At 68.0% G+C, this 56,235-nt stretch carries 54 protein-coding genes and 1 riboswitch (2 of these 55 running past the window's edge); of the genes, 25 read left to right on the plus strand and 29 right to left on the minus strand.

All coding sequences use genetic code 11. The features are described from left to right. From EGT67_RS21310 to EGT67_RS21325, 4 genes are all read left to right on the plus strand, one after another. Positions 1-356 carry the 3' portion of a TetR family transcriptional regulator gene (locus EGT67_RS21310; RefSeq protein ID WP_127918100.1) on the plus strand. 232 nt of this gene lie to the left of the window's left edge, so only the last 356 of its 588 coding nucleotides appear in the window; its start codon lies off the left edge, out of view; the stop codon is at positions 354-356. A 325-nt stretch (positions 357-681) separates the two neighbouring features. Then, on the plus strand, positions 682-1,857 hold the full coding sequence (hsaA, locus tag EGT67_RS21315; protein WP_127918101.1) for a 3-hydroxy-9,10-secoandrosta-1,3,5(10)-triene-9,17-dione monooxygenase oxygenase subunit: 1,176 nt from the start codon (positions 682-684) through the stop codon (positions 1,855-1,857). A gap of 40 nt (positions 1,858-1,897) precedes the next feature. Further along, positions 1,898-3,523 carry an FAD-binding protein gene (locus EGT67_RS21320; RefSeq protein ID WP_127918102.1) on the plus strand — a complete coding sequence of 542 codons (1,626 nt, stop codon included), beginning with the start codon at positions 1,898-1,900 and terminating at the stop codon, positions 3,521-3,523. 11 nt (positions 3,524-3,534) lie between these two features. Beyond that, positions 3,535-4,104: a TetR/AcrR family transcriptional regulator gene (locus EGT67_RS21325; RefSeq protein WP_127918103.1), complete on the plus strand. Its 570-nt coding sequence runs from the start codon at positions 3,535-3,537 to the stop codon at positions 4,102-4,104. A gap of 18 nt (positions 4,105-4,122) precedes the next feature. On the opposite strand, the gene EGT67_RS21330 is transcribed toward EGT67_RS21325, so the two are convergent. Beyond that, positions 4,123-4,899: an SDR family NAD(P)-dependent oxidoreductase gene (locus EGT67_RS21330; protein WP_127918104.1), complete on the minus strand. Its 777-nt coding sequence runs from the start codon at positions 4,897-4,899 to the stop codon at positions 4,123-4,125. Positions 4,900-4,998: 99 nt separating this feature from the next. Next, on the minus strand, positions 4,999-5,892 hold the full coding sequence (locus tag EGT67_RS21335; RefSeq protein ID WP_127918105.1) for a pseudouridine synthase: 894 nt from the start codon (positions 5,890-5,892) through the stop codon (positions 4,999-5,001). Between the two features lie 498 nt (positions 5,893-6,390). Here EGT67_RS21335 and EGT67_RS21340 point away from each other — a divergent pair, with 498 nt between their 5' ends. Genes EGT67_RS21340 through EGT67_RS21350 form a run of 3 tightly spaced genes read left to right on the plus strand, consistent with a single transcriptional unit; the run spans position 6,391 to position 8,864 of the window. Continuing rightward, on the plus strand, positions 6,391-7,383 hold the full coding sequence (locus EGT67_RS21340) for an alpha/beta hydrolase (RefSeq protein WP_127918106.1): 993 nt from the start codon (positions 6,391-6,393) through the stop codon (positions 7,381-7,383). 54 nt (positions 7,384-7,437) lie between these two features. Beyond that, on the plus strand, positions 7,438-8,319 hold the full coding sequence (locus EGT67_RS21345; protein ID WP_127918107.1) for an oxidoreductase: 882 nt from the start codon (positions 7,438-7,440) through the stop codon (positions 8,317-8,319). 5 nt (positions 8,320-8,324) lie between these two features. Then, entirely contained in the window at positions 8,325-8,864 is a 540-nt protein-coding gene (locus tag EGT67_RS21350) for a VOC family protein (protein ID WP_127918108.1), read from the plus strand. Here EGT67_RS21350 and EGT67_RS21355 read toward each other — a convergent pair whose 3' ends face one another. Next, positions 8,865-10,301 carry an MFS transporter gene (locus EGT67_RS21355; protein ID WP_127918109.1) on the minus strand — a complete coding sequence of 479 codons (1,437 nt, stop codon included), beginning with the start codon at positions 10,299-10,301 and terminating at the stop codon, positions 8,865-8,867. It lies immediately after the preceding gene. A 256-nt stretch (positions 10,302-10,557) separates the two neighbouring features. Between EGT67_RS21355 and EGT67_RS21360 the strand changes: the two genes are divergently transcribed. After that, on the plus strand, positions 10,558-12,990 hold the full coding sequence (locus EGT67_RS21360) for an ATP-dependent Clp protease ATP-binding subunit (RefSeq protein WP_127918110.1): 2,433 nt from the start codon (positions 10,558-10,560) through the stop codon (positions 12,988-12,990). A 72-nt stretch (positions 12,991-13,062) separates the two neighbouring features. Here EGT67_RS21360 and EGT67_RS21365 read toward each other — a convergent pair whose 3' ends face one another. Continuing rightward, positions 13,063-13,644: a TetR/AcrR family transcriptional regulator gene (locus EGT67_RS21365; protein ID WP_127918111.1), complete on the minus strand. Its 582-nt coding sequence runs from the start codon at positions 13,642-13,644 to the stop codon at positions 13,063-13,065. Positions 13,645-13,820: 176 nt separating this feature from the next. Between EGT67_RS21365 and EGT67_RS21370 the strand changes: the two genes are divergently transcribed. The 3 genes from EGT67_RS21370 to EGT67_RS21380 all read left to right on the plus strand — a co-directional run bounded on the left by EGT67_RS21370 (position 13,821) and on the right by EGT67_RS21380 (position 16,201). Further along, complete coding sequence (locus tag EGT67_RS21370; RefSeq protein ID WP_127918112.1) at positions 13,821-14,576, plus strand: SDR family NAD(P)-dependent oxidoreductase; 756 nt, start codon at positions 13,821-13,823, stop codon at positions 14,574-14,576. A 102-nt stretch (positions 14,577-14,678) separates the two neighbouring features. Continuing rightward, complete coding sequence (locus EGT67_RS21375) at positions 14,679-14,951, plus strand: hypothetical protein (RefSeq protein WP_127918113.1); 273 nt, start codon at positions 14,679-14,681, stop codon at positions 14,949-14,951. Positions 14,952-15,040: 89 nt separating this feature from the next. After that, entirely contained in the window at positions 15,041-16,201 is a 1,161-nt protein-coding gene (locus tag EGT67_RS21380) for a 3-ketosteroid-9-alpha-monooxygenase, oxygenase component (protein WP_127918114.1), read from the plus strand. 59 nt (positions 16,202-16,260) lie between these two features. On the opposite strand, the gene EGT67_RS21385 is transcribed toward EGT67_RS21380, so the two are convergent. Then, complete coding sequence (locus EGT67_RS21385; RefSeq protein WP_241566162.1) at positions 16,261-17,493, minus strand: PucR family transcriptional regulator; 1,233 nt, start codon at positions 17,491-17,493, stop codon at positions 16,261-16,263. A gap of 141 nt (positions 17,494-17,634) precedes the next feature. On the opposite strand from EGT67_RS21385, the gene EGT67_RS21390 reads away from it, so the two are divergent. Genes EGT67_RS21390 through EGT67_RS21400 form a run of 3 tightly spaced genes read left to right on the plus strand, consistent with a single transcriptional unit; the run spans position 17,635 to position 20,797 of the window. Then, positions 17,635-18,501 carry an SGNH/GDSL hydrolase family protein gene (locus tag EGT67_RS21390; protein ID WP_241566163.1) on the plus strand — a complete coding sequence of 289 codons (867 nt, stop codon included), beginning with the start codon at positions 17,635-17,637 and terminating at the stop codon, positions 18,499-18,501. Positions 18,502-18,554: 53 nt separating this feature from the next. After that, the gene (locus EGT67_RS21395) at positions 18,555-19,904 is read left to right on the plus strand and encodes a spinster family MFS transporter (RefSeq protein WP_127918116.1); all 1,350 of its coding nucleotides are present in this window, start codon (positions 18,555-18,557) and stop codon (positions 19,902-19,904) included. Positions 19,905-19,936: 32 nt separating this feature from the next. Continuing rightward, entirely contained in the window at positions 19,937-20,797 is an 861-nt protein-coding gene (locus EGT67_RS21400; protein ID WP_127918117.1) for an alpha/beta hydrolase family protein, read from the plus strand. A gap of 109 nt (positions 20,798-20,906) precedes the next feature. On the opposite strand, the gene EGT67_RS21405 is transcribed toward EGT67_RS21400, so the two are convergent. Continuing rightward, positions 20,907-22,415: a carboxylesterase/lipase family protein gene (locus EGT67_RS21405; RefSeq protein ID WP_127918118.1), complete on the minus strand. Its 1,509-nt coding sequence runs from the start codon at positions 22,413-22,415 to the stop codon at positions 20,907-20,909. Continuing rightward, positions 22,412-23,038, minus strand: a complete 627-nt coding sequence (locus EGT67_RS21410) for a TetR/AcrR family transcriptional regulator (RefSeq protein ID WP_206612456.1) — start codon at positions 23,036-23,038, stop codon at positions 22,412-22,414. The genes EGT67_RS21405 and EGT67_RS21410 overlap by 4 nt, the downstream gene beginning before the upstream one ends. A 154-nt stretch (positions 23,039-23,192) precedes the next feature. Here EGT67_RS21410 and EGT67_RS21415 point away from each other — a divergent pair, with 154 nt between their 5' ends. Then, positions 23,193-24,704 carry a long-chain-fatty-acid--CoA ligase gene (locus tag EGT67_RS21415; RefSeq protein WP_127918119.1) on the plus strand — a complete coding sequence of 504 codons (1,512 nt, stop codon included), beginning with the start codon at positions 23,193-23,195 and terminating at the stop codon, positions 24,702-24,704. Positions 24,705-24,725: 21 nt separating this feature from the next. On the opposite strand, the gene EGT67_RS21420 is transcribed toward EGT67_RS21415, so the two are convergent. Continuing rightward, positions 24,726-25,496 carry an IclR family transcriptional regulator gene (locus EGT67_RS21420; RefSeq protein WP_127918120.1) on the minus strand — a complete coding sequence of 257 codons (771 nt, stop codon included), beginning with the start codon at positions 25,494-25,496 and terminating at the stop codon, positions 24,726-24,728. A gap of 426 nt (positions 25,497-25,922) precedes the next feature. Here EGT67_RS21420 and EGT67_RS21425 point away from each other — a divergent pair, with 426 nt between their 5' ends. Beyond that, positions 25,923-27,368, plus strand: coding sequence for an MFS transporter (locus EGT67_RS21425; RefSeq protein ID WP_127918121.1), 1,446 nt, complete (start codon positions 25,923-25,925; stop codon positions 27,366-27,368). 71 nt (positions 27,369-27,439) lie between these two features. On the opposite strand, the gene EGT67_RS21430 is transcribed toward EGT67_RS21425, so the two are convergent. Genes EGT67_RS21430 through prpD form a run of 3 tightly spaced genes read right to left on the minus strand, consistent with a single transcriptional unit; the run spans position 27,440 to position 30,976 of the window. After that, positions 27,440-28,561, minus strand: a complete 1,122-nt coding sequence (locus tag EGT67_RS21430) for a bifunctional 2-methylcitrate synthase/citrate synthase (RefSeq protein WP_127918122.1) — start codon at positions 28,559-28,561, stop codon at positions 27,440-27,442. After that, on the minus strand, positions 28,558-29,472 hold the full coding sequence (gene prpB, locus EGT67_RS21435) for a methylisocitrate lyase (RefSeq protein ID WP_127918123.1): 915 nt from the start codon (positions 29,470-29,472) through the stop codon (positions 28,558-28,560). Before prpB ends, EGT67_RS21430 begins: the two co-directional genes overlap by 4 nt. Position 29,473: 1 nt before the next feature. Then, positions 29,474-30,976: a 2-methylcitrate dehydratase PrpD gene (prpD, locus tag EGT67_RS21440; protein ID WP_127918124.1), complete on the minus strand. Its 1,503-nt coding sequence runs from the start codon at positions 30,974-30,976 to the stop codon at positions 29,474-29,476. Positions 30,977-31,157: 181 nt separating this feature from the next. Here prpD and EGT67_RS21445 point away from each other — a divergent pair, with 181 nt between their 5' ends. Then, positions 31,158-32,576 (plus strand): short-chain fatty acyl-CoA regulator family protein, encoded by a 1,419-nt coding sequence (locus EGT67_RS21445; RefSeq protein WP_127918125.1) that lies wholly within the window; start codon positions 31,158-31,160, stop codon positions 32,574-32,576. Positions 32,577-32,795: 219 nt separating this feature from the next. Next, complete coding sequence (locus tag EGT67_RS21450) at positions 32,796-33,683, plus strand: NAD(P)-dependent oxidoreductase (protein WP_127918126.1); 888 nt, start codon at positions 32,796-32,798, stop codon at positions 33,681-33,683. Positions 33,684-34,268: 585 nt separating this feature from the next. Here EGT67_RS21450 and EGT67_RS21455 read toward each other — a convergent pair. The 3 genes from EGT67_RS21455 to EGT67_RS21465 all read right to left on the minus strand — a co-directional run bounded on the left by EGT67_RS21455 (position 34,269) and on the right by EGT67_RS21465 (position 35,996). After that, the gene (locus tag EGT67_RS21455) at positions 34,269-34,454 is read right to left on the minus strand and encodes a hypothetical protein (RefSeq protein WP_127918127.1); all 186 of its coding nucleotides are present in this window, start codon (positions 34,452-34,454) and stop codon (positions 34,269-34,271) included. A gap of 732 nt (positions 34,455-35,186) precedes the next feature. Then, positions 35,187-35,606 carry an SRPBCC family protein gene (locus EGT67_RS21460; protein ID WP_127918128.1) on the minus strand — a complete coding sequence of 140 codons (420 nt, stop codon included), beginning with the start codon at positions 35,604-35,606 and terminating at the stop codon, positions 35,187-35,189. Between the two features lie 54 nt (positions 35,607-35,660). Next, positions 35,661-35,996, minus strand: coding sequence for a VOC family protein (locus tag EGT67_RS21465; RefSeq protein WP_127918129.1), 336 nt, complete (start codon positions 35,994-35,996; stop codon positions 35,661-35,663). Between the two features lie 76 nt (positions 35,997-36,072). On the opposite strand from EGT67_RS21465, the gene EGT67_RS21470 reads away from it, so the two are divergent. Continuing rightward, the gene (locus EGT67_RS21470) at positions 36,073-36,711 is read left to right on the plus strand and encodes a CGNR zinc finger domain-containing protein (protein ID WP_241566164.1); all 639 of its coding nucleotides are present in this window, start codon (positions 36,073-36,075) and stop codon (positions 36,709-36,711) included. 384 nt (positions 36,712-37,095) lie between these two features. Here EGT67_RS21470 and EGT67_RS21475 read toward each other — a convergent pair whose 3' ends face one another. After that, the gene (locus EGT67_RS21475) at positions 37,096-37,578 is read right to left on the minus strand and encodes a GNAT family N-acetyltransferase (protein WP_127918130.1); all 483 of its coding nucleotides are present in this window, start codon (positions 37,576-37,578) and stop codon (positions 37,096-37,098) included. Between the two features lie 706 nt (positions 37,579-38,284). After that, on the minus strand, positions 38,285-39,355 hold the full coding sequence (locus EGT67_RS21485; protein ID WP_127918131.1) for a YeiH family protein: 1,071 nt from the start codon (positions 39,353-39,355) through the stop codon (positions 38,285-38,287). A gap of 83 nt (positions 39,356-39,438) precedes the next feature. Between EGT67_RS21485 and EGT67_RS21490 the strand changes: the two genes are divergently transcribed. After that, complete coding sequence (locus EGT67_RS21490) at positions 39,439-40,362, plus strand: LysR family transcriptional regulator (protein WP_127918132.1); 924 nt, start codon at positions 39,439-39,441, stop codon at positions 40,360-40,362. 53 nt (positions 40,363-40,415) lie between these two features. Here EGT67_RS21490 and metE read toward each other — a convergent pair whose 3' ends face one another. The 7 genes from metE to EGT67_RS21525 all read right to left on the minus strand — a co-directional run bounded on the left by metE (position 40,416) and on the right by EGT67_RS21525 (position 47,491). Continuing rightward, positions 40,416-42,677: a 5-methyltetrahydropteroyltriglutamate--homocysteine S-methyltransferase gene (metE, locus tag EGT67_RS21495; protein WP_164877631.1), complete on the minus strand. Its 2,262-nt coding sequence runs from the start codon at positions 42,675-42,677 to the stop codon at positions 40,416-40,418. Between the two features lie 162 nt (positions 42,678-42,839). Then, positions 42,840-43,016, minus strand: a riboswitch (cobalamin riboswitch). A 96-nt stretch (positions 43,017-43,112) separates the two neighbouring features. Continuing rightward, positions 43,113-43,721 (minus strand): response regulator transcription factor, encoded by a 609-nt coding sequence (locus EGT67_RS21500; RefSeq protein ID WP_127918134.1) that lies wholly within the window; start codon positions 43,719-43,721, stop codon positions 43,113-43,115. Further along, positions 43,718-44,833, minus strand: coding sequence for a sensor histidine kinase (locus EGT67_RS21505; RefSeq protein ID WP_241566165.1), 1,116 nt, complete (start codon positions 44,831-44,833; stop codon positions 43,718-43,720). The genes EGT67_RS21500 and EGT67_RS21505 overlap by 4 nt, the downstream gene beginning before the upstream one ends. Before the next feature lie 10 nt (positions 44,834-44,843). Continuing rightward, a complete protein-coding gene (locus EGT67_RS21510) occupies positions 44,844-45,620 on the minus strand; it encodes an ABC transporter permease (RefSeq protein WP_127918136.1) in 777 nt (258 codons plus the stop codon). Further along, positions 45,617-46,561, minus strand: coding sequence for an ABC transporter ATP-binding protein (locus tag EGT67_RS21515; RefSeq protein ID WP_127918137.1), 945 nt, complete (start codon positions 46,559-46,561; stop codon positions 45,617-45,619). The genes EGT67_RS21510 and EGT67_RS21515 overlap by 4 nt, the downstream gene beginning before the upstream one ends. Positions 46,562-46,661: 100 nt before the next feature. Further along, positions 46,662-47,147 carry an SRPBCC family protein gene (locus tag EGT67_RS21520; RefSeq protein WP_127918138.1) on the minus strand — a complete coding sequence of 162 codons (486 nt, stop codon included), beginning with the start codon at positions 47,145-47,147 and terminating at the stop codon, positions 46,662-46,664. Positions 47,148-47,149: 2 nt separating this feature from the next. Then, positions 47,150-47,491 carry an ArsR/SmtB family transcription factor gene (locus EGT67_RS21525; RefSeq protein ID WP_206612457.1) on the minus strand — a complete coding sequence of 114 codons (342 nt, stop codon included), beginning with the start codon at positions 47,489-47,491 and terminating at the stop codon, positions 47,150-47,152. A gap of 307 nt (positions 47,492-47,798) precedes the next feature. Between EGT67_RS21525 and EGT67_RS21530 the strand changes: the two genes are divergently transcribed. After that, entirely contained in the window at positions 47,799-48,881 is a 1,083-nt protein-coding gene (locus EGT67_RS21530) for a 3-deoxy-7-phosphoheptulonate synthase (protein WP_127918140.1), read from the plus strand. 114 nt (positions 48,882-48,995) lie between these two features. Continuing rightward, positions 48,996-49,421 carry a VOC family protein gene (locus EGT67_RS21535; protein WP_127918141.1) on the plus strand — a complete coding sequence of 142 codons (426 nt, stop codon included), beginning with the start codon at positions 48,996-48,998 and terminating at the stop codon, positions 49,419-49,421. Between the two features lie 6 nt (positions 49,422-49,427). On the opposite strand, the gene EGT67_RS21540 is transcribed toward EGT67_RS21535, so the two are convergent. Continuing rightward, positions 49,428-50,504 carry an alpha/beta hydrolase gene (locus EGT67_RS21540; protein WP_127918142.1) on the minus strand — a complete coding sequence of 359 codons (1,077 nt, stop codon included), beginning with the start codon at positions 50,502-50,504 and terminating at the stop codon, positions 49,428-49,430. 183 nt (positions 50,505-50,687) lie between these two features. Between EGT67_RS21540 and EGT67_RS21545 the strand changes: the two genes are divergently transcribed. Both EGT67_RS21545 and EGT67_RS21550 read left to right on the plus strand, forming a co-directional pair. Further along, positions 50,688-51,299: a TetR/AcrR family transcriptional regulator gene (locus EGT67_RS21545; protein ID WP_127918143.1), complete on the plus strand. Its 612-nt coding sequence runs from the start codon at positions 50,688-50,690 to the stop codon at positions 51,297-51,299. A 118-nt stretch (positions 51,300-51,417) separates the two neighbouring features. Further along, positions 51,418-51,672 carry a WhiB family transcriptional regulator gene (locus tag EGT67_RS21550; RefSeq protein WP_127918144.1) on the plus strand — a complete coding sequence of 85 codons (255 nt, stop codon included), beginning with the start codon at positions 51,418-51,420 and terminating at the stop codon, positions 51,670-51,672. Here EGT67_RS21550 and EGT67_RS21555 read toward each other — a convergent pair. The 3 genes from EGT67_RS21555 to EGT67_RS21565 form a co-directional block, all read right to left on the minus strand. Beyond that, a complete protein-coding gene (locus tag EGT67_RS21555) occupies positions 51,669-52,040 on the minus strand; it encodes a DUF4259 domain-containing protein (RefSeq protein ID WP_127918145.1) in 372 nt (123 codons plus the stop codon). The two genes, EGT67_RS21550 and EGT67_RS21555, sit on opposite strands and share 4 nt — an antisense overlap. A 110-nt stretch (positions 52,041-52,150) precedes the next feature. Then, positions 52,151-53,167, minus strand: coding sequence for an AraC family transcriptional regulator (locus EGT67_RS21560; protein WP_127918146.1), 1,017 nt, complete (start codon positions 53,165-53,167; stop codon positions 52,151-52,153). Then, positions 53,164-54,348, minus strand: a complete 1,185-nt coding sequence (locus EGT67_RS21565; protein ID WP_127918147.1) for a pyridoxal phosphate-dependent aminotransferase — start codon at positions 54,346-54,348, stop codon at positions 53,164-53,166. Before EGT67_RS21565 ends, EGT67_RS21560 begins: the two co-directional genes overlap by 4 nt. A 132-nt stretch (positions 54,349-54,480) precedes the next feature. Between EGT67_RS21565 and EGT67_RS21570 the strand changes: the two genes are divergently transcribed. Next, a complete protein-coding gene (locus EGT67_RS21570; RefSeq protein ID WP_127918148.1) occupies positions 54,481-55,080 on the plus strand; it encodes a carboxymuconolactone decarboxylase family protein in 600 nt (199 codons plus the stop codon). On the opposite strand, the gene EGT67_RS21575 is transcribed toward EGT67_RS21570, so the two are convergent. Both EGT67_RS21575 and EGT67_RS21580 read right to left on the minus strand, forming a co-directional pair. Next, a complete protein-coding gene (locus tag EGT67_RS21575; protein WP_127918149.1) occupies positions 55,049-55,975 on the minus strand; it encodes a sigma-70 family RNA polymerase sigma factor in 927 nt (308 codons plus the stop codon). The genes EGT67_RS21570 and EGT67_RS21575 overlap by 32 nt on opposite strands. 50 nt (positions 55,976-56,025) lie before the next feature. Further along, a protein-coding gene (locus tag EGT67_RS21580; protein WP_127918150.1) for a thioesterase family protein crosses the window boundary here: on the minus strand, positions 56,026-56,235 show its 3' end. 558 nt of this gene lie beyond the right edge of the window; the window shows 210 of its 768 coding nt (coding positions 559-768); its start codon lies beyond the right edge, outside the window — the gene reads right to left on this strand; the stop codon is at positions 56,026-56,028.

Here is a 56,235-nt window from a genome sequence, read left to right on the forward strand (position 1 = left end):
GGGAAACCGGCGCCGTGGACGACAGGAGCGTCCGCGACCGCGTGCAGGCGTTGTATCGGCGGCAACTGAGGGCCTTCCAGCGCGGTCCGAACTTCGCGCGACTCGACATCGATCTCACCGCGTCGTCGGACCCCTACGTCCGCGAATCGATGCAACAGCGCGCGGCGGCCAACCATGCGGCGACGCTCGCCCTGATGGACGGCGTGCCCGACGACGTCGCGCGGGTGGCGTTGCTCGCGATCGACGGGACGATGCTCGCGGCGCTCGCCCACTGGATCTCCGGGCGCCTCAGTTTCGCCGGGGCGGTACGCAACGTCGAGGACGTCGCCGCGTTGGTGCTCGCCGACTACGCGTGAGGGAGGGCCGGATCCGTTGTGGAGTCTTCGGCCCGGGCGGCCGGGGACCGCAAATAGAACAGATTCCACCCGGGTTCGGGCTGGGCTGTGGGTGCAGGTGTAGGGTCACGGCCTTCGCGGATGATCTCGAGTTATTCGATGTCGGAAGGCGTATTTCGGTATCGGGGCGCCGGGATCTCCCGGTGCGTGCTCGCGGCGGTAGCGCGTCGATCATCGACAAAATCTGCACCCTGTTCTAATCTCTGCTCGATCGAGATCCGTGTGGGATCGGGTGTGTACGGAATCGGCCGTGAGAGTTGCTCCTGGCTGGGATAGGGGGCTTTCGATGGGCGAGCGACGAGTGGCGGACGTGCTCGACGACGTCGCGAGCCTGCTGCCGGACGTTCGGGGTCGCGCCCGCGAGATCGAGGGCGCCCGGCAGGTGTCGGTCGAGACGATGCGGGCGCTCACCGAGGCCGGTCATTTCCGATTGCTGCAGCCGCGGCGCTTCGGGGGATTCGAGGCCGAACCCGTCGAGTTCTACTCCTCGGTGCGCCTGCTCGCCGGCGCCTGCGGGTCCACCGGTTGGGTCTCGTCGGTGGTGGGGGTGCACCCGTGGCACCTGGCGTTGTTCGACGTCCGCGCCCAGGAGGAGGTCTGGGGCGACAGCCCGGACACGTTGATCTCGTCGGCGTATGCGCCGATGGGCCGCGCCGTCCGGTCGGACGGCGGTTACTTCTTCTCCGGGCGGTGGAGTTACTCGTCGGGCAGCGCGCACGCGGACTGGGTCTTCGTCGGTGGTTTCGTCGTCGACGACGCGGGCGACCCGATCGACTTCCGGACCTTTCTGTTGCCGGCCCGCGACTATCGCGTCGAGGACGTGTGGGACACCGTCGGCCTCCGCGGCACCGGCAGCAACGACATCGTGGTCGAGGACGCATTCGTGCCGGAGCACCGGACGCTGAGCTTCGCCGCGACGGTGCAGTGCCGGGGTCCGGGGCAGGACGTCAATGCCGCTCCGCTGTACCGCCTTCCGTTCTCGGCGGTGTTCTCGACGGCGATCTCCGCACCGCTCATCGGGATGGCGGACGGTGCGTACGGGGCGTTCACGGCGCACCAGACCGAACGGGAGGAGTCGGTGAGCGCGCTGCGGATGCCGGACAATCCGTTCATGCACGTCGCGATGGCCGAGTCCGCCCGTGACATCGAACTGGCCTGGACACAGTTGAGTCGCAACCTCGCCGACCTGCTCGAGTTGGCGTCGGAGAATCGGCGGATCCCGGTGTCGTTGCGGGTCAAGACGCGCCGCGACCAGGTCAGTGCCTCGGGGATGGCGGTCGCCGCGATCGACCGACTCTTCGACCACGGTGGCGGCGGCGCCTTGCGCAGCAGCGATCCGATCCAGCGCTTCTGGCGCGACGCACACGCCGGGCGCGCGCACGTCATCAACGACCCGCACCAGACCCTCGCCCTCTTCGGACGCAGCGAACTGGGCCACGACGTCAGGGACGCCTGGGTGTAGCGCGTCCGCCCCGAAACCCGACCGACGAGGAGACCAACAGATGAAGTCGCAGAACGGATCCGGCCAGCACTGGGATGGCGAGGCCGACGTCGTGGTCGTCGGATTCGGTGCAGCGGGTGCCAGCGCCGCCATCGAGGCGGCAGACCACGGTGCGCAGGTGCTGGTGATCGAACGTTTCGACGGCGGCGGCGCCACGGCGATCAGCGGCGGTATCTACTACGCGGGCGGCGGGACGACGCAGCAGAAGGAGGCCGGCGTCGACTACGACACCTCGTCGGCGATGTTCGACTACCTGAAGCTCGAGACGTCGGGTGTGGTGTCGGACGACCTGCTCGAGGACTTCTGCGACCGCAGCGTCGAGAACCTGCAGTGGCTCGAGGCGCTCGGCGTCCCGTTCGAGGGCAGCATGGCTCCGCGGAAGACGTCGTACCCGACGAACGACTACTACCTGTACTACTCCGGCAACGAACTGGCGCCGCCGTACAAGGAGGCGGCGAAGCCGGCCCCGCGTGGGCATCGCACCAAGGGGCGCGGCACGTCGGGCAAGGTGTTCTTCGCGGCCCTCGAGAAGGCCGCCCGCAAGCGTCGGATCGACGTGCGGCGGCAGACGATCGTGACGTCCCTGATCACCGACGACGGCGGCGCCGTGATCGGAATCGAGTGCCGTGAGGTGGATCCGCGCGCGACGATCCGGCGCCGTGTGCACCGGGTGCTCGGATCCCTGAACCGGAAGTGGAACCTCTACTACCGGCCGGTCGGCCGCCTCATGGACGGGCCGATCCGGCGGATCGAGGCCGGGCACTCGGTGGTGCGGCGGTACCGGGCACGCAAGGGCGTGATCCTCGCGGCCGGCGGGTTCGTCTTCAACCGGGAGATGCTGCAGCAGCACGCGCCGCGGTACCTGAACGGCACCGGACTCGGCACGATCGGCGACGACGGCAGCGGCATCCGTCTGGGACAGTCGGTCGGCGGTGCGACCGACCGGATGGATCGGGTGTCGGCGTGGCGGTTCTTCAACCCGCCGATCGTGATGACCGAGGGTGTGCTCGTCAACAAGGAGGGCGAGCGCATCTGCAACGAGACGCTGTACGGCGCCAAGATCGGCGAGTACATCGCCGAGCAGACGGACGTGTCGGCGTACCTGATCATCGACGCCCGGATGCTCGCCGACGCCAAGCGGCAGGTGCCCGAGCAGACCCTGTGGTTCCAGCGCCTGCAGACCACCTATCTGTTCAGCGTCGGCCACAAGAAGGGCGCGACGGCGGAGGCGCTCGCGCGCCGTACCGGCATCGATCCGGCGGGCCTCGCGCGCACGCTCGAGCAGTACAACGCCGACCGGCGGGCCGGGCTCCCCGACGCGATGGGCAAGGATCCCGCGCACGTGACCCCGCTGGTCGACGGCCCGTTCTATGCGATCGACTGTTCGATCCGCATCCAGGCGGGCTTCCCGTGCCCGGTGCTCACCCTGGGTGGGCTCACCGTCGACGAGTGGACCGGAGCGGTGACGGGCGAGGACGGTGCGCCGATTCCGGGTCTGTACGCGGCCGGCCGGAACGCGGTGGGCATCTGTTCGGAGTCGTACGTCAGCGGTCTGTCGATCGCGGACTGCGTGTACTCGGGGCGTCGGGCCGGGGCCGTCGTCTCGGCGGCCACGGGGGTCGCGTAGCCTCTGGACATGTGTCAGGCAACTACGAATCGACTCGCCGCCGTCTGACGAGCAAGCAGGCCGAGACGGTGTCGCGCCTCACCCGCTGCGCCGTCGAGGTGTTACGTGAGAAGGGTTTCGCCGGGCTGACCGTCCGTTTGGTGGCGGCGCAGGCCGGGGTCGCGCCGGCGACCGCGTACACGTACTTCTCGTCGAAGGAGCACCTCGTCGCCGAGGTGTTCTGGCGTCGGCTGTCGGCGATGCCACACGAGGAGGACTCGGCCGAGGACCGCACCACCCGCGTCGTCGGGGTGTTGCGCAGTGTTGCCCTGCTGGTGTCCGACGAGCCCGAACTCGCGGGCGCGGTCACCACGGCCCTGCTGGGCCGCGATCCCGACGTCGAGCATCTGCGGTTGCGGATCGGTGTCGAGATCCGGCGGCGCCTGATCGAGGCCCTCGGCTCCGAGTTGCCCGACCAGGACCTGCTCGAGGGCCTCGAGATGCTGTATGCGGGTGCGCTGCTGCGCGCGGGCATGGGCTACGACTCGTACGTCCACATCGCGGACCGGCTCGAGAGCTCGGCCCGGATGATCCTGCCGTGACCTCGAGCCGGTGACCGCTCAGACGGTGTAGCCGCCGTCGACGTTGAGCTTCTGGCCGGTGACGAAGCCGGCCTTCTCGCTCGCCAGGAAGCACACGGCTTCGGCGATGTCGACCGCGGTGCCGAACTTCTGCAACGGAATTCGGCTCATCGTGACGTCGAGTGCGCGCTGGTCGAGGTTCTGGGAGCTGATCAGCCGCTCGGCCATCCCGTCGGTGAGCATGCCCGGGCCGACCGAGTTGAAACGGACGCCGTAGCGCCCCTCCTCGGCGGCGAACCCGCGCACCAGCGCCTCCACCGCTCCCTTCGTTCCTGCGGAGAGGCCGTCCCGCACCGGGTAGCGGTCGGTGGCCGCCGTGGTGACGGCGACGACGGATCCCTTCGCGGCACGCAGCGCGGGGAGGCATGCCTGCACCACGGTGAAGAACGCGGTGGCTTCGTCGTTCAGATGCTGTGCGTACGTGGACGGTTCGACCCGCGACAGGTGCACCATCGGGATGTGCGGGCCGGCGGCGTGCACCAGGACCGACAGGTCACCGAAGTCGCGGGTGGTCGTGTCGACCAGCTCGGCGAGCCGGTCGGCGTCGCACAGGTCGACGGAGTGGGCGCCGCCCCGCACCCCGAGTTCCTCGACCTCGGCGACCAGTTTCGCGGCGGCCTCGGCATTCGAGCGGTAGGTGAGAACCACGTTGTGGCCCTGTGCGGCGAGTTGGCGGACGATGGCCGCGCCGATGCCTCCGGTGCCGCCGGTGACGAGGGCTGTGGTGCGGGTCGAACTCGAGGATGCAGTGCTCACTGGGCGCTCCCTGGGTCTGTGGTCCGTACGAGAGGCAACCTAGCACTTGCTTGGTTTGTTTCGTCGGGGTCGGGCCCACGGAGCGGGAAACCCGGGCCGTCAGATCGTGAGCGCGCGCCGGCTCTCGAAGCGGCGCCGGGCGCCGGAGTACGGGTCGTCGAACTCGATGCTGCGAGCGAGGAGTTGCAGCGGAGCCGAGTAGTCGTCAGGGGCGACGTCGTAGAACCGCGGATAGAAGTTGTCGCCCAGGATCGGGATGCCGAGCGAACTCATGTGCAGGCGCAGTTGGTGCGTCTTGCCGGTGCGTGGCCGGAGGCGGTACCGCCCGACGCCGGCGCACACTTCGAGGAGTTCGATGCGGCTCTCCGCGTTCGGGGTTCCCGGTATCTCACGGGCCTGTAAGACGCCGCGCTCCTTGATGATTCGGCTGTGGACCGTGCGGGGGAGCGAGAGTGCCGGGTCGTGGCGTGCGAGCGCCTCGTACTCCTTGGTCACGCGGCGCTCGTCGAACAGGGACTGGTACGCGCGCCGTGCCTGCTGCCGGACGGTGAACACGAGGACGCCGGCGGTGATCCGGTCCAGTCGGTGTGCGGGAGTCAACTCGGGCAGGTCGAGGTCGCGGCGCAACCGCACCAGTGCCGACTCGACGACGTAGGCACCGCGCGGCGTGCTCGCGAGGAAGTGGGGCTTGTCGACGACGAGGAGGTCCTCGTCGCGGTGGAGGATGTCGATCTCGAACGGCACCCGCTGCTCGACGGGCGGGTCGCGATAGAGGTACAGAAAGCTGTTCGGTCGGCAGGGCGTGACCGCGGTGATCGGGACGCCGTGCTCGTCGACCACCTCGCCCGCGGCGACCTTCTCGCGCAGGCGGATGTGGTCCGACGGAAACCGCTCCAGAAGGTAGTCGAGGGCGGTCGCCCAGGCGCCCGTGTTCGGAAGTCGGAGTCGCGTCGGGTTGAGGCCGTCGCGGACAGGAAGCGGAGCAGCGGGCACGTACCGACGGTACCCGGAGCTTTCGGGCGCGGGTCGACGCGAAGCGTTGACGTGCGCACACCCGTACCTTACCCTTCGGTAAGTTACAGCGTCCGCCGCCTTCGAGGGGTGGGTGGTGGACGCTGTCCTGCCCGTCGCCCACGCCGCGTCAAGCCTCTGCGTCCGGCGTGTCGTGAACGGGGCTTCTTCTCGGCCCGTGTCTGCAATCCGTTTCGCGTCTCCGCGAGCGGTCGGCGCCGACGTCGAGCCGGTCTGCTCGATCGTTGCTGCTGGTCCCGTCGTTGCAATAGGGCTAGCACGAAAATTCGGTATCGGGAGAAACTCTCAGAGAACGCTCATGATTCCCGATATCGAGATTTTTGACACACCTTTTTCTCGTTAACGACCGGAGTGGGTCCGGGGATACATTGATGATCGATTTGACCGCAGAGTCGACCCGAATTCGATGAATGGATTCGTCTGCCCTGGCGCGGTGGCTCGTTGAAGGAAGAAGTTTCGATGTATTTCGCTGGAGGGCGACAGGGGGTTCGCGGGAACCCGGTGGTGATGGTCCTGGTGGCCGTGGTCGCGGTGATGATCACGTTGATGGCGGCCCCCGTGGCGTCCGCCGAGGCGGGGACGGCGCGGGCGGTTCCGCGGGGCGGATACGACGAGCTGTGGGTGCCGTCGTCGATGGGGGACATCAAGGTCCAGGTTCAATGGGCCGCGCGGGGTGGTAGTGCGTCGCTCTACCTGCTCGACGGATTGCGCGCCCGCAGCGATCGCAACGCGTGGAGTTTCGAGACGAATGCGATGGAGCAGTTCGCTCTCGACAACGTCACCGTCGTGATGCCCGTGGGAGGTGAGGCGAGTTTCTATTCGGACTGGTACCACCCCAGTAATTTCAATGCGCAACCCATCACCTACAAGTGGGAGACCTTTCTGACCCGCGAACTTCCAGACTTTCTGTCGAAATTCGGTGTGGACCGTACGAATACCGGAGTCGTGGGGTTGTCCATGGGCGGAACTGCTGCGATGACACTGGCCGCCTACCATCGGGACCAATTCCGATTCGCTGGGTCTCTTTCCGGATATCTCAACACGACGGCCCCCGGAATGCGTGAGGCGATCCGCGTCGCGATGTACGACGCCGGGCGCTACAACGCCGATTCGATGTGGGGTTTCCCGTGGGATCCGGCCTGGTTGCGAAACGATCCGTTCGTGTCGGCGCCACAACTGCAGGGCCTGTCGCTGTACGTGTCGGCCGGCAACGGAATCCCGGGCGTGTACGACCGCCCGTCCGATCCGATCGGCTACTGGAACACCGCGATGGGCATGGGCCTCGAGTTCATCTCGATGGTGACCACGCGAGCCTTCCAGGTGCGACTCCACACCCTCGGCATCCCGGCGAACTTCCACTTCAATGCCACCGGCACGCATTCCTGGCCGTACTGGTCTGCCGAACTGTGGCAGGCGCGACCGCAGATCCTGAACGCGCTCAATGCGTGGTGACTGAGCGAAGGCGGGGCGCCACGAACGGCACCCCGCCTTCCGTACGCTGTGACCATGACCACATGGACGGCGGGGGACATCGCCGATCAGCAGGGCCGGACGTACATCGTGACCGGCGCGAACAGTGGCCTGGGGGCGGAAGCCGCCAAGGCACTGGTGAACGCGGGCGCACATGTGATCCTCGCCTGCCGGAACGTCGACAAGGGGCGCGCGGTGGCCGCGCAGCTGGGGGAGCGGGCCGAGGTGCGCAGGCTCGATCTCGCGGATCTGGCGTCGGTGCGTGAGTTCGCGGACTCCGTCGAGACGGTCGACGTCCTCGTCAACAACGCCGGAGTGATGGCGGTACCGCTGAGCCGCACGGCCGACGGCTTCGAGATGCAGATCGGCACCAACCACCTGGGGCACTTCGCGCTCACCGGTCTGCTGCTCGGCAAGGTGCGCGACCGGGTGGTGACGATGTCGAGCAACGTGCACAAGATGGGCAGCATCGACCTAGACGACCTGAACTGGGAGCGGCGGAGGTACCGGCGCTGGTTCGCGTACGGGCAGTCGAAGCTGGCCAATCTCCTGTTCACGTACGAGTTGCAGCGTCGGCTCTCGGCGTCGGGGTCCACCGTCAAGTCGCTCGCGTCGCACCCCGGGTACTCGTCCACCAATCTGCAGTCACACACCGAGTCGATCTCGAGTCGGGTGATGGCGTTGGCCGACCCGTTCATCACGCAGTCGGCGGCGATGGGGGCGCTGCCGATGCTGTACGCGGCCACCGTTCCCGACGCGGTCGGCGGCAGCTACCTCGGGCCTTCGGCGATGTTCGAGATGCGTGGGTATCCCAAAGTGGTTTCGTCGAACCGGAAGTCGCACGACGAAGGCGTTGCGCGACAATTGTGGTCGCTGTCGGAACAACTCACCGACGTCAACTACAACTTCGGAGGCTGACCGCTTTGGCGATCGAGCGACTCAACCACGCCGTCCTGTTCGTGTCCGACCTGCAGCGCAGCCTGGCCTTCTACCAGGATGTGCTCGGGTTCAAGGCGTTGCCGGGCGGGTTCCCCGGTGCCGCCTTCCTGCAGGCCCCGGACTCGGCGAACGACCACGACCTGGGCCTGTTCCAGAGCCCGAACCCCAGCAGCGGGGTGACGCCGGGCAATGTCGGGCTGTATCACCTGGCATGGGAGGTCGACACCCTCGCGGGACTGGCCGAGATGCGCGATCGCCTGCTCGCCGCCGGTGCACTGACCGGTGCCAGCAACCACTGCTCCACCAAGGCGCTGTACGGGTCCGACCCCGACGGCATCGAGTTCGAGGTGTGCTGGCTGGTGCCCGACGCGCTTGCGATCGACGAGCTGGTTCCGGCCCAGCCGCCGACGCGTCCGCTCGACATCGGCGCGGAGATCGCCCGCTACGGCGCCGACACCCATGGCGGCCCGCGCACCGACCGTCACCTCTGGGATCGGGTGCACGCCGCCCGCGCCCGCGGCTGATCAGCCCGCGATCGCCTCGACGTCGCGACGGGCCGCCCGGTTCGGCCGGGCGTCCCGCGGCCCGGCCCGCCACGCGGTCCAGCCGCCGACGAGCGCCAGTGCTGCGAAGCTGAACAGCAGCAGCTGCGCCGAGCGCATCGCGGACTGTCCGCCGAGATTCACCAGCACGCCTGCCAGGGCGGTGCCGAACGCATTGGCGATCAACTGCACGGTGTTGATCGCGGCGGACGCACGGGCTCCCTCGGCCGGTTCGGCCACGGCGCTCATGGCGCCGACCGCAAGATGCGGCCACGCGATGCCGATGCCCGCGCCGGCGATGATCAGTCCGGCCGCCCAGAGCGCGACGCGTCCGCTGTCGGCCTGCTCGGCCAGGACCACCGCCATGATCGCGAGCCCGGCCGCGACGAGGATCGGTCCGGACCGCACGATCCGGCGGACCACCTGCGGTGCGGCGGCCGAGGCGCTCGGAATCTCGCCCACCGTCCAGCCGAGTGCCAGTGCGGCACCGAGGAATCCGGCCACGACGGGGGCCAAGCCCGCGAGTTGCTGCCCGAACAGCGGGACGAACGTCTCGACCGTCGACGTCATCGCGAGGAGCGCGATGGTCAGGTAGATCCACTTCAGCGGCGACCGGGTGAACGTCGACGGCGGCAGCACCCCGTGCGGGCTGCGCCGGTCCGCCGCGACGAACCACACGACCAGCGCCACCGCGCCGGCGACGGCGACACCGGCGATCGTGGCATCGGCCGACAGACCGGCGACGCTCACCAGCAGGGTTGCCGCGGTGAGGAGCGCCAGCGGGACGACCGGGACGGGCGCGACGTCGCGGACGCGTTCCCCCGTGCGCGGTGGCAGGACGATCGGTACCAGGACGGTGACCGCGACGGTGCATCCGATCAGCGCGCCGAAGGCCCAGCGCCACGCGCCGAACTGTGCGAACACCCCGCCGACAGCGGGACCCACCAGCGTGCCGACACCCCACATGGTGGAGACGAGCGCGGTGGCGCGGGTCCAGAGGTGCCGGGGCAACGCGGAGTTGATCACCGCGTAGCCGAGACCGGCGAGCAGACCGCCGCCGAAACCCTGCACGGCGCGTCCGGCCAGGAGCACTTCCATCGTCGGGCTCAGCGCACACACCGCGGTTCCGAACGCGAAGAGGGCGAGGCCGATCAGGTAGGCGCCGCGGGGGCCGCGGGCGGCGAGCGACCGGCTCACGATCATCGAGGAGAACACCGATGCGATGAGGAAGACGGTCGACGTCCAGGCGTAGTAGCGGTATCCGCCGATGTCGGCGACAGCGGTGGGCAGCAGGCTGCTCGTCAGGTAGACGTTGGTCGCGTACAACGCCTCGCCTCCGGCCAACACGGCGGCGACACCGAGATGTCGTCCGGTCAGCAGCTGACCCCAGGTACCGGAGGCCTCGGTGCGGGTGCTCATGAACCCGAACGTAGAAGCTCGAGCGCACTCGAGGTCAAGGCGACGCCGCCGCCACTGTGTCCGGTGTCACAGTTCCCGTCGTCGTGGCCGTCCTCGCTGGCGAATGTCGAGGTCAGGGCCTCGGTTGGGGTCGATGGGCCGGTGTGCGGGCGAGGTTACGGCGCTATCTCGAAAACAATCCTGGACGGTCGGGAATTGAATCATCCACAGGCATGTTCCATGAGTCGATAAGACTCAACTTTGGAGGAGGCTGCGAATGCCAGCATTCTTCGGGCCCGAGGGGCCCGGGCGCATCGACATCACCCGTCTCATGAGCAGCGACACGCAGTTGCTCATGGCGGAGGCTGCGCAGTTCGCGGCCGGCCGCGGTGACGCGGGCCTCGACGCACTGCACATCCTGCACGTCGCCGCGGTCAAGGATCCGGTGCGCGACATGGTCGAGCGAGTGGGCGGGGACCCGGAGGCGATCTCGAGGGACGCGGAGGCGCACCTGCCCCGCGCCCGGGAAGCCGTCTCGACGTCACCGACAGTCACGGCCGCCGGTCGTCGGGCACTGCTCGACGCACACCAGATCGCGCGTGCACTCGGTTCGACGTACATCGACCCCGAGCACATCTTCCTGTCGCTGGTCTCGAACGGTGACTCGACGACCGGGCGCATCCTCGCGTCCGCCGGCGTCACCCCCGAGTCGATGCAGTCGGCGGTGAACGCGAGTTCTGCGGAACCGCAGCAGGAGTCGGCCACGCCGACCCTCGACAAGTACGGCACGGACCTCACCGAACGCGCCCGCTCGGGTGGTGTCGACCCGGTCATCGGCCGCGGCGACGAGATAGAGCAGGCCATCGAGATCCTTGCCCGCCGGACCAAGAACAACCCGGTTCTGGTCGGCGAGGCCGGCGTGGGCAAGACCGCCGTCGTCGAGGGCCTGGCACAGCGCATCGTGGACGGTGACGTCCCGGAGGTGTTGGCAGACAAGAGGATCGTCCAGCTGGACCTGGCCGGGATGTTGTCCGGAACCCGGTACCGCGGTGACTTCGAGGAGCGGCTGACCAAGGCGGTCGACGAGATCGTTGCCCAGGACGGTCGCCTGATCGTCTTCATCGACGAACTCCACACGATCGTCGGTGCGGGCGCCGGTGGCGAGGGCGCGATGGATGCCGGAAACATCCTCAAGCCCAAGCTGGCTCGCGGCGACTTGCGCATCGTCGGAGCGACCACGCTCGACGAGTACCGCAAGCACATCGAGAAGGACCCGGCGCTCGAGCGGCGGTTCCAGCCGGTGACGGTGAACGAACCGAGTCAGGACGACGCCAAGGAGATCCTGACCGGGCTGCGTGAGCGGTACGAGGACCATCACCGTGTCCGGTACACCGACGAGGCGATCTCGGCTGCGGTCGAACTGTCGTCGCGTTACATCGCCGACCGGTACCTGCCGGACAAGGCGATCGACCTGCTCGACCAGGCCGGCGCGCGAAAGCGCCTGCAGCTCGGCGCATCCAACCCGGATGCCAAGGCGCTGCAGCAGCGGATCGCGCGGCTCGAGAAGTCCAAGGAGGATGCGGTAGCTGCGGAGGATTACGAGCGCGCGTCGCAGTTGCGCGACGAGATCACCGGCGCGGAGCAGCGGCTCGCCGAGGCTCGCGACGGTGCACCCTCGGCGGTCGAGACGCCGTCGGTGACCGCCGAGGACATCGCCGAGGTGGTCGCCCGGGCGACCGGTATCCCGGCCAGCCAGATGACGCAGCACGAGAAGGAGCGTCTGCGTCGGCTGGAGGACGAGCTGCACCAGCGGGTCGTCGGCCAGGAGGACGCGGTCAAGGCGATCGCGCGGGCGGTGCGGCGCAGCCGGACCGGCATGGGCGACCCGCGCCGACCCGTCGGCAGCTTCCTGTTCCTCGGTCCGACCGGTGTCGGCAAGACGGAACTGGCGAAGGCGTTGGCGCAGTCGCTGTTCGGTGACGAGAGCAAGATGCTGCGCCTCGACATGAGCGAGTTCGGCGAGCGGCACACCGCGAGCCGGCTGGTCGGGGCGCCTCCGGGCTACGTCGGTTACGGCGAGGCCGGTCAGCTCACCGAACAGGTGCGGCGGCACCCGTACTCGGTGATCCTGCTCGACGAGATCGAGAAGGCGCACCCGGACGTGTTCAACGTGCTCCTGCAGGTGCTCGACGACGGACGGCTGACCGACGGTCAGGGCCGGACGGTGGACTTCAAGAACACCGTCCTGATCATGACCAGCAACCTCGGCTCGGACATCATCTCGAGCAAGGGCGGTGCGCTGGGCTTCACCACCGGTGACGCCGCGGCGGCCGAGAAGCCGTTGCGCGACAGGGTGATGGGTCGTCTGCGGGAGTCGTTCCGGCCGGAGTTCCTCAATCGGATCGACGAGATCGTGATCTTCCGCAAGCTGGAGGCCGATCAGCTGCACCGGATCACCGATCTGCTCCTCGGCGAGAGCCGTGACCGGCTGCGGGCCAAGGACATCGACATCGAGTTCACACCCGATGCGGTGGACTGGATCGCGGAGCACGGGCACCAGCCCGAGTTCGGTGCGCGCCCGCTGCGCAGGACCATCGCGCGTGAGGTCGACGACCGGATCGCCGACCTGCTGCTCGACGACGTCCTCGACGCCGGTGGGCGGATCACCGTCAGGGTGACCGACGACGAATTGGATCTCGTCGTCAGCTGATCCGGCGAGTACGAGAAGGGCGGGGCAGGCGAAATCGATTCGCCTGCCCCGCCCTTCGTCGTCCGCGGGGCGTCAGCGCACGCGGAGGCCGTCGATGTAGATCGACGTGATCTCGTGTGCGAAGTCGGCGTTGGACTTCTTCGGGGACGCGCGGAACCACCGACTGGTGAGCCACACCGAGTCCCGCATCAACTGGTAGAAGGTGGTGGCGTCGATGTCGGAGCGGAGTTCGCCGTCGGCCTGGGCCTCCGTGATGCACTGCATCCATAAACCCGCCGCGAAGTCGCCCTTGTCGCCCAGGCTGGCCTCGAGCATCTTGTCGCGCATGTAGTCGGTCTCGACCTGCCAGATCGCCGTCGCGTGGCGGTGGTGTTCGGCCGCGTCGATCGCGACGAGGACGAGGGCCTCGAGTCGCTCGATCGGGGGGAGGTTCCTACCGATGACCTCGGAGCACCGTTCGTAGAGTTCGTCCACGTACACCCGGATGATCTCGGTGACGATCGCGTCCTTGGACGGGAAGTAGTGGTACAGGGTGCCGGAGTACACGCCGCACGCCTCGGCGATCTCCCGCACCGTCGTCGCCGAGATGCCCTTCGTCGCGAAGATCTCGCCGGAACGATCGAGGATCTGGCGCCGTCGTTCCTGCGGATCCATCTGGATTTTCCCCCTGTACCTGGGTCGATTCTGTGGCGCCTCATGCTACCCGTGCCCGTTCGGCGGCCTCCGGTCCGGCAAGTCGATCCTACATTGATTGAGCGTTTGCTCAATCAGGTGTCTTGGATCACAATGGTCCGCGACTTGTGACCGAGCGAGCAGGAGCAGGAGCGGCAATGGGTGTACTCGAGGGCGACGTCGCGTTGGTGACGGGTGCCGGCCAGGGGATCGGGCGTGGCATCGCTCTGGCGCTGGCGGCCGAGGGGGCGCGCGTGGCGGCGGTCGGACGGACCCTGTCGAAGGTGGTCGACACCGCCGACGAGATCGTCCGCCGGGGCGGCGAGGCCGTCGCGCTCCAGTGCGACGTGACCGATCCCGAACGGATCGACGCGGTGGTCGCGGATGTCGTCGGGCAGTACGGAAGTCTGTCGATCCTGGTGAACAACGCGCAGACTCCGGCCCACGGCACCCTGCTGGAGGTCAGCGAGGACGACTATCACGGCAGCATGAATTCGGGGCCGTTGGCGACGTTGCGTCTGATGCGTGCGTGCCATCCGCACCTGAAGGGGCGCGGGGCGATCGTCAACCTCGGATCCGCCGCCGGCATGAAGTGGGACCCGACGGGTACGGGTGCCTACGCGGCGGCGAAGGAGGCCGTGCGGGTGCTGACCCGGACTGCGGCGTGCGAGTGGGGTGCCGACGGCATTCGCGTCAACGCGATTCTGCCGCTCGGGTCGTCCCCGTTGATGGACGAGTGGGCCGAACTCGATCCGGAGGCCTACGACGAGTACCTGCGCAGCGTGCCGCTGGGACGTCTGGGCGACGCCGAGACCGATATCGGACCGGCCGTGGTCTTCCTGTGCAGTCCCGCCGCTCGGTACATAACCGGCCATTCGCTGCCGGTCGACGGAGGGCAGGCTTTCCTCAGGTAGAAGCGGTCCGAATACTTTACCGCTCAACGGAAATCGACCAGAAAGAGCAGGCTCACTGCTCGTACGCTGGCCGAATACAGTTCCGAACGGAAGGATCGCGCAATGCAGCCGGTCGAATGCGGATCGTGCGGTAACCGCGTACTCGTCGAGAAGTACAGCTCGACGCACACCAGCACCCAGTGGCTCGAGGATGCGGAGACGGTTTGCGCCGAGTTCCGTGAGGCCGCGGCCAGCGGAACGCACAGCATGTATGTGCGGACGTGCAGCGCACTGAACAAGAGCATCGACGAGGCCGTCGCCGAGGGGCGTCTCGGCGAGTCGTGCCGCACCGTGCCGGTCTCGGGGTCGACCGAGGAAGTCCGCCCCTACTCGTAACCGACGGAACCAGTTTCCCTGCAGTTCCGGATTTTTCAGGCGCAGCTCGCACAAGGGCGGGAAGCGCTCACTTTTTCGAAGGAGGCAAGATGACCGAGATTTCCGACGACGTCGAGGTCCGGGAGATCGTGGCGGGCAGCAACCCCGACCGCTTCGCGCGTGGCTGGCACTGCATCGGCCGTGCACAGGACTTCCGTGACGGAAAGCCGCACCAGGTCAAGATCTTCGGCACCGACCTGGTCGTGTTCGAGGACAGTAAGGGCGAGCTGCAGGTCCTCGACGCGTTCTGCCGTCACATGGGTGGCAACCTCGCGATGGGTGAGATCAAGGGCGACACCATCGCCTGCCCGTTCCACGACTGGCGCTGGAACGGCAAGGGCAAGTGCACCGAGATCCCCTACGCTCGTCGTGTTCCCCCGGTCGCCAAGACCAAGTCGTGGATCAAGCTCGAGCGCAACGGCCTGTTCTTCGTCTACAACGATCCGCAGGGCAACCCGCCGCCGGCCGACGTCACGATCCCTCAGATCGAGGGCTACGACGAAGGTGGCTGGAGCGACTGGAGCTGGAACACCTACGTCGTCGAGGGCTCGCACTGCCGCGAGATCGTCGACAACGTGGTGGACATGGCGCACTTCTTCTACGTGCACTTCCAGATCCCGACCTACTTCAAGAACATCTTCGAGGGTCACGTCGCGACCCAGGTGATGCGCTCGGGCGGCCGTGACGACATCCAGACCGGCGTCCAGCTGGGTATGGCTGAGGCCGAGACGATCTCGGATGCGTCGTACTTCGGTCCGTCCTTCATGCTCGACACCGTCTACACGGTTGCGGGCGACATCAAGGTCGAGACCAAGCTGGCGAACTGCCACTACCCGATCACGAACAACTCGTTCATCCTGCAGTGGGGCACCATCGTCAAGCGGACCGAGGGTCTGTCGGACGAGGACGCCAAGGCGATGGCGGAGCAGTTCACCGAGGGCGTCGAGCACCAGTTCAAGCAGGACATCGCGATCTGGAACCACAAGAGCCGGATCGAGAACCCGCTGCTGACCGAGGAGGACGGCCCGGTCTACCAGCTGCGTCGCTGGTACCAGCAGTTCTACGTCGACGTCGAGGACGTCACGGAGGACATGACCAAGCGCTTCGAGTTCGAGGTCGACACGACCCGCGCCCAGCAGAACTGGCGTGACGTCGTCGCGGACAACGTCGCGAAGGGCGTCACGCCCGTCGAGTTGGTCGCGGACGTCTAGGTCCCTCGGCTGCAACGCCTGCGCCCCTGTCGACTTGCTCGTCAGGGGCACAGGCGTTTTCAGGCCCTCCTCGCCGCCACCGCCGCCACGAGCCGGACCAGGTCGGGTGCGGTCCCGACGTCCAGGCCGGTGAGTGCGGCGACCTTTCGCAGCCTGTAGGCCACCGTGTTCGGGTGCACGTGCAACGCAGCGGCAGCGGCGGCGCGGTCGCATCGGGCATCGAGGTACGACTCCAGGGTTTCGAGCACGACCGGGTGAGACCCCAACGGTGCCAGAAGGTCGGCCAGCAGCGTCGTCGCGGCGCTCGGCCGGGTGAGCTGATACTCGAGCGCGACGTCCCGGAGTCGTACGGTGCCGTTGCCCCGCCCGCAGCGGCGGGCGACGTCGAGGATCTCCCGAGTCTGCTCGTACGCCAGTGGCACTTCCGGCGGCGCGGCCACCGACACTGCGGTCAGCACCGCGGCACCGATCGTCCGTTCCATGTCCCGCAGGTTCCGGCTCAGCAGCGCGTACTGCGGGCTGTCGTGCCAGTCGTCCACCCCGGGGTCGGGCTCGAGGATCGGGATCAGGACACCGCCGCCGCTACTGGTGAGCATGCTCAACGCGTTGTCGCGGCCCACGTTGTCCAGCTCGCGCTGCAACCGGCGAACCTTCCGGCGTTCTGCCACCACTGCGTCGATGCCGGCCGACCGCTCGTCCGGGTGGGGTTCGACATGGAGCGACAGCACCCAGTACAGGCGGGGGAGGTCGATACCGAACCGCTCCGCCGTCCCCGTTGCGCTCGAGCCGGACGTCAACTCCAGGAACAAGTCTCGACGCGCCGAGTCGTCCTGGCCGTGAACCGCCGGATCCGAGCCGTAGCCTGCCAGCACGGCGGTGGTGGCTGCCAGCAGGTGCTTGTGCAGCAGCGTCCCGGCCCGGGACAGGTCGGTGGTGTCCTCGGGTCCGGCGAGGTCGCCGATCATCGTCCACCAGTGATCGACGGCGAGGTGATACGCGTGCAGTACCTCTGCGAGTGGTACCAGTTCCTCGGCCCGTCGCTGCGCCGACTCGCGGATCCGGGTCAATCCCGCGTCGTCCGTCGTCCGCAACGACCGCAGGCTCGCGATGAGTACCTCGAAGTTGCATCGGATGATCGCCGTGACGTCGCTGCGGACCGCTTCTTCCGGCAGCGACCGATAGAACGGCACTTGTCTCCACACCAACTCGACCGTGTCCGCCACGATTGTGTGGGTGTGCTGCGCGAGTTGATCGGCCACCGGTCGGCCACCGATGACGATGGTTTTGTCCACAGGAACAACGCTCCTCCGATAGTCGGTTCGCCCAGACAACGACGACCTGTCACTTTCCGGTGAGTATGTAATACGCATCACTCCGAAATCGACAAGTCCGACCGCACGGGGCCTGTCCGCCGACCGAAGGAGGTGTCCGCCGTGCATTCCGTGATCCGAACCGTCTGCGCCGCAGCTGTCGCGGCCTGTCTGCAGGTCGTCGCTGCCGCCACCTCCGGGGGTCACCCGGCGGAACCGCCACTCGCGTATGTCGCGCTGGGCGATTCGGCCGCCGCCGGACCGCTCATTCCGGACCAGGACCTCTCCAGTCCCGGCTGCCTGCGGTCGCACCACAACTATCCCGCGGTGGTCGCTGCTTCTCTCGGTGCCGATCTCACCGACGTCACCTGCTCGTCCGCGCGGAGCAGTCACGTCTCCGCCACCCCGCAACCCACTCTCGCCGGTCCGGTTCCGGTGCAGGTCGAGGCGCTGAGCGCCGACACCGACCTCGTCACCGTCACCATCGGTGCCAATGACATCAACCTGTTCACCACGGCACTCCGTTGCCTCGACCCGCTTCCGGCGCCGTTCGGCAACTCGTGTGCCGAGGCGTTCACCGCCGGCGGTGTAGACCAGCAGCGTGCGCTCGTCGACCAGGTCGCCCCGCAGTGGGGAACGGCGCTCGACGTGATCCGGGCACACGCGCCGAACGCCGAGATCGTCGTCGTCGGCTACGGCAGCTACGTGCGCCCGGGCGGATGCCCCGACCGGCAACCGATGTGGCCGCGCGACGCTGACTACCTGCAGGGCGTCATCGATTCCGTCGACGACGCCATGGCGGCGCAGGCGCGTTCCCGCGCAATCGCATTCGTCGATATACGAAACGTGACCTCCGGGCACGACATCTGCGCCGACGCGAGTCGGGCGCACTATGCCGGGGTCGTGCCCGCTGAATCCGCTGTACCACTGCACCCGACCGCATCGGGTATGCAGGCGATCGGCGCCTACGTCGCCGAACAGATCCGCTGATCCGCCCCCTTCGGCCTACACGCCACCCTTCCCCTTCGACACCGAGGACTCCCATGTCGCTGCCTCGAACCGTGACGGGCGCCCCTGCCCCCGACACCGGCCGCACCACAATTCTCAGCGGGGCGTTGGTCGCCCTGTTCCTCGCCAACCTCCTCAACTTCTTCGACCGGTCCATCCCGTCGGTCGTCGCCGAACCGATCAAGCACGAGTTTGCCCTCAGTGACCTGCAGTTGGGCCTGATCACGTCCGCCTTCACCGTTGTGTACGCGATCGCGGGACTGCCACTGGGGCGCCTTGCCGACCGCGGAAGCCGCCCGGGGATCATCGGTGTCGGACTGCTCGTGTGGAGCGGTCTGACCGCAGCCACCGGGGCCGCGGGCAACTACATGCTGTTCATCCTCGTCCGACTCGGCGTCGGTGTCGGAGAGGCCGCCTTCACCCCGGCCGCGAACTCGATGATCGGTGACCTCTACCCGGCCGATCGCCGTTCCCGTGCCGTCGGCATCTTCATGCTGGGACTCCCGATGGGGCTGATGCTCGCCTACTTCACGGTCGGCAGGATCGCCGAGGCCTTCGACTCGTGGCGGGCACCGTTCTTCGTCGCCGCGGTCCCCGGCGTCATCCTCGCGCTCGTGATGCTGCGGATGCGTGATCCCGAACGCGGTGGTGCTGAACAGGTTTCGATCGCCGATCCGGGTTCGGTCCGGCGCCCGATCCGGCTACTGCTGTCGATCCCGACCCTGCGCTGGCTGATCCTCGCCGGCCTGACCTTCAACTTCGCGGCCTATGCGGTCAACTCGTTCACGGTTCCGCTGCTGATGCGTCAGTACGAACTGAAGCTGACGTCCGCGGCCGTCGTCACCGGCGTCATCGTCGGGCTCACCGGGCTGTTCGGGCTGTTGCTCGGGGCTCGCTACGCCGACCGGGCCTCGGCCACCTCGCCGCGGTCCCGGCTGATGATCGGCGTCGTCGCCACCGCCGTCGCGGCGCCGCTCACCGCGTGGGCGCTGATGCAGAACGGCGGCAGCGTGTTCCTGTTCGCGCTGCTGTTCTCGCTCGGCTGGCTTCTCGCCTACGGCTTCTACGTGAGCGTGTATCCCGCGATCCACGACGTCGTCGTTCCGCAGCTACGGGCCACCGCAACCGCGCTGTTCTTCGCCGCGATGTACCTCCTCGGGGGATTCGCCGGACCGGTGGTGGTCGGCGGTATCTCCGACTGGTTCGCCGAGCGGGCGGCACGCGACGCCGGTGTGCAGGGCGTGGCGCAGTTCGCGGGTCAGGGGCTCAACTCCGCGCTCTACCTGGTGCCGTTGATGCTCGCGCTGACCGCGGGCTTCATCTACCTCGCCACCCGACGGGTGGACGTGGACTCGATTCGTATGCGGTCCAGTCTCGCCGACTGACCGTGCCGATCCAATTCGAAAGGTATTCCTTCATGCGAAAATCCCTCAAACTATTCGCGAATGCCGCAGCGACGGTTGCGCTGTGTGCGACGCTCGGGCTGACGGGGCCGGCCGGAACGGCCACCGCCGAGACGCCTGGTATCCCGAGTGTCGGGCACGACTGGGCGGCCGCGGGGCCGTACACGCCGAACGTCTCGATCGGGCTGGTGCACACTCTGTACTACCCGCGTGAGCTCGGGGCACGCGGCGAGAAGCACCCCGTCGTGATCTGGGGGAACGGGACCGGTGTGCTCCCCGGTGCGTACACCTCGTTGTTGCGCCACTACGCCAGCCAGGGATTCATCGTGGTCGCCGCCAATACCCCGACGAGCAATTTCGCCGTCACCATGCGGTCGGGAATCGACCTGATCGCGGGCAAGGCGGCCGACCCGTCGAGCGTCTTCTTCGGAAAGGTCGACCTGGAACACATTGGCGCGGTGGGGCACTCGCAGGGTGGGTCTGCGGCGATCAATGCCGCGATCGACGACCGCGTCGACACCGCCGTCGCGATCCAACCCGGCCCGCTCAACGATGTCGACCTCATCGACGAGCCTGTTCTCTATCTCGCCGGCGAGGCCGACGCGATCGTCTGGCCGGCGGTGGTGCGGGCGATGTACGAGGACGCCGACCACGTGCCGGCCGAGTATCTGGAACTGCGCGGCGCCACGCACTTCGGCACGTCGATCTCCGGCGGCGACATGCGCGGACCGAGCACGGCGTGGCTGCGGTACTGGCTGCTCGACGATCCGAACGCCCGCACCGAGTTCTTCGGCCCGAGCTGCGGATACTGCACCGACACCCAGCAGTTCTCGGACTTCGACCGCAACGATCTGGCCCTGCAGATCCCGGGCTGACGGTCGAGTCCGGCGCTCGAGGCACTGTCTGCCTGCGCAGAACGGATGTCCCCCCGTCGATGGCATGGACTTCGACGGGGGGACGAGCGCATCGGTCAGGCAGCCGCGGTCACCGGATGCCGTTCCACAATTGCCGCTGCGGTGCATGCGGATCCGTCTGCACGGCGGAGACGGTGTCGAAGCGCATCGTCGCTCGGTCGCGCACCGTGTACGGCGCCCAGCCGGGATCGCCGTGTGTCGCGAATGCGATCCACGCGGCGTGCATGGTGTCGGCCAAGTCCTGCGGCGGGCGTGCTCCCACCACGTTCTCGAACCCCCCGATGCCGAGGTTGTCGAAGACGAACGGGATCTCGGCGGTATGGCAGGCACCCAGTCGGCCGTCGAACGTCGGTGGTCGCCATGAGAATTCGTAGGCGTAGGTGCGTCCCCGGCCGTTGCCGGCGTGCGCCTCTGCCAATCGGATGGCGGGTATCCGGTAGAACCAGTCGGTGCCGACGGCCGCGAGTAGGTCTCCGGGGCCGGCACTCGGATCGGCCTCCCGGTAGACCGGCAGCGCGACATCGGGGTCGAGCCCGTACGCGGCGACCGCGCCGTACGACAGTTCGGCTGTGACCGCATCGATCGCGCCGACCGGAACCAGGAAGTAGCGGAATTCCTCGGCGTTGCATCCGATCAGCACGTCGACGTCGCCGCCCGCGCCGTCCGCTATCGCTTCGGGCGGTGCGACCGAGAGCAGTTCGCCATCCACCACGGGCTCGAACGGCATGAGGTTGCGCGTCACCTCACCCCACCGTTGTGGATTCGGGTCGGCCGACACCGCGGCCCGCAACTGTTGCTGAGCGGCCAGTACCCGGTCCGTGGGCACAGTGGCGAGGGCTTCCATGGTTGGCGAAATCCCCAGCAGGGAAGCCAGTTCTTCCGAGATCCGCTCCGCGGTCTCGGTTCGTATCGTGTGATGGGCCGCGCCACTCTGCAGGATCGCGCGCCGGAACAAGCCCTCGGCCTGCGGGGCGGCGAGTAGCGCTCCGATGCTCATCGCGCCGGCGGATTCGCCGAATACCGTGACGGCCGCCGCGTCACCGCCGAAGGCCGCGATGTTGTCGCGAACCCATCGCAACGCCGCGATCTGGTCGCGCAGGCCGAGATTCGTGGTCTGCCCGCGTAGATGTCCGAATCCGTCGACGCCGAGCCGATAGTTGACGGTCACCAGCACGACACCGTCGCGGGCGAACGCGGTGCCGTCGTATGCGGCGGTCGAACCGGAGCCGTTGGTGAACGCACCACCGTGGATCCACACCATCACCGGCGCCGTGCCGTTCGGATCCGGTGTCCACACGTTGAGGTTGAGGTAGTCCTCGCCCGGGATGAACACTTCGGAGATCAGCGCATCGTAGGGAGGTGCATACGGGGAGGCCGGTGCGGTGGGTCCGTACTCGCTCGCGTCCCGCACTCCGTCCCATCGGGGACACGGCTGGGGTGGAGCGAACCGGCGGGCACCGACCGGTGCAGCCGCATAGGGAATTCCCTTGAAGGAGACCACGCCCGTGGTCGGATCGGTCCGGCCGCGCACCGCTCCGTCTGTGGTGGTGACGACCACACTCGGTTCTGCGCGTGTCATCGCACCGCTCCTTCGTCCGCTCCGACGATCCGAAGGGCGTAGTGGACGTAGTTGTCGGCCACCTCGTCCCGGGTGAACGGCTCGTCCGGTCCGAACCACTGCGCCACCTGGATGGCCATCCCGCCGATGGCGACCGCGCCCAGATGGAGGTTCTCGATGCGGAAGACGCCGTCGCGAACACCGAGTTCGAGCGTATCGAGCAGAAGTCGGCTGCACGATGCCCGCAACTCGAGTGCGGGTGCGGCAAGTTCGTCAGGTAGTGCGTGCAGCTCCGAGTTCGTCACCACGGCCAGAAGGGGGAAATCGGTGTGCAGCAGTACATGTGCGCGAACGAGCGCCGACAGCTGGGCCACAGCGGTGGGCTCGGCGGCGGCGAGTGCGTTCGTCAGCCGTGCATGCAGCTCGCGGTGTCCGGTCAGCACCAGCTCCGCCAGGATGTGGTCCTTGGACCGATAGTGCGCGTACAGGCTCGCCGAGGTGATCCCGACTTCGTTCGCGATCTTGCGGATGGATACCGCGCTGTATCCGGATTCGGCGAAGAGCGCCAGCGAGGCTCGGAGTATCGCGCCCCGCGTTCCGGCAGGTGTCACGCCCTCGGGTAGTTCCACGGGTACGGCGGCCACTCGCCGCGGTTTCCACACCGACACATCCACCTCAGACTCCTTCGTTCGGCTCCGACCGGGTGTTCCTACCGATCGATCGGTTGACAGCGTACGTGATACAGACCGATAGTTAGGTAATTCTCAATGACAACCGATCGATCGGCAGGGAGATGAAGTGACGAATCTGGCAACCACGCTGGTGGCCTCGGCTGGGCGGCATCCGGACCGGACAGCGGTGATCTGCGGCGAACAGCAACTCACCTACGCCGAACTGGAGGCGGCCAGCGCCGCACTGGCGCTCGAACTGCGCGCGCGCGGGGTTCGGTCCGGCGATCGCGTCGCCATGATGTTGCCGAATGTCCCGATGTTTGCGATCGCCTATTACGCGATCCTGCGATGCGGCGCGATCGTGGTGCCGATGAACCCGCTGCTCAAACCCCGCGAAGTCGCCCACCAACTCGCCGACAGCACGGCAGCGCTGCTGCTCGCCTGGCACGAGGCCGTCGAGGCGACCCCCGGCGCGGCGCTCGCCGACGTCGAATGCCTGACGGTGCATCCGGATTCACTCGTGAACCGGGTGCCGGTGCCGGACGGCGAGGGTGGCGTTGCGCTCCGGGAGCCCTCGGACACCGCGGTCATCCTGTACACCTCGGGTACCACCGGCAAGCCGAAAGGCGCTGAGCTCTCCCACCGCAACCTCATGTGCAATCAGCAGGTCACCAGCACGACCTTGCTGAAGCTGACCGAGGACGATGTCGTATTCGGAGGCCTGCCGCTGTTTCACGCGTTCGGGCAGACCGTCACCCTGACGTCGGCCATCGCCCACGGCGCGCGCCTCACTCTCTTACCCCGTTTCGACGCCACCGATGCACTGCAGGTCCTGACCCGCGACCGCGTCACCGTCTTCGTCGCGGTGCCGACCATGTACGCCGCGCTTCTCGCGCACCCGGACCGTGCCGAATACGACCTGAGCGCGCTGCGGCTCTGCGTGTCCGGCGGTGCGGCACTGCCGGTGGAGACGTTGCACGCCTTCGAGAAGCAGTTCGACACAACGATCCTCGAAGGCTGGGGGTTGTCGGAGACGTCACCGGTGGCGTGCTTCAACCATCCCGATGCGCCGCGCAAGGCGGGCAGCATCGGTACACCGATCGACGGTGTCCGGATGCGCGTGCTCGCCGACGACGGGCAGGAACTGGGCATCGGGCAGGTCGGAGAACTCGCGGTGCGCGGCCCCAACGTCATGAAGGGCTACTGGCGTCAGCCCGCGGCCACCGCGGAAGTGCTCTCGGATGGCTGGTTCCGGACGGGCGACCTCGGCCGGATCGACTCCGACGGTTACTACTGGATCATGGATCGGAAGAAGGACCTGATCATCCGAGGTGGATTCAACATCTACCCCCGCGAGATCGAAGAAGTCCTCTACGAGCACCCCGACGTCGAAATGGCCGCCGTCATCGGCATTCCCGCACCCGCCTTGGGGGAAGAGATCGGTGCTGCCGTCGTGCTCCGGTCCGGCTCGCGAGCCACACCCGAGGAACTGCGGATCTTCGTCCGTGAACGCGTCGCACCCTACAAGTATCCGCGCCATGTCTGGCTGGTCGACGAACTGTCCAAGGGCGCGACCGGGAAGATCCTCAAACGCGCGATCGCCATACCCGACAGCGTCGTCGTCGCTGTCTCGACATAACGGCGCCCACGCCGGCGGGGGTCAGGCTGGGATCGGTCGCAGTGCGCGGCTGCTGGTCATCTGCCGCCACGTCGCGAGTGCGGCCATCCGTACGGGCGCGACGAGTGCCGAATTGTTCATCGCCTTGGTCGGTCCGCACACCGAGATCGCGCCGACGGTGTTCTTGCCGTCGCCGATGGCCGCCGCCACACACGACACGCCGACGGTTGTCTCGTCCCGGTCGTGGGCGATGCTCTGCTCACGGATGCGGGCGAGTTCGACTCGCAGCCGGGCGGGGTCGCAGATCGAGTTCCGGGTCGGACCGACGGTGGGCCCGGGGAGCACGGTCTCGGCGTCCACGCGCGAGTGCGCGAGAATGGCCTTGCCGATGGCAGTGCGGTACGCGGGCTGTCGTCCGCCCACCCGGGAGGGGACCGACAACGTGAATCGGCCGCCGAGCTTCTCGAGGTAGAGCACGTCGGTGCCGTCGAGCACGGCGAGGTGAACGACCAGGCCGGTTGCGTTGTGCAGTTCGTGCAGAACCGGGAGGGCCGCCTGGTGCACCCGGTCGTGGTGCTGGGCCAGGGACCCGAGCTCGAGCATCTTCATGCCCAGCTCGTAGGCGTGCCCGTGGCGGCGGATCCAGCCGATCCGGACCAGTTGCAGCAGCATCCGGTGCGTGGACGACCGGGGGAAGCCGGTGCGGCGCGACAGCTCCGACAGCGTCAGCCGCTCGGCCTCCCGGAAGGCGTCCAGCAGGATCGCGACACGGTCGATGACTGCGATCGGTGAGCTTGCCTCTGTCGTCGTCATGACCTCTCGAACCTCCATTGACGTGTCGTTGCGATCTGATTGAGCAAGCGTTCAATCAAGTGGTGAGACTGTATCAGCGTGCGCCGTGTCGCTCCAGCGCCGCCGAGAATTCATTTCGGCGGGGGCGCGCCGGACCCCTGGACCTTGTGGCGCCTGGCGTGGATCGGGAATCCGTGCAAGTGAGCTCGGTTCAATGGAACGGCCGGCTGCAGCCGGCGAATGAAGCTCGGCGGCAACCGGTTTACTTGCCGCGCGGGCGCGCTCGAACGGCGACGGCGCCGTCGTGTCGCGTGGCGGGGGAGAGGTGCGCCCTCCGGTTCGGGGCGGTTTTCCGCTCACTGGGAAGCAATTGAGGTGAGTCCCGTCTCACCTCCTAATGTGCGTCCGGTCACTGTTCGACCCAAGACCGGAATGCGTAGGTAGGAAATGGCAGTCACCGTCTCTCAGGGCGATGCGGCCCCCGTGCGGGGCGCCGGTGATTCCGGCGGCTCGACCGGGTACTGGATCCGCGTCCTGCTGATCCTCGTTCTGCTCACCGAGCAGGCGGCACTGGCCTTCGCCCTCTTCACGCCCGCGCTCCCGAAGATCGCCGCCGAATACCAGACCACGCAGGTGGTCTGGGTCATGACGGCGCTCGTCCTGGCCGCCGCGATCGCATCGCCGATCCTCGGCAAGCTCGCCGACGTCTACGGCAAGAAGCGCATCCTGGTGGTGACCGCCGCGATCGCGAGCCTCGGTGCGCTCATCTCCGCGGTCGCGCCGACCTTCCCGATCCTGCTGGTCGGCCGCTTCCTCTCCGGCGTCGGCTTCGCCTTCACCGCCCTCGGCTACTCGCTGATCCGTGACGTGTTCCCGGCGCGCCTGCAGGCCATGTCGATCTCGATCGCGAACACCGGCGTCGGTGTCGTCACCGTCATCGCCCCGCTCATCTCCGGCTACATGCTCGACCACACCGGAGTGTCCTCTGTCTTCTGGTTCTCGTTCGGGCTGTGCGCCGTCGGTGGCCTGCTGACGCTGCTCTTCGTTCCGGAGACCCCGGTTCGCGCCAAGGTTTCCGTCGACTGGCTGGGTGCCTTCCTGCTCACCGTCGCGCTGTTCACCGTCATGCTCGCGCTGTCGCTGGGTGCCGGCTGGGGCTGGCTGAGCGGCAAGACCTTGGGGACGCTCGCCGTCACCGTCATCTTCGCGGTCGCCTGGGTCGTCTGGGAACGCCGCTGCCCCGAACCCCTGATCAGCATCGACGTGCTCGCCAGCCGCAAGGTCGGCATCACGCTGCTCGCCGGTGGTATCGCCTACGGTGCGACGACGCTCACCGCGACGCTGATCCCGATGCTGCTGCAGACGCCGAAGGAAGCGGCCGACTACGGCTTCGGACTCTCGGTCACCGACATGGCCCTGTGGATGCTGCCCGGCGGCTGCCTGATCGTCCTCGGCGGTGTCTTCGTCGGCGCGACGTCGAAGCGAATCGGCTTCCGCCAGCACCTCGTTCTCGGCTCGGTCCTGATCGCACTGGGTGCCGCCTGGCTGGCGACGACGCCCGATCAGGCCTGGCAGGTCGTGTGCGCGTACGGCCTCATCGGCTTCGGCTCGATGATCTACGCCGCGATTCCGAACCTGGTGATGATGGCGCTGCCCGAGGACCAGCGCGCGATCGGCGCCAACTTCACGGGTCTGTCGCAGTCGATGTTCGGCGGCATGCTGTCCTCGGTGGGCTTCGCGCTGCTGGCGCAGCACGTCATGGCGGTGGGCCCGGCCGGCCCGGTCTACAGCGCGGACGGCTTCTTCGTCGGCTTCATGGTGGCCGCCGGAGCCGCCCTGCTCGGCGCGGTCCTGGCCTTCGGCATCACCGTCGGACGCCGCGGCGAGGGATAGCTGCACGATGTTTCGATGCCTCGGGGCCTGCACCGGATGACGGTGCAGGCCCCGAGGCGGTTCGAATGCTGTCAGGCCACCACCGAGCGCTGGGGCACGCCGGTGTACTCGCTGAGCGGTCGGATCAGGGCGTTGGACTCGCCCTGTTCGATGATGTGCGCGGTCCATCCGGTGATGCGGCTCATCACGAAGATGGGGGTGAACACCTCGATGTCGAAGCCCATGAGGTAGTACGCAGGGCCGGTGGGAAAGTCGAGGTTGGGCTCGAGTCCGGTGGTCTCGTTCATGGTGCGCTCGAGGATCTCGTACATCCGGACCCACTTGTCGCCGCCGGTCTTCTCGGCGACGGTGAAGAACGCTTGGCGCATCGTCGGGACGCGGGAGTCACCGTTCTTGTAGACGCGGTGCCCGAAGCCCATGACCTTTTCCTTGCGGGCCAGCTTGTCCCGCATCCAGGACTCGGCGTGCTCGGGTTCGCCGATCTCGATCATGTCGTGCATGACGGCCTCGTTGGCGCCGCCGTGCAGCGGCCCCTTGAGGGTGCCGATCGCGGCGGTGACGGCGCTGTAGATGTCCGACAGCGTGGAGGTGACGACGCGGGCCGCGAAGGTGGAGGCGTTGAAGCTGTGCTCCGCGTAAAGGATCAGCGAGACCTCGAACGCTTTCACGATCTCCGGCTCGGGGATCTCGCCGAAGCACATGCCCAGGAAGTTCTCGGCGAAGCCGAGGTGGCTGTGCGGGGCGATCGGATCGAGACCGCGCCGACGGCGATGATCGGCGGCGACGATCGTCGGCAGCACCGCCATCATGCGAAGAGCCTTCTCGCGGTTGGCCTTCGGAGAGTTGTCTGCCTCCTCCGGGTCTTCCGCGCCGAGGAAGCTGATCGCGGTGCGCACCACGTCCATCGGGTGGCAGTTGTCCGGCATCTTCGCCACCAGCGCGAGCAGCGACCGGTCCGCACGGCGGCTGGCCCGCTCGCGCTGGCAGAAGAGTTCGAGCTGGGCGTCCGAGGGCAGCTCACCGTTCCACAGGAGGTACGCGACCTGCTCGAAGCTGCAGTTCGCCGCCAGGTCCTGGACCGCGTAGCCGCGGTAGGTCAGCGAGTTCGTCTCGGGGACGACCTTCGAGATCGCGGTGGTGTCGACGACGACGCCGGCCAGGCCTTTGTAGATCGTCGGGACTGCATTCGTCATTGGTTCCCTCCGAGCGTGAAGTTGAAGACTCCGGAATCGAACTCGTTGTAGCGCTCGTACTCGAGCAGTTCGTACAGCCGCGAGCGGGTCTGCATCTGATCGAGCTGCCCCTCCTGCGTGCCGGTCGCGTGGATCTCGCGCAGGCCACGCTCGATGGCGCCCATCGCGAGTCGCAGGGTGGTGACCGGGTAGATCACCGCGTTGTAGCCGATATCCTCGAGCGTCTGCGCAGGGGTCAGCTGGGACTTGCCGAACTCCGTCATGTTCGCAAGCAGCGGGATATCCACCGCGGCACGGAACTTCGCGAAGTCCGCCTCGGTGTGCAGGGCCTCCGTGAAGATCATGTCGGCGCCGGCGTCCGCGTAGGCCTTGGCACGCTCGATCGCGGCATCGATGCCGTCGATACCGGCGGCGTCGGTACGGGCGCAGATCACGAAGTTCGGGTCCCGCCGAGCCGTGACGGCGGCGCGCAGGCGACGAACCATCTCGTCGGTGGGGACGATGGCCTTGCCGTCGAGGTGGCCACACCGCTTTGGGTTGACCTGGTCCTCGAGGTGCAGGCCGGCGATACCGGCGTCCTCGGCGGCAAGGACGGTGCGCGCCGCCGACATCGGCTCACCGAAACCGGTGTCGGCGTCGATGAGCACCGGCAGATCGGTGATCCCGGCGATCTGCCGGCTGTGCGCGACGACCTCGGTGAGCGTGGTCAGCCCGATGTCGGGGAGACCGAGCCCGGCGGAGAAAGCGCCACCGGAGACGTACACGCCCTCGAAACCGATCTCCTGGATCAGCTTGGCGGTCAACGGATTGATTGCACCGGGCAGGCGCTGGATCCTGCCCGAGGACAGTCCGGCGCGCAGCGCGATGCGCTTGTCGGCCGCGGAGGTGGAGGCGGCGATGAGACCGGTCATGTCAGAACAGTCCCTTCGGCGACTCGGGGGAGCGGGCGAGAACGTCGTCCGAGACGGTGAACGTGAGCTGGTTCAGCTCGCCGGCCTTCAGATCGGGGGTGCGCTGCGCGGCGTCGAGGAACCGATCCTGCTCGGCCGGATCGACGACGCCCTCGGCGAGGGTGCGGAACTTCGCGATGTACTGGTCGCGAGCGAACGGCCGGGCACCGAGCGGGTGCGCGTCGGCGATCGCGAGCTCGTCGACGATCAGCTCGCCGTTCTTCAGCGTGACCTCGGCGCGGGCACCGAACGCCTTCTCGTCCGGGTCGGTCGAGTGGTAGCGGCGGGTCCACTCGGGATCCTCGGCGGTGGAGATCTTCTTCCACAGCTCGATCGTGTCAGGGCGCTGCGCGCGCTCCGGGGCGTACGAGCGCTCGTGGTGCCACGTGCCGTCCTGCAGCGCGACCGCGAAGATGTACATCACCGAGTGGTCGAGCGTCTCGCGGCTGGCGTACGGATCGAACTTCTGCGGATCGTTCGAGCCGGTGCCGATCACGACGTGCGTGTGGTGGCTGGTGTGCAGCACGATCGACGCGATCTGGTCCAGGTCGCCGATCCTCTCGCGCATGCGGCGGGCCAGGTCGATCGGGGCCTGGCTCTGGTACTCGGCCGAGTGCTCCTTGGTGTAGGTATCGAGGATCGCGCGCTTCGCCTCGCCCGGACCGGGCAGCGGCACGGCGTATTCGGCGTTCGGGCCGCCGAGCAGCCAGGCGATGACGCCGTCCTCGCCCTCCCAGATCGGGGACGGGGCGCCCTCGCCGCGCATCGCCCGGTCGACGGCCTCGACCGCCATCTTGCCGGCGAACGCCGGTGCGTACGCCTTCCAGCTCGAGATCTCGCCCTTGCGGGACTGACGCGTCGCCGTGGTGGTGTGCAGCGCCTGTCCGATCGCCTGGTAGACGGTCTCGGTGTCCAGTTCGAGGAGCGTGCCGATGCCGGCGGCGGCGGACGGGCCGAGGTGTGCGACATGGTCGATCTTGTGCTCGTGCAGGCAGATCGACCGCACCAGATCCACCTGGACCTCGTAGCCGGTGGCCAGACCGCGGATCAGGTCGGCGCCGCCGCGACCGGTGTGCTGCGCGACCGCGAGAATCGAGGGGATGTTGTCGCCCGGATGCGAGTACTCGGCGGCCAGGAACGTGTCGTGGAAGTCGAGTTCGCGCACCGCGACACCGTTGGCCCACGCCGCCCACTCGGGCGAGTAGGTGCCCCCGACGCCGAAGACGGTCGACCCCGGACTGTACGGGTGCGCCAGCACCTGGGCGCGGGCATTCGCGACGGGGCGACGGGTCAGCGACGCCGCAGCGACGGCCGCGTTGTCGATGATCCGGTTGACGATCATCTCGGCGGTGTCGGCCGGCACCTCCACCGGGTCGGTCGCGACCTCGGCCATCTTCCACGCCAGGTGCTCGCTCCTGGGGAACTCCTCGGCGGAACGGCGGGTACGAACGGAATGGGTCTTCAACTCTGCGCCCTTCGATGTGGCTGAACTGCTGTGTCTCGCAGCGTATGCATGTCCACGGCGGGTGAATAGTGGCTGAACATGCGTATTTCGGTGGTGTTGATCGCGGCGTTTTGCGAATGGTGCGAATGTGCGGCGGCGTGGTTGAGTGGGGGACCGGAGACGACGTGGAAGGGGACGGGCGATGCAGAAGATCTACGGCGGCCCGAGGCTGCGTCGCCTGCGGGAGGAGCGCGGACTGACCCAGTTGGCGCTGGCGCGGATACTGGACCTGTCCGCGAGTTACGTCAATCAACTCGAGAACGACCAGCGACCACTCACCGTTCCGGTGCTGCTCAAGCTGAATGCGACGTTCGACCTCGACGCCCACTTCTTCGCCGCGGAGTCCGATGCGAGGTTGGCCGCCGACCTGCAGGACGTGCTGACCACCCTCGGAACTCCGACGCCGTCTCCGTCGACGATCGAGGAGTTCGTCGCGCGCATGCCGGAGATCGGACACGCTCTGGTCGGCGTCCATCGCAGGCTGCAGGCCGCAACCGAGCAGCTCGAGCAGTTCAGCGCCCACCTGGCCGCGCCTGCGTCGACCGGTGATGCGACCCCGATGCCGTTCGAGGAAGTTCGAGACTTCTTCTACGGCAGGCACAATCACATCACGGAGCTGGACGACGCCGCCGAACGACTGTTCGGCGAGAGTGGTCTGCGGGTGGGCTCGCTGGACACCCAGCTGACCGCACTGCTCGAATCCGGACACGACATCGTCGTCCGGATGCGCACCGATCCACCCGATCAGCCCGGACCCAAACGTGTATACGACGCGACGAACCGCATCCTCACACTGTCGAGTCACCTGTCGCCGGGGCAGCGTGCCTTCCAGATCGCCACGCAGTTGGCGTTTCTCACACAGACGGCCGTGATCGAGCGGCAACTCGAGGCGGCGACCGTGCTGAGCGACAATGCCAGGGAACTGGCGAAGATCGGTCTGGCGAACTACTTCGCGGGTGCGCTGTTGTTGCCGTACACCCAGTTCCTCGACGCCGCGGAGCGGTTGCACTACGACATCGAGATGCTCGCGTTGCAGTTCGAGGTGGGCTTCGAGACGGTGTGCCACCGGCTCTCGACGATGCAACGTCCGAACCGGCGCGGTGTGCCGTTCTTCTTCGTCCGCACCGATCGGGCAGGGAACATCTCGAAGCGCCAGTCCGCCACGGCATTCCACTTCTCCCGCGTCGGCGGGAGCTGTCCCCTCTGGGTGGTCCACGACGCGTTCAGCACTCCCGGTCGCATCCTCACACAGGTGGCGCAGATGCCGGACGGCCGGACGTACCTGTGGATCGCCCGCACCACCGATGACGGTGTCCGTCCTTACGGGACGCCCGAACGCAGCTTCGCCGTCGGCCTCGGCTGCGACATCACGCACGCCGATCGGCTGGTGTATTCGCGGGGTCTGCGACTGGACGAGCAGATGTCGCCGGTCCCCATCGGGGCCGGCTGCAAGATTTGCGAGCGGACGAACTGCGCACAGCGAGCATTTCCGCAGATCGGCCGCCCGGTTCGCGTCGACGTCGATTTCAGCAGTCGGATGCCGTATCCGCCGGCGTCGTGAGGTGACCTCACTTCCAGAATGTGTAGTGGTCGCGCCACGACACCATGACCGAAACGGAACCCGAGACGTGGCCCGTATCAGTTCACTCCCGACCGGTCGACCGTAGTCGACGAATCGGGACTATCCGGCAAGAACCACAGCAGGATCCCTGCCCGGCCCGTCGGCGTTACAGTGGGGCGAACCGTGTGACCGCGCTGTCCCGACCGCGAGGAGCCTGACGTGGACATCGGATTTCTGGGTATGGGCACGATGGGGCGCCCGATGGCGCGCAACCTCGCCCGAGCCGGCTACGACGTGACGGTGTGGAACCGTAGCCCCGGCAAGGCGGCGAGCGTCGTCGACTACGGCGCGTCCGAGGCACCCGACCTCTCCGACGTGCTGCAGAAGTCCGTCGTGTTCAGCTCGCTTGCCGACGATCGGGCTTTCGCGGATTCCGTGTTGTCGACATCGTCGCTGCAGGCCGCGAAATCCGGATCGGTGCACGTCAATCTCGCGACCGTCAGCCCCGGGATGTCCGCCGAGGCGGAGTCCCGCCTGGCGGAGCGGGGCATCTTCTACGTGGCCGCTCCGGTGTTCGGGCGCGCGGAGGTGGCCGAGGCGGGTGAACTCACCGTCCTCGTGGCGGGCGACTCGCGCGCGATCGACGAGGTCGCGCCCCTGCTCGACGTGATCGGACGCCGCACGTGGCGCGTCGGAGACGATCCGAAGCAGGCGAACGTCGTGAAGATTCTCGGCAACTATCTGATCGCCACCGCGATCCAGTCGATGGCCGAGGCGACGACCGTCGCCGAGAAGGTCGGCGGCTCGCCCGAACTGCTCATGAAGATAATGAACGACAGCCTCTTTCCCGGAGGGGTCTACGAGGGCTACGGCGCGATGATCGCGCAGCGCCGCTACGAGCCGGCCGGTTTCCGGCTCCCCCTGGGGCTCAAGGATGTTCGGCTCGCACTGTCGCAGGCCAACGACGTGAACATGGGCCTGCCCTTCGGTGGCGTGCTCGAGAACGTCTTCCTCGACGCGCTGGCCCACGGCCAGGCCGACCAGGATTGGTCCGCGATCACCGAGGCCACCCGACGTCGGGCCGGACTGGACGTGCGCCGTCCGTAAGGGTGTTCACCTGTGGCTGGTCCTGTTGTGTCGCCGGTTCATTGCATGAACTGACGGATCAGTAGTCACGTTTGGCAGGGACCGCTGATCACGCCGAATCTGGCCTGGTTCCACGGTTGGCGGCGGTCGGGTAGGTGGCCGTCGCGACTGGTTGCAGCTTCTCACCTCTGCCGGCGAAAGGCCGAAGACGCGCAGGCACCGTCGGATCAGATGAGTCCCCACGTGCACGATCTGGCTCGTGCCCTACTTCACGGGGGTCATTGGCGCTATGACTGGCTAGCGTCGCCCCGAGCCTGTCCTGAACATGGTGGAGGCCGAGGCGTGCATGGATGGAATGAGTTGTGGAGTGGGGCCAGAGAAGGCGATGGAGTTGTGTTCACCTTGACGGGTTGCGCTTGGCTGTATGCGGATTGGATATGTTGACCGGTCGGCAATCACGCTCGAGGAGCGCTCTGGATCCCGTCGCGATCGACGGGTGTGGCGGATCAACGTGCACACATGGTCCGCAAGAAGCGAACGACCCCAAACGTATTGGGTCCGTTCGGTTGGATCGGCGTCCTCGGCCTGCAGCGGTGGGACGACCGTTCAACGCTTCGCGAGTGGTGTTGTGAGTTCGGTGAAGTCCTCGGTGGGAGCCAGGTCCCGCAGCATCCGGTGCAGATCGCCCGGCGGGCTGGTCAGACGCCGTTGGGCGAGGTCGAGCCAGCCTCCGGTCGAGGTCACCGTGGCGGCGACGGTGCCGTCGGCTCGGGTGAATGTGTTCCGCATCATGAACCGCGCACCATCGGGGGCCAGGCCCGCCATCTGCAGGGACAGCTGTGCCGGTTCGAGCAGGCGCAGTTCGGAGCGGTTGTCGATACCCGAGCATATCCCTGCGCCAGGCGCAGAGTGTGTCGAAAGTTGTTCCCGTAGAGAGGTTTCGAAACACAGTTTCGGAATTTGACTTCTGAGACGGTGTGAGTGGGGTGAACCGGTCCTGTTCCCGCTGAAAGGGGGGGCAGTCCCAAAAGGAAGGAAATGAGACGCTACTGCCCTGGACGCAGTACGAGGGATTCCCGGGAGCCTCGATCATCGAACACAACCTTATCCGCGCCTCCGCTGATCTAGCTGCCGACCGGGCCCGGGTGGTTCGGCGAGTCCAGCGTCGGTGACGGTGCGCCTGGCTGTCGATGCGCTCGGCTTCTTGCCGAAGGATCTCCGCCACTTCGCCGCCAGCCCAACGAGACGACCCCGAATTCGGGAATTGATTTCTCAGTGACGAAGCCGCCGCCGTCGGCCAACCGACGGCGTCACAAACGGCGCCGGTCCACCAGCGGATCGAGCAGGCTGCCCGGCGAAACCATCGCTGCGAATCTCTTGGGTCGCGCCGGATGGAGCGGAGGGCGTCGAGTCCGCGGGCCGGGAGTAGCTCGATTGCGCGTCGCTGGCACGGGCCGAACCGGGTGCGGATGAGTCCTGGGCGTCACCGCATCCCACCAGTACGGGCAATGAAACGCGACTGACCTAGCCGAGGTGCCCGCTGGAGGACTCCACCGTCTGCTTGAAGATTTTCAGGCCCTCGTCCATTCCGGCGCCCATCGGAATGGTGAGCTCGTCCGGTTGCACGTCGTGGATCCATACGAACCGGCTGCGGCCGTCCCCGTGCGGGAGGACTTGCATCGACGCGTTGTCGTGTGTCGGCTGCATGGTGTCGCCGATGATGGAGAAGACGAGCCGACGCAGCTCATCGTCGAACGCGATGAGCCGCTCCCGCGCCACGGTCCCGTCGGCGAACGTGACGACCCTGACGTCAGGTTCCTCGGTTCGGCTGTCGGTGACGAAGCCGGGTGCCATCCGGACGGGCCCGTCGGTGAAGTCGCTGATGATCGCCCACACGGCCGCGGGGTCGGCATCGATGATGATCTCTTTCTGCACGGAGGCCATATCTCTCTCTTCTCTGGTGTGGGGATACAGGGATCGTGAAGTTGATGGGCGCGTCTATGCGGCGACGACGCAGAACTGGTTGCCCTCGGGGTCGGCCAGCACGACCCACCCGTCGAAGCGCCCCACTTCGGTCGCGCCGAGGGCCTGAATCCGGTCGACCTCGCCCGCCAGGTCATCGGCGAACAGGTCCAGATGCAGCCGATTCTTGCCCTCCCGGCCTTCGGGCACGACCTGTAGGGACAGGCTGGCGCCGGTCTTGTCCGAGTCCTCCAGATAGGTGGTGCCTTCGTCCGAGGATGCGACCTGGTACCCCGTGACTGCCTGCCAGAAGGCGGTGCTGCCTGCCAGGTCGTTCGTATCGATACAGATGTTGCCAATGCTGACGCTCACCAACGAGCCCCTCTCATCTAACTGACGTACCGGTTACGTCAGTTAGGTAACCTACCATGGCGACTAGCCGGGTAGGGTGCGAGAGGTGAAGAATGAGCGGACTGCCGATCTTGTGCCGGACCTCGCAACCGGGACGGCGCCGATGCCGCTGCGCACGATCGAGCAGTTCATCAACACCCGCCGCCGCGACAGCGACGAGATCGCGACCCCGCCGCAGCTGGCGACGTGGTTGCACGCTAACGGCCTGACGCCAGTCGCGACGGTGGTGAACGCCGAGCAGCGCGACCGTGCCGAACGGATCCGCGAGGGACTACGCGCGCTGATCGCGGAGAACAACACCGAGCCGGTATCGAGCCCACGCCCGGACGGCCTCAACCCCGCCGCTCGTGCCGAATTCGCCGAACTCACCCGAGACTTCCCGTTGATGCTCGACGTGACCGTTTCCCCGCCCCGGCTGGTCGCCTGCGCCCGGACGCCGGTCGAGGCGGCGCTGGCCAGGCTTCTCGCCATCGTGGCCGAGGCTGTGGCCGAAGGTACGTGGACGAGGCTGAAGGCCTGCCGGGAGCCGAGCTGCCGATGGGCCTACTACGACCACTCTCGCAATCGCCGCCGGACCTGGTGCTCCATGGACATCTGCGGAAACCGTGCCAAAGCCCGCGCCTCCCACCACCGCAAGTCCACCGCGCCCTTGACCGCGGGCCGGTCCATCAACTGATACCACGGCGGCCGACCGGTCTCACGCTGCTTCCAGGGCGTATATGGGGCCTTTGCCCTTCTTCGAGAGGACTCAGATCACGGAGTCAGCCCCAGCTCGCGCTGGCGCGTGGATGCCGCCGGGACCATCGGGGTCGGACAGCCGGCGGCTCGCGATCCGGTGGGCCGGAAACTGGGCCACCGCAGGTAAACGCTAGAACCCCGGTTAGCGGCAAGCATTTTCAGATGGAGCCGGCCGACGCTGTACTCCTCGGCCGGCTCGTCGTCAGTGTCGAGGTAGCGGCGGCGGATCATCTCGCTGACTTCGCCAGCCATTGCCCTCGTTCCAGCTCGGCTGGTCTTTGGTTCGGATTCAGCGTGAGGGGTACTTTTGGGGCGGGCTCGCCTACGCGGGCTCGAGGTCGCGCTCGAACTCGATTTCATCCCGAAGCTGGATCTTGTAGTAGCCCACGTCGGGGATGTCCGGCTTCAGGGTCCGTCTCGCCTCGTCCACTGCGCCGCATCGAACGGCCGACAGGCGGAAGCCGCGCCGCTGGTAGAACTGCATCGAGTCGAGGTTGTCGTTCGTCGTGACCAACCACAGTCGCGAACAGCCTTGTGCACGGGCGACTTGGGCGATGCGTTCGATGAGTGCGGTGCCGACGCCGCCCCATTGGTCGGATGCGCGCATGTTCACGATTTCGCAGTTCGTGCCGTCGATGTCGTAGATCAGCACCCCGACCGTCTCGCCGTCGGTCAATGCGATCAGGGCCGGGCGGTCGCGTGCGTCGACCAATTCGCCGCGCCGGGCGATCTGGGCGGTGTGCTGCGCCTGGAGGAATGACGTCAGGCGTGGCTCTCTTGCGGGTACCTCATAGATGTCGACCATCGTCCCTATTTTCCTCGCCCCACCGAGGCTGGACCAGGGTGGATCTTCGGGTTGGGTCAGGATCACATATCCATGCCGCCGTTGACGCTCCACGCCTGTCCGGTGATGTAGGAGGAGGCGTCGGCGGCCAGGAAGTGCACGACCCGTTGCGTCTTCCTCGGGCCGTCCCGCCCGGCCGGCGGGGTCGATCCAGCGACGACGGCGAAGTTCGCGATGCATCAGGCCGGGTAGGGGCTGGTGATCGGCAGGTCGAGCAGTGGGCAGGCGCTGGTCCTTCGCCTGATCGAGATACAGACACTTGAGGGCCGGGTGGATTCAACCGGGGGACTGCCCACGATCGATGAGGCTGGGCTACGAACACCCGACCGTGCAGTGCAACCGCCGACGGGCCGACGATCCGTGCGCGTGCTGCAAGACCGTCACGATCCGCGACGAGGACCAACCCAGAACCCGCATGCCGTTTCCGCACGGAACCAAACAATGGTTTGCGTCGTATCACCGCAGAGTGCCGAGAAAACGAGATTCGTGCGAACAACGCACCGATAGGTGAACTCAACGGCATCTGATGTGTGAACACCCTGACCGGGGAGGGAGGAAGCATCTGATCTGTCTGATGGGCCGTAGCCGCCCGCAGGACGAGGCGCCGAGACCTGCCGCGCGACGGATCGCGCGGCAGGCCCGGGCGTTGTCCCCAGGAGTATTCGGTTCAGACCAGCAGGACCCCGACGAGCGCGATGAGCGCCACCCAGACCGTCGACGCGGCGGCGAGGACGAAGGGCCGGATGCCGACCTTCTTGATCGTCGCGATGCGGACGCCGGCACCCAGCGCGAACATCGCGGCCGTCAACAGTGCGGTCTGCAGCCAGCTCGCCACGGAAAGGACGCCTGCCGGAACGAATCCCATCGAACGGATGACCACGAACCCGAGGAACGCGACGACGAAGAACGGAACCAGCGGGGGTCGCGTGGAGGTGGTGCTCTGCTCGACCGACCGCCGGCGCTGCATCACGCTCAGGACGGCCATCACGGGGGCCAGCATGAGGACCCGGGCCAGCTTGACGATCGTCGCCACGGTCAGGGCCGCGGTGCCGATGATCCCGCCGGCGGCGACGACCTGCGCGACCTCGTGGATCGATCCGCCTGCCCACAGTCCCGCCTGCATGTCGTCGAATCCGAGCGCGTTCGAGAGCAGTGGGATGGTCGGAATCATCAGCGTGCCGAAGATCACGACGAGCGCCACGGCGGTGAGGACCTCTTCCTCCTCCGCCTCCACGACACCGTCCGCTGCGGCCACCGCCGCGGCACCGCAGATGGAGAAGCCGCAGGCGATGAGCACCCGTTGGGTCCACGAGAGGCCCAGCAGGCCGCCCACGAACATGGTGCCGACGATTCCGAGAACGACGATCGCGACGACCATCGCGATGACGCCCCATCCGAGTCCCAGGATGTCGCTCAGAACCAGCTGCAGACCGAGCAGTGCGATCCCGACCCGCAGAAGCTTCTTGGACGAGAATGTGATTCCCGCACCGAAACTCGCGGGCAGCACAACCAGATTGGCCACCAGCGCGCCCATCACGATCGCGATCAGCAGTGGGCTCAGCGTGGGGACGAAGTGCCTGATGCCCATCGCGATGGCGGCCGCGGCGGCCGACAGTGCAATGCCCGGCACGTAGGCACGGACTCCGTCCAGTCGAGAGGCGGCTGCGGGGGAGGGGGGTGGAGCGACCAGTTCGTCTTGCTGCCCCAGTTCGGATTTCACAGGACAACGATCCTCCATCGGTCGTTTGTTCGGTAGAGCTCGATTGGGCAACACCTCATATCGAATTGATATGATCTTCCCGGCCGCCATACACTCGACGCATGTCTCCCCGGTCGCTCGACTTCACTGCGCTCGAATTGTTGGTCAACGTCAGTGACTGTGGAAGTCTCAGCGCTGCAAGTCGACTCGTGGGAATGGCGCAGCCCAACGCGAGTCGCTGCATCAAGCAGTTGGAACGCCGGTTCGGGATGACGCTGCTGCGACGTAGCACCACCGGATCGGTCCTCACGCCCAGCGGGACTGTGGTGGCCTACTGGGCTCGAAAGATATTGGACGACACGGAGAAGCTGCTCGAAGTAGTCGACGGCCTGCGGGCGGAACGGTCGCGCGGACTGCGCGTGAGTGCCAGCATGACCGTCGCTGAGCATCTGATGCCGTTGTGGTTGGGCCGCTTTCGCCAGTCGCATCCGGAGCTGACGATCCATCTCGAGGTGCAGAACTCCCTGCGAGTGTTCGAGCAGATCTCCGACGGCTCGTGCGAGTTGGGCTTCGTCGAGTCGCCGACCATCCCGAAGCGGCTCGAGAGTACGCCCGTAGCTCGGGATCGCCTGGTGATCGTCGTCCACCCGGGGCATCCGTGGGCGACCCGCACCCGGCCCGTTACCGCGCCCGAACTCGCGATGACACCGTTGATCGTCCGCGAGCCCGGTTCGGGTACGCGGACCACGCTGGACCTCGCGCTCGAACCCCACCCGCGGGCCGCCCCGCTCCTGGAACTCGGCAGTTCGGGCGCGATCCGGAGCAGCGTTCTGGCGGGGGTGGGGCCCGCGGTGTTGAGCACTCTCGCGGTCGCGGACGCCGTCGCGTCCGGTGATCTCACGGTGGTGGAGGTCGACGGGCTGAAGCTCGATCGGACCCTGCGCGCCGTGTGGAGCGCGCAGGGGCCACTGCACACCGCCGCGGACGAGTTGGTGCGGATGGCACGCGATTTCGGAAGCGAACGCCTCGCGCGACGACGAGCGTGAGCGGGGCCTCCGGTGTCCCGGCCACACGGGACCGGGACACCGGGGTCGGTCTTCTAGATCTCGGCACGCACCAGGCGCGCGGCCTCGACGAGGTTCCGGAGCGACGCCTCCACCTCGACGTTGCCACGGGTCTTGAGGCCGCAGTCCGGGTTGGCCCACAGCCGCTCGACGGGGACGGCCTTCAGCGCCGCACGCAGCGACGCGGCGATCTCGTCGACCGACGGCACTCGCGGCGAGTGGATGTCGTAGACGCCGGGGCCCACGCCCAGATCGAAGCCGACGGCGTTGAGGTCGTCGAGAATCTCCATGTGCGACCGGGCCGCCTCGATGGACGTGACGTCGGCGTCCAAGCCCGCGATCGCGGCGATGACCTCACCGAACTCCGAATAGCACAGGTGGGTGTGGATCGCGGTCGTGTCGGCGATGCCCGACGTCGCAAGTCGGAAGGCGCCGACGGCCCAGTCCAGGTAGGCGGGCTGGTCGGCCGCCCGCAGCGGCAGCAGCTCCCGCAGCGCCGGCTCGTCCACCTGGATCACCCTCGCGCCGGACGCCTCGAGGTCGATCGTCTCGTCACGGATCGCGAGGGCGACCTGGTCGGCCGACTCCGCGAGCGGCTGGTCGTCACGCACGAACGACCACGCCAGGATCGTGACGGGGCCGGTGAGCATGCCCTTGACCGGCTTGTCGGTGAGCGACTGCGCGTACGAGATCCAGTCGACCGTCATGGGCTTGGGCCGCCGCACGTCGCCGAACAGGATCGGCGGGCGGACGCAGCGGCTGCCGTACGACTGCACCCAACCGTTCGCGGTGGCGAAGAACCCGTCGAGCTGTTCGGCGAAGTACTGGACCATGTCGTTGCGTTCGGGCTCGCCGTGGACGAGCACATCCAGCCCCAGCTTCTCCTGCAGCGCAACCACATCGGCGATCTCCGCCCGCATGCGGCGCTCGTACTCGGCCTGATCGATGTCACCCTTGCGCAGGGCGGCGCGGGCCACGCGGATCGCGGTGGTCTGCGGGTACGAACCGATCGTGGTGGTCGGCAGCTGCGGCAGGGGCAGGTCGATGGCCTGGACGGCGCGACGATCGGCCGCCGGGATGCGCGTGCGGTCGGCGTCCGTCAGGGCGGCGAGGCGGTCGCGGATCGCGTCGTCGTGCAGGCGCGGATCGGCGGCCCGCGTCGCTGCCGCGGCGCGGGCGTCGGACAGTTCGTCCGCGATCGTGTCACGCCCGTGCCGTAGAGCGGTCGCGAGAGCGGCGACCTCGCCGATCTTCTCCGAGCCGAACGCCAGCCACGACCGCAGTGCGCGGTCGAGGCCGTCCTCGCCCTCGAGCGTGTAGGGGACGTGCAGCAACGAGCACGACGTTGACACGGCCACGGAACCCGCACGCTCCCGAAGGGTTTCGAGGATCTCCAGCGATCCGTCGAGCCCGTTGCGCCAGACGTTGCGGCCGTCGACGACACCCGCGACGACGTGCTTGCGCTCGAGCCCCGGCGTCGAGGCGACCGAGTCGAGCGAGCCCGCGACGAGGTCGACGGCGATGCCTTCGACCCCGGTCTCGGCGAGTGTCGGCAACGCGTCCCCGAGGTCACCGAAGTACGACGCCACCAGGATTGCCGGGCGGTGGTCCACGGCGGCGAGGCGGTCGTACACCGCCCGCGTCGCGGCGAGTTCGGCACCGGTGCGGTCGGCGACCAGCGCCGGTTCGTCGATCTGGACCCACTCGACACCGGCGTCGGCGAGCCTGCCCAGCAGATCCGCGTACAGCGGAACGATGTCGTCGAGGCGGTCCAGCGGCGACTGGTTCTCGAACTTCGCCAGCAGCAGGAAGGTGACCGGGCCGATCACCACCGGGCGGGCCGGAACGCCCAGTGCCCGAGCCTCCTCGACCTCGCCGAGCACCTTCGCCGGGTGGAGCGTGAACGTCGTCGCCGGGGTGATCTCGGGAACGAGGTAGTGGTAGTTGGTGTCGAACCACTTCGTCATCTCGAGCGGAGCCACGTCGGCGTTGCCGCGGGCGGCCGCGAAGTATCGGTCCAGTTCGTCGCCGATCCCGGTGACCCGCTCGGGCAGCGCCCCCAGCATCGCGGCGGTGTCGAGCATCTGGTCGTAGTACGAGAAGACGTTGACCGGGACGGAGTCGATGCCCGACTCGACCAGTTCGGTCCACGTCTGTCGGCGCAGTTCCCTGCCGACCGATTCGAGTGCGGCGGCGTCGAGGTTCCCGGCCCAGTAGGCCTCGACTGCCTTCTTGAGTTCGCGACGGGGTCCGATGCGCGGGGAGCCCAGCACGGTTGCGGTGAAAGCGGATGTCACGGTGTTCTCCAGTTGCTCACAGCGTGGATGGTCACCGCCGGCAGACGAGAAGAAGCGAGCCCCTGGTGCGCGCCCGCCAGCGGGCAGCACGAAGTACCGAGCCGATCTACTCGCCTTTTCCACGAGGCGGTGGACCGTCGGGCACGGCGTGCCCGACACAGCCGGCAGGTCTTCGGACTCGTGGGCGCTCGGGCGGTTGCGAAACCGCCGAACCTACTGGCCGTCGCTTCCCAGACCTGTCGGTCCAGTGCGTGTGACGGCGGTCGTTCCCACTCACCGCTGCGGGACAGTCCCGGACTTCCACCGGGTTCCCTCTCGCACCCGTCGGTCTCGCGACCGCGAATGCTTCGACGCCGGGGCGGTCTTCGGGGCTCCTCACGACCGCGCCAGGCGAACCAGCTGCATCGTCCAGCATAGGACGTCCACGGCAGACGTCTAGAGCCAACCGTTGGCGTCCGCTATTCGAACGGCCTCCGTGCGGTTCTCCGCGCCGGTCTTGCCGATCGCCGACGACAGGTGGTTGCGGACCGTACCGGCGGAGAGGAACAACGTGGCCGCGATGGACGCGACGGAGGCACCGTCGCGGGCGGCCAGGAGCACCTCGGTCTCGCGCTCGGTGAGCGGCGACTCCCCGCTGACGAGGCTGTCGGCCGCGAGCGTCGGATCGACCACACGCAGTCCGGCATGAACGCGCCGAACGGCGTCGGCCAGTTGACGCGCGGGAGTGTCCTTGACTACGAAGCCGGATGCGCCGGCCTGCAGTGCCCGGCGCAGATATCCGGGGCGACCGAACGTCGTCACGATCAGGACGCGCGTGTCGGGCGCGGCCTCGCGCAGCGCGACGGTGGCCGAGATTCCGTCCAGCCCTGGCATTTCCACGTCGAGCAGGGCGACGTCCGGACGGTGCAGGGCGGCCGCCGCCGCTACCTCGTCGCCGCGTCCCACCTCGGCCACGACGTCGAGGTCGGGCTCGAGTTCCAACAGGGCGGCGAGTGCTCCGCGCACGAGAGCCTGGTCGTCGGCCAGCAGCAGTCGGATCGTCACGGTGCCCCCTCGGCGATGACCTGGACCGAGAAGCCTCGCGGCCGGGGGTGGGTGACGATCACCCGGGCGCCGGATGCCGCGGCGCGCTCCCGGAGCCCGGTCAGCCCGTTGCCCGCGAGAAGCTCGTCTGTTCCCACGCCGTCGTCGACCACGGACACGTGACGGTCGTCGATCGTGACCGTGCATCGGGCTGCGCCGCTGTGCCGCACGACGTTCGTCACCGACTCCCGCACGGTCCAGGCGAACAGCTCCCGTAGCCGGGTGGGGACGGCATCGGTGCTGTTGGGCAGGTCGGCCTCGATTCCGGCGGCCCGCAACGCCTCACGGGCGCGGGCGATCTCGACAGGCAGCGAGACGCCGCGGAACCCTTCGACGGCCGATCGGACGTCGGCGAGTGCATCCCGCGACAGGCGTTCGAGATCGTCCAGTTCGGTTCGGGCCCGGTCCACGTCGACGTCGAGCAGTCGGTTCGCGAGCTGGGCCTTGACCGTGATGACGGTGAGGGAATGTCCCAGGATGTCGTGCAGATCGCGGGCGATACGGCCGCGCTCCTCCTGCACCGCGCGCCGCTCGTCCTCCTCGCGGCGGTTCAGCAGTGCGATGTTGCGGTTCAACAGCGCGATGACGCCGGCCATCGCGAAGGCCGCCGCGCACACCGCGAGCGGCAGGCTCGACACGTTCCATCCCGCACGGGTGGCGAGCAGTTCCACGGCTCCGGCGACGGCGAGCGCGAACGTTCCGCCGGCGATCACCGGCAACAGGGCCACGCCGGCGACGGCCAGGAACACCGAAGCGGCCAGGCCGGATTCGCCGAGCGTCACGGTCATCACGACCGCGAGCCCGGTGAGGACGCCGAGTTCGAGGAGCGCCCGGGGCAGCGGTGGCCGCGTCTCGCGCCGCTGGAGGCGGCCGCGCCGGGAGTCCGAGAACACCAACAGAAAGACGATGCCGAAGGCGATGGTCGCCGCGATCCCGATCCAGGCGCTCGGACGGCCGCGTTCCTCCCACCCGTGCTGGAGCGGCTCGGCGAGGAACACGAGCCACACGGCGGCGAAGACGATGCCGAAGCGGCCCCACCGCTGCACTGCGGCGGGGCGTTCGGTGCTGATCACGTCGACCACGCTATACACGGGCGGTGTCGCGCTGGAACCGCCACACGGAACCGCCGACGAAGATCCCGAGCCACACCACGACGTTGGCGATCCACGTCCACCGGACGGCGTCGCCGGTGAGCGGGGCGTGCACCAGGTTCCCGATGCCGTACATGGGGGTGAACTGCGCGATCGTCGCCCACACCGAGTCGTCCTGCAGGGGAATGAACAGGCCGCCGCCGAACGCCATCAGTGCCAGCCCGGGGCCCAGGATCTGCATGACGTTCTCGCTCGGCAGCAGGTATCCCATGAAGAGGCCGAACGCCGCGAAGACCGAGGAACCGAGCCACGCGATCACCGCCGTCGTCAGCCACAATGATCCGTCCATCCGCGCGGAGGTGAACGCGCCGACGGCGTAGACGACCGCCAGCGCGACCAGTCCCAGCGTCATCGCGACCACGAGCTTCACCGCGATGTAGGCGAGCGGGGACAGCGGGGTGAGCCGCAGTTGCCGGCTCCATCCGGACGCGCGTTCCACGGACACGGCCGCGCCGGTGCTGGTGGTCGCGATCATCGCGCCGTACAGCGCCATGCTGATCATGACGTAGGCGGTGACGTTGCCGCGGCCGGCGCTCTCGTCGGCGTAGCCCTGGCCGAGGCCGAAGACGAGGAAGAACACCGCGGGCATCACGAGCGTGAAGATCGCGGTCCGCCGGTTCCGTAACAGTCGGCGCAGCTCCAGTCGCAGCAGCGTGGAGTTGAAGGCGCCGAGGCGGACGGTCCGGCCGCGGGGGGCGAGTGTGTTCATCGGGCCTGTCCTTCGGTGTGGTCGGTGGTGAGCGCGATGAAGGCGTCTTCGAGTCCGCGCGAGGCGATTTCGAGGTCGCGCGCATCGGTGCGGGTGAGCAGATGGCGGGCCACCGCGTCGGTGTCCGCCGAGTGCACGACGAGCGTCTCGCCGCGCAGTTCGACGGCGTCCGCGTGCGGAATGGACTGCAGCAGTGCGGCGTCCGCGCCGGGAACCGTCGCGCGCAGGGTCCGCCCGGCCGCCATGGCCTTGACCTCGGCGGCGGTCCCGTCGGCCACGATCTGTCCGCGTCGCACCAGCACGATCCGGTCGGCGTACGCGTCGGCCTCCTCGAGGTAGTGGGTGGCGAAGACGACGGTGCGGCCCGCGTCGGCATCGGACCGGATCGCCACCCAGAACCCGCGCCGGCCCTCGACATCCATGCCCGCGGTCGGTTCGTCGAGCAGGATCAGCGACGGATCGGGCAGCAGCGCCATCGCGAACCGCAGCCGTTGCTGCTGCCCACCCGAGCACTTGCGGACCGGTCGATCGGTGATGTCGAGGATGCCGGCGCGGCGCAGCACCTCGTCGACCGGGCGCGGCCGCGGATACAGGCTGGCGGTCAGTTGCACGGTCTCGCCGACGGTCAGTTCTGGCAGCAACCCTCCGGTCTGCATCACCGCCGACACCCACCCCCGAGCGATGGCGTCCCGGGGTGCCGTCCCGAACACCTCGACCGTGCCCGAACTCGGCCGCGTGAGACCGAGAATCATGTCGACCGTGGTGGTCTTGCCGGCACCGTTGGGGCCGAGGAAGGCCACCACCTCGCCGGGGCGGATCGTCAGGTCCAGGCCCCGGACGGCGTGCACCTGACCGAAGTGCTTGTGGATTCCGGTCAGGCGCACCGGGTCCGCGGTGTGCGGGCTCGGCCCGAGTGGGGAAAGGGTCTGCGCTGTGGTCATGCCCTCGAATCTGCCCGGGAGATCCCGCCCGGCCCTCACACGTCCGTCACGAACGGACCGTGACATTTGTCAGGGGCCGACGCCGGGGCAGCTGCGCGGATCAGGATGCGAGAAGCTCGTCGATCTGGTTGATCGCCGACGTCGCCCCCTCGGTCACGCCCATGTCCAGTACCTTCTGGAGCGCCTCCGCGGACTCGAAGGTGCTCGTGTAGGTGGCCCGCGTGCCGCCGTCGTGCTCGGTGAAGGTGTAGACGTTCTTCGACACCGGCAGTTCGGGATTCGGGTTGAAATCCTCGTCGGCGAAGCCGTCGGCGAACGAGAAGCTCCGCGGCTCGTCGACCGCCGAGACCTCCCAGTAGCCGGCGAACTTCTCGCCGCCGGGGCCGGTCATGTAGTACGTCACGCGTCCGCCCGGCGCGAGCTCGTGGTCGACGACCGTCGCGGGGCACTCGGGCGGTCCCCACACCTTCTCCAGCTGGCGCGGGTCGGCGTAGACCTGCCAGATCCGCTCCACCGGCGCCGCGAACTCGGCGGTGATGGTCAGGGTGCGAGTCTCGAGATCGTGCTTCACATCGGTGACAGGCATGCTCAGTCCTCCTTGGTCGAGTCGAGTGCGATGAGTTCGTCGATACGTGCGATGCGCCCGCGCCACACCTCCTCGAGTTCGGTGAGCATGGATGCCACCGAGCGCACCGCGGCCACGTCGCCGCTGGCCAACTGCTCCCGGCCACGGCGTCGCTTGGTGAGCAGGCCCGCGTTCTCCAGCACGGAGACGTGCTTCTGAACGGCGGCGAAGCTCATGTCGTACTTCGCCGCGAGCGCGGAAACCGAGTGCTCACCGGCCAGGACGCGGCGCAGGATGTCGCGCCGGGTGCGGTCGGCGAGCGCGTGGAACAGGGCGTCCGCCCGGTCCTCGTCGTCTCTGCTCACCGTTCCAACGTACAACCGATTGGTTGTATGTCAAACCTCGTCGGACGGCGAGTGCGGCGTCGCGGCCGGGCATTCGACGTGTGATCGTCGTCTCGTTCGAGGGGGAGGTGGTGCGCGTCGGGGCGAGACCCGTTAACGTGGACCGCGTGTCAGCTACCTATTTCTGGTTTAGCAGGCCGGCCCTGGGTGGGTCGGTCGGCGTAACCACGCGCTGACAAATCTTCCACCCTAGAGCCGGATGACAGACCGGCTCGCTGGGATTCTTCAGTCTTCGAGGGTCGGCCTGAGAACAGGAAACCGAACACCGATGACCGTTATCGCAAACGACCAGCGCCTCGACGATCAGCGCACCGTCAGCATCAGTCCGCTGGTGGCACCTTCCGTGGTCCGTGCCGAGCACACCCCCGACGAGGTGGCCGCTGCGACCGTGCGTTCGGGTCGCGCCGACACCGTGAACATCCTCAACGGCGACGACGACCGTCTCGTCGTCGTGGTCGGCCCGTGCTCGGTGCACGACCCCGAGGCCGCGATGGACTACGCCCGCCGCCTGGCCGCGAAGGCCGAGGAGCTGCGCGACGACCTGCAGATCGTCATGCGTGTCTACTTCGAGAAGCCGCGCACCACGCTGGGCTGGAAGGGTCTGCTGAACGACCCGCACCTCGACGGCACGTTCGACATCAACACCGGTCTGCGGATGGGCCGCAAGCTGCTGCTCGACATCTCCCGTCTGGGGCTGCCGGTGGGCTGCGAGTTCCTCGACCCGATCATCCCGCAGTACATCGCCGACCTGGTCACGTACGGCGCGATCGGTGCCCGGACCGCGGCCAGCCAGGTGCACCGCCAGCTGTGCAGCGCGCTGTCCATGCCGGTCGGCATCAAGAACTCCACCGAGGGCGACGTCCAGGTGGCGGTCGACGGCACCCGCGCCGCGGCGGCCAGCCACGTGTTCCCCGGCACCGACCTCGAGGGCCAGGCCGCGCTCATCCACACGGTCGGGAACCCGGACTGCCACGTCATCCTGCGCGGCGGCACCGACGGTCCGAACTACGACGCCGAGACCGTCGCCGACACGATGGTGCGGCTGCGCAAGTCGGGCCTGCCGGAGCGCGTCGTCATCGATGCGAGCCACGGCAACAGCCGCAAGGACCACAACAAGCAGGTGGACGTCGCGGCCGATATCGCCGAGCGCATCGCGGCCGGTGACAAGGCCGTCGTCGGCATCATGCTCGAGAGCTTCATCGAGGCCGGACGGCAGGACCTGACGCTGGGCCACGCCGACGAACTCACCTACGGCCAGTCCATCACCGACGCGTGCATCGACTGGAACACCACCGCGGCGACCCTCGACCGTCTCGCCGCAGCGGTCGCCACCCGCCGCAAGGGCGAGTGACACGCGATTGTCCTGCTCGCTGCTCCGCGGCCGTGGCCGCGGAGCAGCGCTGCTTTCCGGCGTAGGTTCGAGCGCTGCCCCGCGCCTGTCGGTGCCCGGCAGTAGCGTCGGCACATGGCATACGAAATTCAGATCACCGTCGACGCGAAGGACCCGCACCAGCAGGCCAAGTGGTGGGCGAACACCCTGGGCTGGCAGGTCGAACCCAGCGACGAGGAGTTCATTCGGGGCCTCGTCGCCGCCGGACATGCGCAGCAGTCGGACACGACCGTGTTCGAGGGCGTGCTCGTCTGGCGGGAGGGCGCGGCCATCCGCGACCCGGAGCATCCGCAACGCCCACGGGTGCTGTTCCAGCTGGTGCCGGAGGGCAAGTCGGCCAAGAACCGACTGCACTTCGACGTCCGGGTGGGGGACCGGCGCGAGGACGTGGCCGCGCAACTGGTCGAGGCCGGAGCGTCGATCCTGCACCGCGGGCAGCAGGGACCCAGCAGCTGGATCACCATGACGGACCCGGAGGGCAACGAGTTCTGCGTGTCCTGACCGGAGTCAGCCGACGGCGCGACCGGCGAAGGACAGTCCGACGCGGAGCGCGCCCGCAGCCTCGAACAGCGCATCGGTCCCGGCCTGCCCGTAGCCGGTGAGGTTGACGAAGGCGTGGATGAGCCCGCGGTGGATCCGCAGGGTCGTCGGGACCCCGGCCGCGCGCAGTCGCGCGGCGTACTCGACGCCCTCGTCGCGGAGGACGTCGAACCCGGCGAGCGCGATGTAGGCGGGCGGCAGTCCGCTCAGATCCTCGGTGAGGATCGGGGACGCCCGCGGGTCGGTGCGATCGCTCGCCGACGGTGTGTAGTGCTTTGTATACCAGTCGATCTGGGCCTCGGTGAGGAAGTATCCGTCACTGAACAGCTCGTACGACCTGCGCTTGGTGGTCAGGTCCAGCCACGGGAAGAACAGCATCTGGAACGCGGGACGGGGTCCGCCGTCGCGGGTGAGCTGGGCGACGACGGTGGCGAGATTGCCGCCGGCGCTGTCGCCGGCGACGGCCACCCGGCCCGGATCGAAGCCCAGCGCGTCCGCGTTCTCCGCCGCGAAACGGAACGCCGCGACCGCGTCGTCGACGGCCGCCGGGAACACGTGCTCGGGCGCGAGCCGGTAGTCGACGGCGAGCACCCCGACCTCCGCGTGCCGGGCGAGGAAGCGGCACAGGCTGTCGTGGCTGTCGAGACTGCCGAGCACGAATCCGCCCCCGTGGAAGTAGACGAGCAGCGGCGCGGACGGCGGCAGCCCCTCCGGCCGGAACAGGCGGGCGGGGATCGCCCCGGCAGGACCCGGGATCGACAGCGCCTCGACGGACGACATCGGGATGGGGCGGCCACTGACGAGCCGCGCCTCCATGTCGATCTGCGCGCGGGACTGCTCCAACGACAGCTGCTCGAAATCCGAATCCGGCAGCAGCGCAAGCATCTTGAGCATGATCTGGATCTCGGTGTCCAACACCTGGCCGTCGCTGCGGACGGGCCTGCCGGCGAGCACGCGCTTGAGTGTCGAGGGAAGCGATCCGACGGCGGTGGCCGCGGTGCGGACGACCGCCTCGAGAGCCGTGTCCAGTCCCTTGTTCCCCATCGTCATCCGTCCTTCCGTCGGTCGACCTTCGCGATGAAGTGTGTCAACCGACCGACCTGGAAACAAGGGTGTAACCGCGGCGCTCATCGAGTGAGTCCAATCCTGGTCTCGGACACGTTCGGGCACTACGCTGCCGACCAAGCGGTCCATTCATATCCTCGGGGCCGGTCGGGAAAGGTTGCGATGGCATACGTTTCGGTCGATCAGCGGCGTAGGGAACTCATCGACGCGGCGATTCGGGTGACGGCGGAAGTCGGGCTGGCCGCGGCGAGTACCCGCGCGATCTGTGCGGAGGCGGGTGTTCAGCAGAGCGTGTTCCACTACTGCTTCAGTACCAAGGAGGAGTTGCTCCGGGAACTCACCCGCGAGGTGGTCGCGGGGATGGCGGAGACCGCGTTGGGAAACCTGACTCCGGGAGCCGACGTCGAGGAGTCGCTGTTCAGGGGGCTCATGGGTCTGTGGAAGCCCGTGAGCGTCCAGCCCGAGAAGCAGTTGGTGTTCTACGAACTCACGGTCGGAGCGCTGCGTGCGCCCGACCGGAGCGACATCGCGGAGTGGCAGTACCGCGAGTACTACGCCTCCACGGGAAGATTTCTCGTGCGCCTCGCGGAGACGGCCGGAGTCGAGTGGAGCGTGCCGATTCCGGTGCTCAGTCGAATGGTCACCACCGCCATCGACGGCCTCATCCTCGGTTGGCTCGCCGACGGGCGGGCGGACGAGGTGGAGGTATCCCTCGCGTCGTTCGCGAAGGTGTTCGCCGGTCTGGCCGTCGCCGCCCCCGTCGCCGCCGCGTAGCCGCTTCCGGGCGCCGGCACGTGTCTCGCCGACCCGCGATGAATTCCGCGCTCGGCACCGGTCTGTACTCGATGGGCGCGGATTCCGCCGTGCCGCGGAACGACGAGGAGCACATCGGATGTCGATCCGGGGGACGCCGTGCCGGACCGGCGATCCCGATCTGTGGTTCTCCCCGGTGCCCGACGACCTCGAACGCGCCAAGAAGCTGTGCGGAGGATGCTCGATCCGGTCGCGGTGTCTGGGGGAGGCACTCGACCGGGCCGAGCCGTGGGGTGTGTGGGGCGGCGAGATCCTCCACCACGGGGTCGTCGTCGCCCGCAAGCGTTCACGAGGCCGCCCCCGCGCGACCGCCGCGACCTGCGGGGCGACCTAGTTCTCGTCGTCTTCGTCGCCCTCGCCGTCGAGGCGGCCCTCGAGTTCCGCGATCTCCGCGCGAACGGCCTCGATGACCTCGGGGTCGTCTTCCCAGAGCTCACGGAACTCCGACTCCGGCTCGATCATCTCGGTGAGCAGCTCGACCCCCCGTTCGAGGTGACCGTCGAGGCGCTCGAGATCGCCGGGCCACACCGTGCTGTGCCCGAGCACGGCGAGCAGGTAGCACGCGGCGCGCACCCGACCGTAATCGTCGTCGTGTTCGAGGGCGTCGCCGATGCGCGCATCGATGTCGATGCCGGCGAAGACGTCTCCGAACCAGTCGGCCGCCGCATCGTCGTGCCACGGCGCGCTTCCCCACGCTCCCATACGTTTCGCCCTTCGTCTCGCCCGGCGGATCCGGTCCGTGTCACATCCTATTGTTTCTTGTGCACGGGCCCGGTCCGGCCGCGTAATCGGTTGTACGGGAGAGACGCGCCCTAGCGGTACGCGCCCGGGGTGGCGCCGGTCCACCGTTTGAACGCCCGACGGAAGGCGCTCGGTTCGGAGAAGCCCAGCCGGGTCGACAACTCGTCGACCGGTTCGCCGCGGCGCAGTGCGGCGACCGCGGCGTCGCGCAGCACCTCCTCGCGCAGGTGGTTGAGCGACGTCCCCTCCTGCCGGAGCAGCCGCCGCAGGTGCGGCACGCTGATCGACAGCATCTCCGCGATCTCGTCCGCGGTACTGGTCCGTCCCCGGATGCCCATCTCCAGCACCCGGCGCACCTGCGCCGATGCGGTGCTGTCGTAGTCACGTTCGGAGAGAAGCAGATTCGGTGACTCACGCAGGTACTCGGCGAGGGTCTGCTCATCCTGGATGATCGGTGCCCGCAGGATCGAGTTGTCGAACTGGAGCGACGCCACCTGCGCGCCGAACGTCACCGGGACCCCGAAGATGGCGTCGTAGTGTTTCGCGAACCGCGGTGCGGGCTCCGGGTAGGGGATCAGCACCGACCGCAGTTTCACCCGCCGACCCACGAGCCACGCCGCGAACCGGTGCAGCAGGATCAGTTCGAAGTCGGTGACGAGACGGAACGCCTCGTCCACGAACTCCGGCGCGTACTCGTCGCCGCGCACGTCCACCCGCACCTCGAGTCGTGTCGAGTCGTCGCCGGTGACGAGCGTGAGCGGCGGGACCGGCAGTGCGCGGGTCACGTCCGCCATCCGTTCGAGTGCGCTGCCGAGGTCCGGACAGTGGATGAGCGACAGGCAGATCAGCCGGAACGTCCCGCGGGGCACGGGCGCGGCCCCGATCCCGAACAACTCGTCGTCGGTCAGCTGCCATGCGGCCTGTGTGAAGGCCGTGACCTGTCCCGGGGTCAGGCGGGCCCGGGGATCGTCGAGGGTCGCGACGTCGATGCCCGACGCGACGAGGAGCGACGACAGGTCGGCGCCGGCCGCCTCGGCGAGATGCAGGGCGCGACGGAGGAAGTCGGCCGGGATCGTCGCCAGGCTCACCCGGACACCTCCAGTCGGCGCAGCCGCTCCGCCGCCTCCGTCAGCACCTCGTCGCGCTTGCAGAAGGCGAAGCGGACCAGGTGATTCCACTGCTCGGGATGGTCGGTGAACACGCTGATCGGGACCGCGGCCACCCCGATCCGCTCGGGCAAGGTCCGGCAGAACTCGACACCGTCGCGGGTGCCCAGCGCGGTGATGTCGGCGCACAGGAAGTACGTGCCGCCGCCCGAGTACACGCCGAAGCCGGCGTCACGCAGGGCCCCGGCGAGCAGGTCGCGCTTGCGCTGCAGACCGTTCCGCATCTCGATCACCCACGCCTGCTCGTGCTCGAGCGCGTGCGCCACCGCCGGCTGGAACGGTCCGCCGGCCACGAACGACATGAACTGCTTGGCTGCGCGGACGGCGTCGACCAGTTCGGCCGGGCCGCAGGCCCATCCCGTCTTCCAGCCGGTGACGTTGAACGTCTTCGCGGCACTCGAGACGGTGACCGTGCGCTCGTACATGCCGGGCAGCGAGGCCATCGGGGTGTGGGTGCGGCCGTCGAACACCAGGTGCTCGTACACCTCGTCGCTGAGTACCAGCAGGTCGCGCTCACACGCCAATTCGGCCACCGAGGCCAGTTCCGCGTCGGTGAGCACCGTCCCGGTCGGGTTGTGCGGTGAATTGACCACGAGCATCCGGGTCTTCGGAGTGACCGCGGCACGCAACGCATCGAGGTCGAGCGCGAACCGGTCCCCGTCGCGCACCATCGGCACGGACCGTCGGGTCGCGCCCGCCAGCGCCACCGCGGCGGCGTACGAGTCGTAGTACGGCTCGACGAGCACCACCTCGTCACCCGGTTCGACGAGTCCGAGGATTGCGGCGCTGATCGCCTCCGTCGCCCCGACGGTGACGAGCACCTCCCGGTCCGGATCGTGGACGATTCCGTACCGCGCGGCGCGGTCGGCGGCGATGGCCTGGCGCAGGACCGGCATGCCCGGTCCCGGCGGGTACTGGTTGAGCCCGTCGGCGATGGCCCGCCGCGCGGCCTCGAGCATCGATGCCGGACCGTCGGTGTCGGGGTATCCCTGGCCCAGGTTGATCGCGTCGTGCTCGGTGGCGAGGGCCGTCATCTCGGCGAAGATCGTCGATGCGAACGGTTGCAGTCGCGAGACCGTACGGGAGCGTGGCGCTGCGGGCATTTGTCCAGCGTAGCGGGGGCGTCGGCTTCCTCGGAATCGGGCTGCATCCGGCCCTGTCACGTTTTCCGGCGCTGTGTCGTCCAATCGGTAGACGGCGCGCAGGCCGCGCGCCGACCGAGAACGGAGGAAGTCATGGCTCGAATTCGCGCGGTGACCCCGCAGGAGGCCGGCCCGCTGGTGAAGGCCGCGTACTGGTACGCCGGTCGACAGTTCGGCGAGGTCCCCGAACCCTTCGCGGTGCTCGCCAACCACCGCAAGCTGTTCACCGTCTCCGCGCGCCACGAGATGGGGGCGCAGAAGGCGTCGACGGTGCTGCCACCCAACGTCCGCGACATCGCCGTGTACCGGGTCGCGTGGACCGTCGGGTGCTCGTGGTGCGTCGACTTCGGCACCATGCTGCAGCGCCTCGAGGGGCTCGACGTGGAGCGGTTGCAGCACATCGGCGAGTACGACACGTCGCCGTTCTACAGCGACGACGAGCGGGCCGCGATCGCGTACGCCGACGCGATGACCGAGACGCCGACCACCGCGACCGACGAGCAGGTGGCCGACCTCGAGCGGCGGTTCGGTCGCGACGGCGTCGTCGAACTGACCTACCAGATCGCGCTCGAGAACATGCGCTCGCGGATGAACTCGGCGCTCGGCATCCACGACCAGGGTTTCAGCTCCGGCGACGCGTGCCGGGTGCCGTGGGACACGACTACGGAGGCGGATGGGGAGCGGAAAGCCTGATCCCACCGAGCTTTTCCGGATTCGCGATGTCGTAGGCGGCCCAGACGTGGCCGTCGCGGACGGTGAAGGCGGTGACCCGCCCCGGGAAGCCGGGGTGGGTTGCGTCGCCGGGGGAGCCGTGGCTGAGGAACCCGAGTCGGCCGTTGACGAGCACCGGGGTCGACGCGAGGAACCGCTCCATGCCGTACTTGTGGGCCAAGCCGAGGAAGAAGCGGGCCGTGTGGTCGGCTCCGGTGATGACGTTGACCGCGGTGCGCGTCGTGCCGTTCGCGTCGCCGATCGTGATCGCGTCCGGGTGCAGCGCCGCGACGACCGCGTCGAGGTCGCCGCTCGCAAGCGCCGTCACCAGCCGGGTGACGGCCTCGGTGTGCTCGGCCTCCGGGACCGGTGGCGGTGCGTCGGCCACCGCACGTCGGGCGCGGGACGCGAGCTGGCGGGCGCTCGGGACGCTGACCGAGAGGACGTCGGCGATCTCCGCGAACGGCACCGCGAAGCCGTCGTGCAGGACGAAGGCCACCCGCTGGTCGGGGGAGAGGGTGTCCAGTAGGACGAGCGCGGCCATCCGGTTGTCCTCTTGCTGGACAACCGATTCCAGCGGATCGGGAGTCCGTGACGGCGTCACGTCCGTCACGATCGGTTCGGGGAGCCACTGCCCGACGTATCGCTCGCGGCGCACGGTCGCCGACCGCAGGCGGTCGAGGCAGATGCGTCCGACGACCGTCGTCAGCCACGCCCGCAGGTCGCGGATGTCGTCGGTATCGGTGTCGGCGAGACGCAGCCAGGCCTCCTGCACCGCGTCCTCGGCGTCGCTCACGCTCCCCGTGAGCCGATATGCCGCGGACAGCAGGTGGCCACGGTGCGATTCGAACGAGTCCGCCAGTGTCGCGACGCCCATGGTGCGATCCTAGGACCAGCAGCGCCCGACGGTCCGCGCCACGCGGGGCGTCAGGGGCGCACGGTGAGGATCTGGTTCAACGTCCCGACCGGTCCGTGCACGTCGTGGATGACGCTGCTCGTCAGGCCGAGCCCGGTCGGCCCGAACGACACGGTGGTGTCGAAGCCCACCCAGTCCCCGCGGGGCTCGGTGAACAGGTGCGCCGTGAGGTCGAGGTTGGGGAAGGCAACATCCCGCGGGTGTGCCCGCGCGGTCATCCC

It is taken from the genome of Prescottella agglutinans (assembly GCF_004011865.1).
GTDB classification, from domain to species: Bacteria; Actinomycetota; Actinomycetes; order Mycobacteriales; family Mycobacteriaceae; genus Prescottella; species Prescottella agglutinans.

Excerpts from the sequence above, each read along its gene's own strand:
- EGT67_RS21555 (WP_127918145.1), bottom strand. The coding sequence starts at position 52,040 with ATGGGAGCGTGGGGAAGCGCGCCGTGGCACGACGATGCGGCGGCCGAC.
- EGT67_RS21375 (WP_127918113.1), top strand. The coding sequence starts at position 14,679 with ATGCAGCCGGTCGAATGCGGATCGTGCGGTAACCGCGTACTCGTCGAG.
- EGT67_RS21340 (WP_127918106.1), top strand. The coding sequence starts at position 6,391 with ATGTATTTCGCTGGAGGGCGACAGGGGGTTCGCGGGAACCCGGTGGTG.
- EGT67_RS21565 (WP_127918147.1), bottom strand. The coding sequence starts at position 54,348 with ATGCCCGCAGCGCCACGCTCCCGTACGGTCTCGCGACTGCAACCGTTC.
- EGT67_RS21460 (WP_127918128.1), bottom strand. The coding sequence starts at position 35,606 with ATGGCCTCCGTGCAGAAAGAGATCATCATCGATGCCGACCCCGCGGCC.
- EGT67_RS21380 (WP_127918114.1), top strand. The coding sequence starts at position 15,041 with ATGACCGAGATTTCCGACGACGTCGAGGTCCGGGAGATCGTGGCGGGC.
- EGT67_RS21570 (WP_127918148.1), top strand. The coding sequence starts at position 54,481 with ATGGCTCGAATTCGCGCGGTGACCCCGCAGGAGGCCGGCCCGCTGGTG.
- EGT67_RS21430 (WP_127918122.1), bottom strand. The coding sequence starts at position 28,561 with ATGACGAATGCAGTCCCGACGATCTACAAAGGCCTGGCCGGCGTCGTC.
- EGT67_RS21540 (WP_127918142.1), bottom strand. The coding sequence starts at position 50,504 with ATGGGGAACAAGGGACTGGACACGGCTCTCGAGGCGGTCGTCCGCACC.
- EGT67_RS21545 (WP_127918143.1), top strand. The coding sequence starts at position 50,688 with ATGGCATACGTTTCGGTCGATCAGCGGCGTAGGGAACTCATCGACGCG.
- EGT67_RS21365 (WP_127918111.1), bottom strand. The coding sequence starts at position 13,644 with ATGGATCCGCAGGAACGACGGCGCCAGATCCTCGATCGTTCCGGCGAG.
- hsaA (WP_127918101.1), top strand. The coding sequence starts at position 682 with ATGGGCGAGCGACGAGTGGCGGACGTGCTCGACGACGTCGCGAGCCTG.
- EGT67_RS21530 (WP_127918140.1), top strand. The coding sequence starts at position 47,799 with ATGACCGTTATCGCAAACGACCAGCGCCTCGACGATCAGCGCACCGTC.
- EGT67_RS21535 (WP_127918141.1), top strand. The coding sequence starts at position 48,996 with ATGGCATACGAAATTCAGATCACCGTCGACGCGAAGGACCCGCACCAG.
- EGT67_RS21370 (WP_127918112.1), top strand. The coding sequence starts at position 13,821 with ATGGGTGTACTCGAGGGCGACGTCGCGTTGGTGACGGGTGCCGGCCAG.
- EGT67_RS21485 (WP_127918131.1), bottom strand. The coding sequence starts at position 39,355 with ATGGAGGATCGTTGTCCTGTGAAATCCGAACTGGGGCAGCAAGACGAA.
- EGT67_RS21400 (WP_127918117.1), top strand. The coding sequence starts at position 19,937 with ATGCGAAAATCCCTCAAACTATTCGCGAATGCCGCAGCGACGGTTGCG.
- EGT67_RS21475 (WP_127918130.1), bottom strand. The coding sequence starts at position 37,578 with ATGGTCGACATCTATGAGGTACCCGCAAGAGAGCCACGCCTGACGTCA.
- EGT67_RS21320 (WP_127918102.1), top strand. The coding sequence starts at position 1,898 with ATGAAGTCGCAGAACGGATCCGGCCAGCACTGGGATGGCGAGGCCGAC.
- EGT67_RS21395 (WP_127918116.1), top strand. The coding sequence starts at position 18,555 with ATGTCGCTGCCTCGAACCGTGACGGGCGCCCCTGCCCCCGACACCGGC.
- EGT67_RS21405 (WP_127918118.1), bottom strand. The coding sequence starts at position 22,415 with ATGACACGCGCAGAACCGAGTGTGGTCGTCACCACCACAGACGGAGCG.
- EGT67_RS21345 (WP_127918107.1), top strand. The coding sequence starts at position 7,438 with ATGACCACATGGACGGCGGGGGACATCGCCGATCAGCAGGGCCGGACG.
- EGT67_RS21550 (WP_127918144.1), top strand. The coding sequence starts at position 51,418 with ATGTCGATCCGGGGGACGCCGTGCCGGACCGGCGATCCCGATCTGTGG.
- EGT67_RS21360 (WP_127918110.1), top strand. The coding sequence starts at position 10,558 with ATGCCAGCATTCTTCGGGCCCGAGGGGCCCGGGCGCATCGACATCACC.
- EGT67_RS21575 (WP_127918149.1), bottom strand. The coding sequence starts at position 55,975 with ATGGGCGTCGCGACACTGGCGGACTCGTTCGAATCGCACCGTGGCCAC.
- EGT67_RS21445 (WP_127918125.1), top strand. The coding sequence starts at position 31,158 with ATGCAGAAGATCTACGGCGGCCCGAGGCTGCGTCGCCTGCGGGAGGAG.
- EGT67_RS21520 (WP_127918138.1), bottom strand. The coding sequence starts at position 47,147 with ATGCCTGTCACCGATGTGAAGCACGATCTCGAGACTCGCACCCTGACC.
- EGT67_RS21425 (WP_127918121.1), top strand. The coding sequence starts at position 25,923 with ATGGCAGTCACCGTCTCTCAGGGCGATGCGGCCCCCGTGCGGGGCGCC.
- EGT67_RS21490 (WP_127918132.1), top strand. The coding sequence starts at position 39,439 with ATGTCTCCCCGGTCGCTCGACTTCACTGCGCTCGAATTGTTGGTCAAC.
- prpB (WP_127918123.1), bottom strand. The coding sequence starts at position 29,472 with ATGACCGGTCTCATCGCCGCCTCCACCTCCGCGGCCGACAAGCGCATC.
- EGT67_RS21355 (WP_127918109.1), bottom strand. The coding sequence starts at position 10,301 with ATGAGCACCCGCACCGAGGCCTCCGGTACCTGGGGTCAGCTGCTGACC.
- EGT67_RS21515 (WP_127918137.1), bottom strand. The coding sequence starts at position 46,561 with ATGACCACAGCGCAGACCCTTTCCCCACTCGGGCCGAGCCCGCACACC.
- EGT67_RS21510 (WP_127918136.1), bottom strand. The coding sequence starts at position 45,620 with ATGAACACACTCGCCCCCCGCGGCCGGACCGTCCGCCTCGGCGCCTTC.
- EGT67_RS21455 (WP_127918127.1), bottom strand. The coding sequence starts at position 34,454 with ATGATGCGGAACACATTCACCCGAGCCGACGGCACCGTCGCCGCCACG.
- EGT67_RS21420 (WP_127918120.1), bottom strand. The coding sequence starts at position 25,496 with ATGACGACGACAGAGGCAAGCTCACCGATCGCAGTCATCGACCGTGTC.